Source organism: Steroidobacter flavus (assembly GCF_042651805.1).
Taxonomy (GTDB): Bacteria; Pseudomonadota; Gammaproteobacteria; order Steroidobacterales; family Steroidobacteraceae; genus Steroidobacter; species Steroidobacter flavus.
The window spans coordinates 1-40,699 of the sequence record NZ_JBHSDU010000005.1 but is presented as its reverse complement, the minus strand read 5'-3'; the positions used below and the strand labels follow the sequence as shown (position 1 = coordinate 40,699).

26 protein-coding genes and 10 pseudogenes are annotated in these 40,699 nt (G+C 55.8%); 9 read left to right on the top strand and 27 right to left on the bottom strand.

Annotated elements, in window-relative coordinates:
* From ACFPN2_RS21275 to ACFPN2_RS21255, 5 genes and pseudogenes are all read right to left on the bottom strand, one after another.
* Positions 1 to 4,851 (bottom strand): amino acid adenylation domain-containing protein (locus tag ACFPN2_RS21275; protein WP_380600341.1); only part of this gene is annotated, 4,851 nt, incomplete at its 3' end.
* Positions 4,852 to 5,578: 727 nt separating this feature from the next.
* Positions 5,579 to 6,558 (bottom strand): annotated as a pseudogene (gene tnpC, locus ACFPN2_RS21270) (IS66 family transposase); the annotation flags it as partial.
* A gap of 65 nt (positions 6,559 to 6,623) precedes the next feature.
* A complete protein-coding gene (locus ACFPN2_RS21265; protein WP_380600339.1) occupies positions 6,624 to 7,439 on the bottom strand; it encodes a group II intron maturase-specific domain-containing protein in 816 nt (271 codons plus the stop codon).
* A gap of 3 nt (positions 7,440 to 7,442) precedes the next feature.
* Positions 7,443 to 7,649 (bottom strand): hypothetical protein, encoded by a 207-nt coding sequence (locus ACFPN2_RS21260; RefSeq protein ID WP_380600337.1) that lies wholly within the window; start codon positions 7,647 to 7,649, stop codon positions 7,443 to 7,445.
* A 280-nt stretch (positions 7,650 to 7,929) separates the two neighbouring features.
* Positions 7,930 to 9,090: an HNH endonuclease gene (locus tag ACFPN2_RS21255; RefSeq protein WP_380600335.1), complete on the bottom strand. Its 1,161-nt coding sequence runs from the start codon at positions 9,088 to 9,090 to the stop codon at positions 7,930 to 7,932.
* Between the two features lie 24 nt (positions 9,091 to 9,114).
* Here ACFPN2_RS21255 and ACFPN2_RS21250 point away from each other — a divergent pair.
* Together ACFPN2_RS21250 and ACFPN2_RS21245 are read left to right on the top strand one after the other, a co-directional pair.
* A pseudogene (locus ACFPN2_RS21250) lies at positions 9,115 to 9,330 on the top strand (maturase); the annotation flags it as partial.
* Positions 9,317 to 9,619, top strand: a pseudogene (locus ACFPN2_RS21245) (integrase core domain-containing protein); the annotation flags it as partial. The pseudogenes ACFPN2_RS21250 and ACFPN2_RS21245, both read left to right, overlap by 14 nt.
* Before the next feature lie 102 nt (positions 9,620 to 9,721).
* Here the strand turns inward: ACFPN2_RS21245 and ACFPN2_RS21240 are convergent.
* The 3 genes and pseudogenes from ACFPN2_RS21240 to ACFPN2_RS21230 form a co-directional block, all read right to left on the bottom strand.
* Positions 9,722 to 9,992 (bottom strand): annotated as a pseudogene (locus tag ACFPN2_RS21240) (transposase); the annotation flags it as partial.
* A gap of 479 nt (positions 9,993 to 10,471) precedes the next feature.
* On the bottom strand, positions 10,472 to 11,755 hold the full coding sequence (locus ACFPN2_RS21235) for a M24 family metallopeptidase (protein ID WP_380600333.1): 1,284 nt from the start codon (positions 11,753 to 11,755) through the stop codon (positions 10,472 to 10,474).
* Positions 11,752 to 13,788 carry an oxidoreductase gene (locus ACFPN2_RS21230; protein ID WP_380600331.1) on the bottom strand — a complete coding sequence of 679 codons (2,037 nt, stop codon included), beginning with the start codon at positions 13,786 to 13,788 and terminating at the stop codon, positions 11,752 to 11,754. Before ACFPN2_RS21230 ends, ACFPN2_RS21235 begins: the two co-directional genes overlap by 4 nt.
* 546 nt (positions 13,789 to 14,334) lie before the next feature.
* On the opposite strand from ACFPN2_RS21230, the pseudogene ACFPN2_RS21225 reads away from it, so the two are divergent.
* Positions 14,335 to 14,525 (top strand): annotated as a pseudogene (locus ACFPN2_RS21225) (transposase); the annotation flags it as partial.
* A gap of 45 nt (positions 14,526 to 14,570) precedes the next feature.
* On the opposite strand, the gene ACFPN2_RS21220 reads toward ACFPN2_RS21225, so the two are convergent.
* Together ACFPN2_RS21220 and ACFPN2_RS21215 are read right to left on the bottom strand one after the other, a co-directional pair.
* Complete coding sequence (locus ACFPN2_RS21220) at positions 14,571 to 14,810, bottom strand: hypothetical protein (protein ID WP_380600349.1); 240 nt, start codon at positions 14,808 to 14,810, stop codon at positions 14,571 to 14,573.
* A 318-nt stretch (positions 14,811 to 15,128) separates the two neighbouring features.
* Entirely contained in the window at positions 15,129 to 15,902 is a 774-nt protein-coding gene (locus ACFPN2_RS21215; protein ID WP_380600329.1) for a class I SAM-dependent methyltransferase, read from the bottom strand.
* A gap of 537 nt (positions 15,903 to 16,439) precedes the next feature.
* Between ACFPN2_RS21215 and ACFPN2_RS21210 the strand changes: the two are divergent.
* The 5 genes and pseudogenes from ACFPN2_RS21210 to ACFPN2_RS21190 all read left to right on the top strand — a co-directional run.
* Positions 16,440 to 16,706 (top strand): annotated as a pseudogene (locus ACFPN2_RS21210) (transposase); the annotation flags it as partial.
* Positions 16,649 to 16,771 (top strand): hypothetical protein, encoded by a 123-nt coding sequence (locus ACFPN2_RS21205; RefSeq protein ID WP_380600327.1) that lies wholly within the window; start codon positions 16,649 to 16,651, stop codon positions 16,769 to 16,771. The pseudogene ACFPN2_RS21210 and the gene ACFPN2_RS21205, both read left to right, overlap by 58 nt.
* Positions 16,772 to 16,933: 162 nt before the next feature.
* Positions 16,934 to 17,188, top strand: coding sequence for a hypothetical protein (locus ACFPN2_RS21200; protein WP_465270388.1), 255 nt, complete (start codon positions 16,934 to 16,936; stop codon positions 17,186 to 17,188).
* Positions 17,125 to 17,454: pseudogene (locus ACFPN2_RS21195) on the top strand (DDE-type integrase/transposase/recombinase); the annotation flags it as partial. The gene ACFPN2_RS21200 and the pseudogene ACFPN2_RS21195, both read left to right, overlap by 64 nt.
* A 350-nt stretch (positions 17,455 to 17,804) precedes the next feature.
* Positions 17,805 to 18,265, top strand: a pseudogene (locus tag ACFPN2_RS21190) (transposase family protein); the annotation flags it as partial.
* A gap of 44 nt (positions 18,266 to 18,309) precedes the next feature.
* On the opposite strand, the pseudogene ACFPN2_RS21185 reads toward ACFPN2_RS21190, so the two are convergent.
* The 15 genes and pseudogenes from ACFPN2_RS21185 to ACFPN2_RS21120 all read right to left on the bottom strand — a co-directional run.
* Positions 18,310 to 18,498: pseudogene (locus ACFPN2_RS21185) on the bottom strand (IS481 family transposase); the annotation flags it as partial.
* Positions 18,499 to 18,592: 94 nt separating this feature from the next.
* Positions 18,593 to 19,036, bottom strand: a pseudogene (locus tag ACFPN2_RS21180) (helix-turn-helix domain-containing protein); the annotation flags it as partial.
* Between the two features lie 249 nt (positions 19,037 to 19,285).
* Positions 19,286 to 20,329 (bottom strand): membrane dipeptidase, encoded by a 1,044-nt coding sequence (locus ACFPN2_RS21175; RefSeq protein WP_380600325.1) that lies wholly within the window; start codon positions 20,327 to 20,329, stop codon positions 19,286 to 19,288.
* A gap of 5 nt (positions 20,330 to 20,334) precedes the next feature.
* Positions 20,335 to 22,080: a DUF885 domain-containing protein gene (locus ACFPN2_RS21170; RefSeq protein WP_380600323.1), complete on the bottom strand. Its 1,746-nt coding sequence runs from the start codon at positions 22,078 to 22,080 to the stop codon at positions 20,335 to 20,337.
* 61 nt (positions 22,081 to 22,141) lie between these two features.
* The gene (locus ACFPN2_RS21165; protein ID WP_380600345.1) at positions 22,142 to 22,579 is read right to left on the bottom strand and encodes a VOC family protein; all 438 of its coding nucleotides are present in this window, start codon (positions 22,577 to 22,579) and stop codon (positions 22,142 to 22,144) included.
* Positions 22,572 to 23,420, bottom strand: coding sequence for an SDR family NAD(P)-dependent oxidoreductase (locus ACFPN2_RS21160; RefSeq protein WP_380600321.1), 849 nt, complete (start codon positions 23,418 to 23,420; stop codon positions 22,572 to 22,574). Before ACFPN2_RS21160 ends, ACFPN2_RS21165 begins: the two co-directional genes overlap by 8 nt.
* Before the next feature lie 154 nt (positions 23,421 to 23,574).
* Entirely contained in the window at positions 23,575 to 23,820 is a 246-nt protein-coding gene (locus ACFPN2_RS21155) for a biotin/lipoyl-containing protein (RefSeq protein ID WP_380600319.1), read from the bottom strand.
* Positions 23,821 to 23,851: 31 nt separating this feature from the next.
* Positions 23,852 to 24,892: an alpha-ketoacid dehydrogenase subunit beta gene (locus ACFPN2_RS21150; RefSeq protein ID WP_380600317.1), complete on the bottom strand. Its 1,041-nt coding sequence runs from the start codon at positions 24,890 to 24,892 to the stop codon at positions 23,852 to 23,854.
* A gap of 17 nt (positions 24,893 to 24,909) precedes the next feature.
* Entirely contained in the window at positions 24,910 to 25,887 is a 978-nt protein-coding gene (locus ACFPN2_RS21145) for a thiamine pyrophosphate-dependent dehydrogenase E1 component subunit alpha (protein ID WP_380600343.1), read from the bottom strand.
* A gap of 11 nt (positions 25,888 to 25,898) precedes the next feature.
* On the bottom strand, positions 25,899 to 27,377 hold the full coding sequence (locus ACFPN2_RS21140; protein ID WP_380600315.1) for a spinster family MFS transporter: 1,479 nt from the start codon (positions 27,375 to 27,377) through the stop codon (positions 25,899 to 25,901).
* A 28-nt stretch (positions 27,378 to 27,405) separates the two neighbouring features.
* Positions 27,406 to 28,884, bottom strand: a complete 1,479-nt coding sequence (locus ACFPN2_RS21135; RefSeq protein WP_380600313.1) for an aldehyde dehydrogenase family protein — start codon at positions 28,882 to 28,884, stop codon at positions 27,406 to 27,408.
* Positions 28,885 to 28,965: 81 nt separating this feature from the next.
* A complete protein-coding gene (locus ACFPN2_RS21130; RefSeq protein ID WP_380600311.1) occupies positions 28,966 to 31,014 on the bottom strand; it encodes a TonB-dependent receptor in 2,049 nt (682 codons plus the stop codon).
* A gap of 775 nt (positions 31,015 to 31,789) precedes the next feature.
* Positions 31,790 to 32,074 (bottom strand): transposase domain-containing protein, encoded by a 285-nt coding sequence (locus tag ACFPN2_RS38545; protein ID WP_465270387.1) that lies wholly within the window; start codon positions 32,072 to 32,074, stop codon positions 31,790 to 31,792.
* Positions 32,075 to 32,444: 370 nt separating this feature from the next.
* Entirely contained in the window at positions 32,445 to 32,624 is a 180-nt protein-coding gene (locus tag ACFPN2_RS21125) for a helix-turn-helix domain-containing protein (RefSeq protein ID WP_380600309.1), read from the bottom strand.
* 98 nt (positions 32,625 to 32,722) lie between these two features.
* Positions 32,723 to 33,769, bottom strand: a complete 1,047-nt coding sequence (locus ACFPN2_RS21120) for a glycosyltransferase family 2 protein (RefSeq protein WP_380600307.1) — start codon at positions 33,767 to 33,769, stop codon at positions 32,723 to 32,725.
* Between the two features lie 389 nt (positions 33,770 to 34,158).
* Between ACFPN2_RS21120 and ACFPN2_RS21115 the strand changes: the two genes are divergently transcribed.
* Positions 34,159 to 35,436, top strand: coding sequence for a glycosyltransferase (locus ACFPN2_RS21115; protein WP_380600305.1), 1,278 nt, complete (start codon positions 34,159 to 34,161; stop codon positions 35,434 to 35,436).
* A 426-nt stretch (positions 35,437 to 35,862) separates the two neighbouring features.
* Here ACFPN2_RS21115 and ACFPN2_RS21110 read toward each other — a convergent pair whose 3' ends face one another.
* Together ACFPN2_RS21110 and ACFPN2_RS21105 are read right to left on the bottom strand one after the other, a co-directional pair.
* A complete protein-coding gene (locus tag ACFPN2_RS21110) occupies positions 35,863 to 38,337 on the bottom strand; it encodes an outer membrane protein assembly factor BamB family protein (protein WP_380600303.1) in 2,475 nt (824 codons plus the stop codon).
* Positions 38,338 to 39,060: 723 nt separating this feature from the next.
* Positions 39,061 to 40,368 carry an MATE family efflux transporter gene (locus tag ACFPN2_RS21105; protein WP_380600301.1) on the bottom strand — a complete coding sequence of 436 codons (1,308 nt, stop codon included), beginning with the start codon at positions 40,366 to 40,368 and terminating at the stop codon, positions 39,061 to 39,063.
* Between the last annotated feature and the right edge of the window lie 331 nt (positions 40,369 to 40,699).

Below are 40,699 nucleotides of genomic sequence, written 5' to 3'. Positions count from 1 at the left end.
TCGAATTCTCTCCACCGTGCAGGATAGCCACTCCTGCATCTGCACTTCGGGGATCGGTTGACCCGTGTAACTACTGTCCCAGCCAATATAGCTCGGACCCTTCACCGGATTGGTTCGATAGGTCTCCTCGTGAACAGACTCCCATGCCGTCACAACGTCGCTGCGCAGCCTTCCTGGCGTTTCCTCAGACACTCGAACCACGGCCTTGTGAGCACCAACCACATAAGCCACGAGACGTTTCTCGCCCGTCACATCCTCTCGTACCAACACTGCCGCTTCCTGTACCCATGGGTTTCCCAAGAGCTGCGCCTCGATCTCCCCTAACTCAACACGATAGCCACGCACTTTAACCTGGTGATCGATCCGCCCGACGTATTCGATGGCACCATCTATACGCCACCGCCCAACATCTCCAGTCCGATATAGGCGGACACCACTGGAGCTGAAGGGGTCCGCCACGAATCGTTCTGATGTAGCACCGGGACGATTTAGATATCCTCGAGCGACGCCCACACCTCCTATGTATATCTCTCCAACGACGCCGATAGGAACTGGCTGCAGGCAGCGATCAAGAACATAGATCTGGGTGTTTGAAATTGGTCGGCCGATTGGTATTGCTCCGGCTTCATCGCTGGTGATCTCATTTACTATGCAGCCGATCGTCGCCTCCGTGGGACCGTAATGGTTGAATATCCGTGTACCCGGTGCATACATCCTCCACAGTTGCACTGCCGTGGAATGCAACGGCTCCCCCCCCAGTACCAACACTCGAATGCTCCCCGCCAAATCTCCGCTGCGTAGAGACGGCTCCAACAGTGGCAAATGCGATGGCGTAAGCTTGAGCGGCGCCAAATTCTTGCTTCGACGTGCATCAGCGACGAGCGACGGGATACCGTCTCGATCAGAGCACAGTCGCACGGCGCGCCCGCAGAGCAGTGTTGAGTACAGCCCCGTCAGCCCCAGATCGAAGCTCAAGGACGTTGCGATCAAAGTCCCCTCACCGAACGTCACGTCAAACTTCTCAATCGCATAGTCCGTGTAGTTGACAACACTTCGATGCTCGACTAACACGCCCTTCGGCTTTCCGGTGGACCCTGACGTATAGATGACGTATGCCAGATTTCGAGAGGTCAATCCTGTTAATTGCGAAGCCAGGTCGCCTTGATCACACTTGGAGATCTCATTCCAATGGGCATCGAGCGCTATCACTTTCGCCTCCGTGCGTCCAAGACTCCGTCTCAATGCATCGTGCGTAAGTACGATCATCGGCGCCGCATCGCTCAGCACTTGCTCTACCCGATCGATTGGATTCGTCGGATCCAGCGGTAGGTACGCTCCACCCGCCTTGAGCACCCCAAATAAGCCTACGAGCATTCCAATGCTCCGCTCCACGAAGAGCGCTACTACGGAATCCGGCCGCACCCCCATTTCTCTAAGATATCGTGCCAACTGATTGCTTCTTACGTTGAGCTGAGAAAAGGAAAGACTCCGATCTTCTTGGACTACCGCAGGGGCATCTGGCGTACGCCTCGCCTGTTCCTGAAAGAGCTCATGGATCAGCTTCTCGTGGCGACCATCCGAGAGTGTCGCGTTGAATGACCTGATCACCTGGCTCCATTCGGTCTCAGGCAGAATAGACAGGGACAGGGCCGGCGCATCCGGCTTCGTTTCCAGGGCGTCGACCAAAGATTCCAGAGCCTCGGCTGCAAACCCAAGCACTCGAGTTGGTTCGACACTACGATCTGTTTGTGCCGTCAGGACGAATCCCTCTCCCTGATCGTCCACACACAGCGTGATCGGATAATTTGTCCATTCCTTACTTGCTAGGACCTGGACACCTGACGCAACGTCCGTCTTTTCGGTCTCCAAATGCAGCGTGCTGTGGAGGTAATTTAACAATGTGTTGAACAACGGCGCCGAGCCCGCGATCCCGCTGCATCTCTGCGCCGCGGCCAAAGAAGCCTGCTCGTGATCTAATAGTTCTACCAATTCCTGATGAACCTGTGCGATCAACGATCCTGCGGTAACTCCGTTCAGCCGGAAGCGGACCGGCAACGTATTGATGAACAGTCCCAGCGTTCGCAGCGCTCCTGCTTCCCCCTGCAACCGTCCAAGTAAGACCGTTCCGAATACGACGTCATCTCGACCACTGGTTTTCGCCACCACAAGCGCCCAAGCCGCGTGAAACAGAATGGCCGGAGTAACTCCTAGCAAGCGCGCTTGCTTTCGAATCCGTTGAGTCAGCGCCGAATCAAGAAGCCGACGGGCTTCATCGATTCGACTGCCATCTCCCCGCACATCCGACAGCCCAAATGCTATGGTGGAATCTTCAACCTCGCCCAACTTCTTGCGGAAGAATGACTCGGCGTCATTGGTTCTGACGTTCTCCAACGCTTGTGCGACATGCACTCGATACGGTACAGGAGCAGGAAGGCTCTGTGCCTTTCCGTCGGCGTATGCCCCCACTTCAGCGATCATTGTCTCTAGTGACTCGTGATCGCAGATCAAATGGTGGAACTGCAACAAGCAGTACCACCGCTCATCCGCACCCTGGGCGACCTGGAGCCGCATAAGCGGCGCTTTCGCCAGTTCCAGGCGCTGACACTCCGGCCTCATTCGCTCATTGAGCTGATCCAGCGGATCGGCATCAAGCTTGAGCACGAACTCTTCTACCGGCAGCTCAGCCTTGCGATAGACAACCTGCACTGGCCGAGGCAGATTGCGCCACAGAATCGCAGTTCGCAAGATATCGTGCCGATCAATTACTGATTGTATAGCGCAAACCAGGTCAGTAACTCTGCGTCGTGACGACACCTCAAATAGCATTGGCAGAACATAGGTGTCACCCGCGTGGCCGTCGAGCTTGTGATGAAACAAGACCCCCTCCTGCAATGGGGCCAAGGGATAGATATCCTGGATGTTCTTTGCCCCACCCGGTACCGATGCCGAAATACGCGCGATGTGCAGTGCCTCGATCTGCAGCATGGAAAGCATATCCGGCGTGATCTCACAGCAATCAGGCGGGATCAAGTTCGGCGGCACCTCAAACCTCGTTGCCGGTTCCTCCAGTAGCTCTCGCGCTAGACTAGCAAGCGTAGGTTTTTCATAGATGCTACGCGCGCTGACGGACTGTCCGACTTGACGCAGCCGCTCCATCATGGTCACCAACTTCAACGAATGGCCGCCCAATTCGAAGAAGTTATCCTCACGGCCGACTTGTTCGATTCCAAGAAGATCACGCCAAATCGACGCCAGTGTCTGCTCCGCCTTACCTTGCGGCGGAATGTAACTACGCCGGAACGCATCGATGTCCGGTGACGGTAGTGCCTGCCGATCAAGCTTGCCAATTGCAGTCAGCGGAAAATGATCCAAGATCGCGAAAGCACTCGGCACCATAAACTCCGGAAGCGCCGACTTCAGATGAGACCGGAGTTCATCGATCTCCAGATGGCACTGATCTCGTAGCGTGACATATGCGACGAGGCGCCGTTCTCCGAGTTCGCTTTCTCGTGCGACGACCGCACTTTCTCTTACATGTGGGTGGTACGCGAGCTGTGCCTCTATCTCGCCAAGCTCGATGCGATACCCTCGAATCTTCACTTGTGAGTCAATGCGCCCAACATACTCAAGGGTACCCTCCGGCAGCCAACGTCCCTGATCTCCGGTCTTGTACATGCGGCCGGTCGCCTCGTCACTGTATGGATTGGCGATGAAGCGCTCAGCCGTCAATGCTGATTGTCGAAGATAACCTCGCGCAACCCCGGCACCGGCAACGTAGATCTCTCCGACCCCCCCCTCCAAAACTGGCCGAAGGCGCTCATCGAGAACATAGAGTTCGGTGTTCGGAATCGGCCGACCAATAGGTGGAAGCGTCGGCCACGCAGCGGGATTCCCCATAAGCGAGAACGAGCTAACAACGTGCGTTTCTGTCGGACCGTAATGATTGTGTAGGCGGCATCCACCAAGCGAGACGAACAAGCTCAGCACTTCCGAACTGATACGCAACTGCTCACCAGCAGTGATTACATCCTTCAGCTCTGACGGCATCTTGGCACCGACGCTCTTGCAGTGTTGCGCGAGACTTTGCAGCATGAGCGGCGGAATGAAGAGAGTTTGAATCGATAGCTTCTCCAGAAGTTCCATCAGGGCTTGCGCATCTTTGCGCGTCCACTCATCCAAAAGCGCCAACGTCCCGCCATTGCAGAGTGTTGCGAATGTCTCCTGGAAAGCCACATCGAAGCTTAGAGCCGCAAACTGCAGCACGGACCTTCCAACGTCGATACCCACATTGGCGCCACACCACTCGACGAGATTGACCATCGAATGGTGCGTCATCGCTACGCCTTTGGGACGCCCCGTAGATCCGGATGTGTAGATGACATACACCAAGTTCTGCGACGTTCCATCATGCTCCACTCCAGCCGGGTTGCGGTCGTCGAACGATTCAGCCTCACGCACGATCGCCTTGAGCGCTAGCACTTCGGCGCCTGCCGCACGAAGTCGTTCTTGATGTGGTTCGTCCACGATCACGAGCGATGGGGCAGCATCAGCGAGCATGTGTTGCAATCGTTTGAGTGGATATGCTGGATCCAGTGGAAGGTAGGCGCCTCCGGCCTTCAAGATCGCAAGCAAGCCAATGATCATCTCGGGACAACGGTCGATGCACATTCCGACCACCTGATCCGGCCCAACGCCACGCCTCTGCAGATAGTGCGCGACCCGATTGGCGCGGCTATTAAGTTGCGCATATGTCAGCCGCGACTCGTTGTGTGCAACGGCAATCGCATTTGGCGCCTTCCGCACCTGCTCTTCAAAGATCTGGTGGACTAACAGACTCGCAGAGCCCGGCATTCCGCTTTCATTCGGTCGATTTATAGCATCTTCAGTTCTATGGGCAGCCACCTTCGGGATACTACTTACCATTGTTCACTCCGCGATTTAAACCGGCCGTGGGCGTTAGTGCCGCAGTCATTGAGTGGGGCAGATCCACTGTGTAAACCGCACTTCCACAAATGCGTCTTGGTTGCCTGGAACAGTATTCCGAGATAAGGAGTCGCGATCTTGGCTGACTGCTCAGGCGTGAGTTCGGCTTCGATGGACTCAATCCTTTACTTCGAACGGAGGTGCCAAAGATTGATCTCACTTATCCGTCGATACTGCGCGTTGCGACACTAACTTGATTAGATTCGCTGACCCGATTCCAATTGTGTTCGTCGGCTTGCGTGGCGCCCCACAACTCCTTGAGTCTGCGGTGTGATTCGCCGGGTCTCGTACCATCGGTTATTCACTTCCGAAGGCACGTACACTGCGGTGATTGCAGGCCTGAGCACGAGTGCGCGCTCGCAGGCAGCGGCAAGCCTTGCGGGGCTGAAGTCCTGAGCGAGTCGCAAGATGCCCTTTGCGGCGCGAAGCGCCTCTTAGCGCACTTCGACGCGCTCACCGATGAGTTGCTTCGACAAAGGAAACTGCGTTAGCTAAGCTCCGTCCGATCAAGGGTCGAGCAGCTGGTAGATATGTTCCGGGCGATCGCTTGCTTCAGTGTAAGCGTCCGGCGAAGGCCCTCTTGTTTTCCGCCCGATTAGGCAGCGGCTTTGATCCCGTCCGACGTTGAAGTCGCCAAATTCCAAGGAAGAAGCTCCTCGATTCGATTGACGGGATGATCGGCGATGCGAGTGAAGACTTCGCGCAAGTACGCCTCGGGGTCCAAACCGTTTAGTTTTTCAGTGCCAATCAAGCTGTAGAAGGCAGCGGCGCGGTCGCCACCCGCATCAGACCCGGCGAACAGGAAATTCTTTCGGCCCAGTGCGACGGTTCGCAATGCGCGCTCGGCGGCGTTGTTGTCGATCTCGAGTCGGCCGTCATCACAGTAACGTATCAGCGAGCTCCACCGAGACAGCGAATAGCCGATGGCGCCAGCGAGCGCTGACTTCCTCGAGAGCTTGCGCACCGTGACGTGCAACCAGGTGTGCAGATCATTCAGTAGCGGTAGCGCCCGCGCGTGGCGAACCAATTGGCGTTGCTCGGCAGACTGGCCACGAATCTCGGCTTCAATCTTGTACAGCGCGCCGATGCGTTCCAGTGCTTCGAGCGCGATCGGTGAATCAGTGGCGGCATGAATATCGAAGAACTTGCGCCGGGCGTGCGCCCAGCATGCCGCTTCGATCAACGGCTCATGCTGCCGATCGTAGAGGTCTTGGAAGCCTGCATAGCCATCAGCCTGCAGGACGCCACGAAACTCCTTGAGGTGTTCCCGTGGCCGTTCGCCTTTGCGATCAGGTGTGTAACGAAACAACACGGCGGGTGGATCAGTGCTGCCGGCAGGCTGATCATCTCGAACATACGTCCATAGTCGCCCGGTCTTCGTCTTACCTGTGCCAGGTGCCAACACCGGAACGGTGTGTCATCGGCGTGCAGCGTTTGCGCGCCCATCACGTACTCGCCGAGTGAATCGATCAGTGGTACCACTAACGTGCGTACCGATCCGACCCACTCCGCGAGCGTGGCGCGATCGAGCTCAACGCCAGAACGTGCATAAATCTGGCTCTGTCGGTACAGCGGTTAGCGAGTCGCGCGGCGGGATTTCACCGCCGCGCGCTCCCAGAACCGGACGTGAGCCTCTCGACTCATCCGGCTCCCAACATCCGACCATTGCCATACAGAAGCTTCCAATGCGGGAAGAGCATTGGGTATCGCCTGATCGCACTGGCCAACCACACACGCGCGCCAACCGGCCGTTGCCGTAGGCGTTTGCACTTTCGTTGAACCCAGAGCACCAGGTGCTCATCAATGAGCTTCAGCGTCGGATACAAGGCCGACTTGTAGAAGTGACTGTAGTAGTTCACCCAGCCTCGGATGTATGGGCTAAACATCCGTGCCAGATCGCCCAGATCTTTCTCGCTGCGTCGCTGCAGGCCCCAGAGTCGGACACTCTTTCGGATCGCCTGCAGCGCCGATTGACTCGCCGCCGGTTGGAACGATACCCCGTAGGTGCCTCGTGGCCATTTCACCAGTCTTGGTCTAAATGTATAACCCAAGAAGTCAAATGAAATGACCGGATAGAGGCCGCTTCGATTGCTGTCCTTGCAGTAGACCACTTTTGTCTTCTGCGGATGCAGCCTCAGCCGACACGAGGCGAACCGCTCTTGTAGCCGTCGCCGCAACCAATGAGCCTCGCGCTCACTCCAACAATGGCAGAGAATATCGTCAGCGTACCGCTCAAACGGCACACTTGGATAATTCATCTTCATCCATTCATCGAAGGGGATGGTAGAGACGAGTCTTGACGACGGTAGCCCGTGCGGAGCCTTGCACCCTGAAGCGCTTTCGCGCCGGTGCCTCACCGAGTGGACGTAGCCTCTTGACCTCGTCTCCCCAAGCAGAACCCGGCGTGCAGATTCCCCGCACCGGGCTCCCCAGACGACATTTGCGAAGATGAGCATCGATCAGACCATCGGGTGCAGGTTGTGAGCCCACGGCAACTCGAACCACGGGCGATCCTTCAAGCGCGTCCAGTTCGTCTTGCGTCGTTGACCGCGACGATTCAGGGCGCTGATCCACTGACGCTGTACCTGCTGCCGCACCCAACTGAGCTTTCGCTCGCAGTGGTGTAACGCGAAGTACTGATAGAAGCCACGCAACATCCTCGTCAAATGCTGCTGTTGCTCCCATCGCCGCCAGTGTCTGTGCTCAAATATCCATTCCCGTGTGCGGGCAAGGAACTTCCGACAACTCTTCGCGCTGGGTATACGGATCAGAGCATATCGTCCGGAGCGATCAACTCCTGAGACATGTTTGAAGCCAGAAACTCGAAAGTCTCCGGCCTTCCCTGCCCGTATCGCTGCCGTGTGATGGCCGCAAAGCGCCCGAAGAGTATGTGCCGAGTCTTTTCCTCGGCCAGCTCCAGTCCAAATTCCGCGAACCTCTCCCTCACTATTGTTTGAAAACGGTCCACGTCCTCTCGATACTGGAAAGTCGCCACAAAGTAGAGTACGCGGCCGGCGAGTTACCATCGCTGGCACTTTTCCGTCCGCCCCTCCCCGAACCGGGCTTACGCCTTTCGGAGTACCCGGCTCTCCAGTGTTTTCCGTCTGCGGTGACAGCTCGTAGTTTCCGTCCGGCGTGGATGTCGTCATGACATGTTGCGCATGTCACTAACGTCTTACGCTTTCGGGCCGCCATGATCTGTACCCAGAAGGGCTTTTCCGCGCGTCCTTTGGTCGGCAGATCCTTGAGGGCTCGAACGTGGTGGACTTGGATATTTTCAGTGGAGCCGCAAAGCTCACATTGATTTGCCAAGAGGCGCCGCTCAAGTTCCGTCCGGGGTCCGCAGATTTTCCGGGGCGCGTCATTAAGTACCGCTTTGATATTCCGCGCGAGTGAGATGCCACCCCAACGTGCCACCAGCGGCTTCTTTTTCTCGGGGCGCTCAATAGTCACCTGTAGCACCGGAGACGATCCTGAGTCGGTATCAACAACGCGTCGATATCGACGATAGACGGCCCGCACACTGATGCGCAGTTTATGCGCCAGTGTTTGGGTCAAGGATCGTTCCATGAGCCATTTCAGGCGGTTGAGCTGACCAAGGTTCAGGGCCAACCGGTAGTACTCCACGATGCCCCGATATTCCTGCTGATACTGAGCCACGATGCTGAAGGGCGTGTCGTGGATCAGTTCAGGTCGATGTATCGGTTTGCCGTGTCGCAGATATCGAGCGCACTTCGCCAGCACAACATCCCAGGGCACTCTCAGCGCGATGTTCCCGTTGATGCAACGGTGACCGCGCCGGTCAAGCTTCTGGTCGTTGTGGAGCGTTGTGATCTCGTATCCGAGGAATCGCGCAGCACCTGAGCGTGCATGCGTGATGAGCGTCTTGGTCGCAGAGAGTTCCAGCTTGAGGTGATCGCGCAGGAACATTGCGATTTCGCTCTTGATCTCTTCGGCCTCGCTCCGTGGCCCAACAAAACCGAGCAGCCAGTCGTCCGCATAACGGATGTAGCGCAGTCGGCGATAGTCCGAGTCGGTCGGGTCCAGGGAAGGCATCTGCTGCATCTGACGACGCAGCTGATTCGCTTCATCCGGCTTGCCGAGCATTCGCAGCTTTCTCGCTCCCTGCTGGAGAAATACCGATGGACACCAGCGCGACGCGTCTACATCGAGAAGAAAAACTCGACGAAGAAGCGACCGCTTGGCATCCCATGTTGGTCGGACAAGCTGCTGCAGGAAGTGATCCGCCTCCTTCTGGAAGCGTACTATGACCCGCAGTTCAGTCTGGCCTCACACGGCTTTCGGCCGAAGCTCGGTTGTCACACCGCGTCGCGACAATGGCTCGGGCTACATCGCTCATGAGACTCGGGCGTTTGCTCGAGATATCGGTCTCATTCCGCGGCGGACGCCCTATCGCTCACCACAGAGTAATGGCATAGCCGAGTCGTTCGTGAAGACCTTCAAGCGTGACTATGTGGCTATCCACGCCGTATCTACGGCCGAGATTGTGCTTAAGCAGCTACCTGCTTGGTTCGCCGACTACAATCTCGTGCATCCGCATCGAGCGTTGAAGTATCGTTCGCCCGAAGAGTTCAGACAGGACCAATTCAATCAAACTGTCTGTCCGGTTCTATAGGGGCAACTCCATTCGCCATTGTCACAGCGGATTTCGAAGCCATCTGAGCAATAGCGCTGATCGCTGCGCTCCACCGCGACGACACCCTCGTGCTCGGCTTCAGAGCTTTTCTCGCACGACTTCCGACAGGATGTGTTTGTCGAGGGTGAGATCGGCGACCAGGCGCTTCAAGCGCGCGTTCTCGTCGCGCAACTGCCGGAGCTCTTTGACCTCCGTCATCCCTAAGTTGCCGTACGCTTCTTCCAGATGTAGAAGCTCGCTTCGCTGCAGCCGAGCGGCCGACACACATCAGATCAGCTAGCGGTGTGCCGGCCTCCACCTGTCGCAGCGCGTACGTGATCTGCTCGTCGGTGAACCGTGTTCTTTTTATCATCGTAGATCCTCAATGCTGAAGGACTGCGACGGTGAGCTTAGTCAAAGAGATTCGACCGCAGCATTGTCGAGACAGTTACCCTCGCGAGACATGGCTTGTGTGCCGGCGGAGAGCTATGCGATCGTTTGGCTGTCGGTATCGTCAGCCCCGCCCCGAGTGAAGCACCGGTCTGTCGTTCGGCCAACCCTGAGAGCTGCTCGTTCCTGCATCCCTGAGATCATGTAGAACAGTGGCCGCGTGGCCGTCTCGTGGCGATGAAATCCACGTTGTATGGACCTAGAACCGACGAGAGGTAGCGGCGCCCAACCTGCTCAGACTGAATCGCGGTTTCATTCTGGCACAGCGCCCCTCACAAGGAGCGTCGACAGCTAGGGTTGTCGCGCCAGTACGACTCATTCTTTGCTCGAATTGATACTGAGCAGGATCGATCCATCGTTAGAGCACTGTCCCGAAGATGCCATATAGCTAAGAATCATACCTTACGCTTCAATGGCATCAATGAGGGGGGTGCTTGACATTGGGACTGCCCCGCTCCTTGTTATTAGCGCTTGCTGTTCGAGCTTCACGCCTTCCTTCGCGCCCGGTTTGCCAATGAAGCTTTCAACACATACCACCATGTTCTCCTCGAAACGTCCGTCTATGCCCCACTCCTCCCAATCAGTCATTAGGGCCACTGAGGGATACTCATCGACCATCCCCGCTCCGTGAACGGTCATCATGTACCTGTTCGGAATGTACTCTTCCGGCATGGGCCAACAGCGCGCTGCGAACTCCCGAAACTCCATACCGGGCCTGATCAACTCCATATTGGTTAGCACCTGCCTCTGCGCCGTCTCGTACAGCTGGCGCTGCGTAGAGGTCGGGCGCCGTCCGGGACAAACAAAACTTCGTGAAATGTCCGCCAAATAGCCAAACGGCCCGACCATATCCGTATCGAAGGCCACAATATCGCCTGCCTGTATCAAGCGATTACTGCTCTCTTGGAACCAAGGATTTGTTCGCTCCCCCGACGCTAGAAGCCGACACTCGATCCACTCGCCGCCATGAGCAATGTTAGTTTCATGAAGAATGCTCCACAACTGATTCTCGGTGATGCCTGGAACCAACGCTCTGCGCATACGGTCTATCGCAACGTCTGCAACATCAACCGATAGTTGCATGCAAAGGATTTCGTCCGGTGTCTTAATGGTACGAGCGTGCTCGATTGCCTCCTGTGCGTCGAATAGCTGAATACCGGCTTCGATCAACAGCTGAGCCCCCCATGGCTCGCAGCGGTCAACCGCTAGACGCCGGTTCGACCGATCATACCCAGCCAACAGGTCAATGACCTGCGTGGCCCAAGTTTCCGTCTTCTCCTGAACCCGACACCCGGCCAGGAAATGAAACCAGGGTGTGCTCACACGGATTTCATCAACGCAGCTACTATTCCTACTGACATGGAGCGTACTTCCAAACTCGAAGAGCACCACGGGACCATCAGTACCTACGAATGCGTACCGCCCCGGCGCGTGCATGGTCCACACCGCCATATTTCGAGTACCAGTTGCGTAGCGGATATTTATTGGATCAGAGAAGAGGGCACCAGCATAACCGCGTTTGGACAGTTCAACGCGCAACCGCGCGAGCCGATCTCGATTCAGTCTTTCCTCATCGATCGCCGCGGCGCGCTCCTGGAGGTTCAAGCCCAGAGGAGACACGCCCACCGAGCCTTGCGAGACGTCTGACTCCGACTGATCTCGAACTGATTCCAAGATGCCACTCATAGATCTTTCACTAGCCTCAATGCATCGTAGATCGCCGCGTGCGTGTTGCGCGCCGCAACTGCGTCCCCAATACGAAACAATTGAAACTTCCCGGCAGGGTTCTTGGAAATATTCTGCGGCTCACCGTCCAAGAGCTGCCCGTGGCTGACCGCACCCAGATTGCGCGAGAACGGCTTCAGTGCAAAGTAAACATCATCTACGGGGATCGTTCCATGGTTCACAACAACCTGATCAACGTAGCGAGGTTGTTCAACGCCACCATAATCGCTCCCGATCGTGGCTAGTAGACTGGCCCCCTCACGAACAACTCGCTTCAACCGCAGCCCGATAGTGAATGTAACGTCCTTGGTCTGCAGCGTTCGCATGTACGGCACCAGATTCATTGCCATGACCTCCGGTGCGAACGTCCTGTCCGGTGTCATAATCTCCACCTTGGCTCCAGTGCTAGCTATCAACTCTGCTGCTTGTAGACCCGCATGGTCGCCCGCATCGTCGAATATGAGGACGTTCTTTCCCAGCCTGACGGTACCCGAAATGATGTCCCACGCTGAGACCACTAGCTCATTTCCCATCGTTAGGACGGCTGTGTGGGGAATACCTCCAGTTGCCACGATGACTACATCAGGCGTCAGATCCAATACCTCCTCCCCTTCAACGAACGTATCAAAGCGAAACCTGACCCCCTTAGATACACATTGCTCGATCCGCCAATCGATGATTCCCATCATTTCTCGACGACGAGGACTCTTTGCAGTCAATCGAACCTGCCCACCTGGATTGCTCGCTGCTTCGAACAGTACGACTTCATGGCCACGCTCTGCGGCAACGCGTGCAGCCTCTAATCCTGCCGGTCCCGCTCCGATCACGACGAACTTGCGCGTGACCTCCGCCACAGACAAGTCATGAGGTATGCCCAGTTCACGGCCCGTTGCAGCGTTGTGGATACAGTAGGCCGAGCCGCCCTGGTAGATTCGGTCAAGGCAATAATTCGCTCCGACGCAAGGACGAATCTCCCCCTCTCGGCCCTGCATGAGCTTCCGCACGATATGCGGATCGGCCATGTGGGCTCGCGTTAGCCCTACCATGTCAAGCTTCCCTTCGACAACGGCATATCGAGCAGTGGCGACATCTTGGATTCTTCCTGCATGAAATGTGGGGAGCCCAGTCGCCGCACGAATTTCCCCCGCAAACTGCACGTGCGGTGCGCTTGGCATGCCCTGAATGGGAATCACGTCCGTTAGGCCGGCATCTGTGTCGATGTGGCCACGCACCACATTGAGGAAATCTACAAGCCCGCTTTCCTTTAGGCGAAGCGAGATGTCGATCCCATCACCCTTGGTAAGTCCGCCGTCAAGCATCTCATCGGCCGTGTAGCGAACACCGACAATGAACCCCTGCCCGACTCGTTGTCGAATCTCTGTCAGGACTTCAAACGTAAATCGAAGGCGATTCGCCAATGAGCCGCCATAGGGGGCATCCAGTTCGTTGGTCAGCGGCGACCAGAATTGATCCATCAAATGGCCGTACGCCTGCAACTCCAGGCCATCGAACCCGGCTGCCGCCACTCGTTCGGCTGCATCCGCGTAATCCTTCACGATGCGCTCGATATCCCAGTCCTCCATTTTCTTGGGAAAGGCACGATGCGCTGCCTCGCGATGATGGGAGGGCGAGACTACTGGAAGCCAATGAGATTTATCCCAACGAGTTCGCCGGCCAAGATGCGTGAGCTGAATCATGATAGCTGCCCCATGCTCGTGGCAGGCAGATGCAAGATCCCTAAGCCATGGCACAGCTTCATCTTTGTATAAGATCAGGTTGTTGAAAACCGGAGGACTGTCACGTGAAACCGTAGCCGAGCCGGCTGTCATCGTCATTGCAATACCCGCACGCGCTCGTTCCACGTGATACGCTCGGTAGCGTTTTTTGGGGAATCCATCCTCAGGATAGGCCGGCTCATGCGCGGTTGTCATGATCCGATTCCTAAGCGTAAGGTGCCTCAGCCGATACGGAGTTAGAAGGGGATCCCCTGTCATAGCATCCAGCCCGTGTGCACTGCGGGAGTCAGTTGTGGTGTGTAGGCGCAGCAGTTCTGTACAGCTCTATCTAGTTACTATACGTGCACATGCATTGACGACCAATTCGGTACATCCCCGAAGAGCCAGTTAGAATGGCTCGTTGGAAGATTAAAGGAGGTGACGAGACGGCCGCGGACTCTCTTGACGCTTAGCTGACTGGGGGCATCAAAACTTACTTGATCACCGCGCGGCGGCCGTTTGTGCTCGCTCGTGTCTGACTTGCCTGGCGATGCGATGTATTGCCTACCTGCGCAGTCAGCGTAGCTACAACGGACGCGCGTGGTGCCATGTACCTTAGATGATGTCCACAGATACAGACCAGCAAAGGCGCGTTGGCCAAAATCCACCTGCAGTAATAAAGTCTAGTCAGTAGGCATCTCTGACGCCGACATGCCGTCGACATTGCGGCAGCAATCATCGCGACGCTCCGGAATCGCGATCAGCAACGACGCTCTTTGCTCAACACGTCGCGCCGCCCTACGGCACACACCTCTAGCCAAGACTATCGCCTCAATCGGAGACGGCAAGCACTTCAAGAACGGCAGGGAGCTCGCGGCGTGGCTGGGGGTGGTGCCAGGCAGTACTCCACCGGTGGCAAACCGAAGCTGCTCGGGATTAGTAAGCGCGGTGACTCATACCTGCGCACGTTACTGATCCACGGAGCTCGCTCCGCACTCCGTACGGCGCACCGAAAATCAATCGGCGAGCGTTGGTTGAACGGAAGTCTAGCTATCCTATGTCTACTTGACGGGGAAGCTTACGACTGCCAGCGACACTTCGATCGCTGGCGCGATATTTACAATCACGAGCGCCTGCATGAATCGTTGCAGATGCAAGTGCCCGCACAGCGGTATCGTCCCAGCACGCGTAGCTTCCCCGAGCATCTGCCAGTCATCGAGTACGGCCTGGATGAGGTGCGAAAGGTGCAAGACCACGGCGGGCTGTGCTTTAAAAACTGCGAGTTCCGCATCAGTTGGCATTGCGAGGCTATCCGGCCGCATTGCGACCTACCACCGAGGCGTTCTCGATGGCAGGTCTTCTTCTGTACCCGATGCGTTGCAACTATTGACCTACGTCATGCGTGCGATCAAGGCTAACTGTTACCCATGTCCTCGAACATGTGTCACCTATGTGTCCGGTCCATACAACGGATGGACAGGGGGGTGAATCATGCCGGGCCAAGCTGGCTGAATCTCAGCATAACTGAGATTGGAGGAAGGTAACTGGGCTTCGACTGTCAACGATTCACACCGCAGACGCGACGGATCTCGTCTGAGAGAACAGGAGCAAGAGTGGAGTCACTTGATCGCGTAGGCTAGGCAGCACGTAATTCCGTGATCCCGGTTTCTCCTTCTCTTTTCCATTTCTGAAGCCTGCTCAGCCTGGTCCAATACTCGTTGCTCGGTTGCTTTGCTAGCAAATGAATTGAAGGCATCAATGCAAAATTCAGTGCTGTCCTCGACGCGTGCATAAGTGAAGCCGGTATCGATTAGGCGCTCTTCGTAGTCATGTACATTCCCAAAGCAGTTCTCCTCTGGCCAGAGAACCCCGTGTTGAGCGATGCGGTCCCTGTTACCTACAAACATATCCGAGATGGCGATCCTTCCGCCGTTCCTAAGAATCCGATAAGCTTCCTTAAGAAAGTCGTTGCGGGTCTTGAAGACCGGTGCGGCCTCAATGCATAGAATGTTGGTAAACGAAGCATCCGGAAAATCTAGCTGTGTGGCATCCATTAATCTAAAGTTGCACTTTGGCGCAATTACCCGGCAAAGTTCCAGTTGTTTTTCAGAGATATTTATCCCCGTGATCTTATCCGGTGAAAAATACTTGGTGAGGTACCTTGCAGAAGCTCCCATGCCGCATCCCACGTCCAGAATGTTTTCATTTCTGGAGACGAGGAAACTAACAAGAGTCTCCATCAGATTGATCTGCGCAATTTCGATACTATTGTCGACTCCTTTCCAGTTGCCGAAATTGAAAAAACCAATCTTGTCGAAAATGAGATTCTTTGGGCTGAATATACCCGTGATGTTGTCGCGTTCATTGACTAGGTCGATCTGGGTCTTATCCATTGAGATCTGCTCCAAGAGTGAGTTGATGCACAAAGAGACGTCTCGTCGGGACTGCTCAATGTGTGGATCTACAGATGTTTATGCTCAGAAGGGCGATGAGTTGTTTCGCGTCCCACGGAATACTTAATCACAGAATGTCATGGCGTGTTGATCAGCGGGCGCTGTAGTGCCGGCGTTCTTAGCCAGGGTGCAAGCTAGAGCATCGGTGAGAGTGTGGAAGACCTTGGAGACGGGGCCACGTTCGGCGAGCGCGATTGCGCTGAAGATGATCGGAACGAGCAGTGCTTGCGCGTCACAGTCCTTCGATTGTTGAGTGATGTGAAGGCGCGCGGCGGGGCCTGTCGCGTTGTTGTAAGTGCGACAAGAGCGTTGGCAGTCTGCGCTCCGATGCCTGGAATGTGGAGCAGCCCCCATTTCGACCGGACATAGTTGCGTAATCTAGGAGCTAGGCGTAAGCCTAGTCATACGCCTAATGTCTTACGGCAGTGATCGTGTTGAGGTGCTGAGCGCTATTCAGCGCCACCGCGCCACCGGCGGTATTCGGTGGATCAGAAAATGGCTGTGTTGCAGGAAGCAGCTCAGCCAGGCATGTCGATTTCCTATGTGGCCCGTCGTCATGGTATTGCTCCCAGTCTGATCTTCAACTGGAGGAGGCGCATGAGCGAAGGTGGCAAGGAGGCGGTGCGCACCGACGATGAAGTCGTCGCCAAAGCCGAGGTCGTGCGCTGCAGAAGCAGATCCGCGAGTTGCAGCGAGTCCTGGGCAAGAAGACCTTGGAGAACGAGATTTTGCGTGAGGCGGTGAAGATCGCCCACGAAAAAAAACTCATCTCGCGGCTGCCGTCGTTGCCCGAGGACGATACGCCGTGAGGCGCATGGCTTCGGTCCTGGGCGTATCTCGATCGCAGCTCACTCAGCGTCTGACGGAGCCGGCGAAGTCGCGCTCAAGCTATCGCAAGCCCGAGAATGACGGCTTGCTCGTAGAGCTGCGATCGCTAGTGGACGAGCGACCGACTCGACGGCTATCGGCGTCTGACGGCACTGCTGAATCGGGCACGCAGCAAGCTCGGACTGGCCAAAGTTAATCACAAGCGGATCTACCGGCTGATGTCACGGCATGGGCTGCTACTTCAGCGATACACGGGACGGCCGCCAGATCGCGCTCACGACGGCATCATTCGCACCATCCTCCCCAATGCTCGATGGACCTCTGACGGCTCCAGATCCCCTGCTCGGATCAGACGGTGCACGTGGCGTTCTCGTTGCACACTTGCGATCGCGAGGTAGTCAGCTGGTGCGCCGGCACCGGGGCCATCAGTGGCGAGATGATCCGAGATCTGATGATCCAAAGCGTGGAGCAGCGCTTCAAGTCGACAGCGACGGCACATCCGGTCCAATGGTTATCCGACAATGGCAGCTGCTACCGAGCTCACGAGACCATCGAGTTCGCCACGCGACTGGGCTTGGTGCCGTGCTTTACGCCGCCCCGGAGCCCCCAGTCGAACGGAATGGCCGAGGCGTTCGTAAAGACGTTTAAGCGCGACTGCGTATTCCGCCCGATGTCGGCCGCTGATTCCGCCGCATGCCGGCCCCCGATTCCGCGCGATGCCGGCCGGGGATTCCGCGGCATGTCGGCCCCCTCTTAAGGTGATCTGAAGCCACGGAAAACGCCGGGGTATCCGTCCGCTATCGTGTGTCCTTTTTTGTTCACGGGACAGGGTCGATGGCGCAAGAGAAGGTACCCATGCGGAAGATTCGCGAACTGCTTCGGCTGAAGTTCGACCTCAGCCTGAGCATTCACAAGATTGCGGCCAGCCTGTCGATCGCCCGATCCACGGTCACGGAGTGCTTGCGGCGTGCAGCCGATGCGGGCGTGGCCTGGCCATTGGTGCAGGAGTTGTGGCGCCTGGCGGCGCTCGAGAAGAAATCTGCCGAAGAGGGCCTGGTGCTCACCGAACGGCAGATCGCCGCGCTGGAGCGCAAGCGCGAGGAGCAGCTGGAATGTGGTGAGATCGAAACGGCACACCCTGGCTATCTCGGATCGCAAGACACATTTTATGTCGGCAACATGAAGGGCGTCGGCCGGTTTTATCAGCAGACCTTTGTCGATACGTATGCCAAGGTGGCTTTCGCCAAGCTCTACACGACGAAGACGCCGATTGCCGCAGCGAATTTACTCAATGATCGCGTCCTGCCGTTTTATCAGGAGCATCAGGTGCCGCTGCTTCGGGTGCTGACGGATCGAGGCACTGAGTACTGCGGGAAGATCGAGAGCACGACTATCAGCTCTATTTGGCGGTGAACGACATCGACCATACGCGTACGAAAGCGCAATCACCGCAGACCAACGGCATCTGCGAGCGCTTGTAATGTGTCCTGAGCTGGACTTGATCTGACGTACACGCCGACTACTTCACTTCTTCTGCGGATTCGGATATCGGCTGGATCCGATCCAGTTGGCGATCGTACGCGAGCTTCGCGCTCTCGATGAAGGTCTGCATCGGTGTCTTGCCGTAGCAGTACTTCCCAGAGTGTGTTCGCCCAGCATTGTAACCTTCCATCCACGCATCCACATCCGCCTGGATTTCCTCGATCGAGTGATACTGCTACATAGCCGATCCACTTGCGTCGCTTCGCTCCGACGCTGTCCGCCATCACCGGTCCGAGTGTCCCTCATGGCCGGAATGCGCACTTAGCTTTCTCCAGCGCTCGAACCTGATCTTCGGTGAGGATTAGGCCATCCTGCGCCACTTTCGCTGACAGTGCCTTGAGTCGCTGCTGGAAGGTCTGAAGATCGTGGCGCAACCAAATGGTGCGCACTACGGCGGGCGACACCGAGATCGCGCGCTTCTTCAGCTCGTTCGCCACTCGGACTTGACCGTAAGCTGGCTGCTCGAGAGCAAACTCGATGACCGCCTTTTCCACGATCGGATCAGCGCGATTCTTCAGATTTGGCTTTCGGCGGGAGATCTCGGCTAAAGCCGCGTCCCCGCCATTGTCGTGCCGCTCCCTGAAGCGGTAGAAGCTGTCGCGGCTGAATCCCATGGCCTCGCATGCTTCGGACACGCTACCGAGCGTCTGCGCCAGCTTGAGCAACCCGAGCTTGTTCTTAATGATCTTCTGATCCTGCATCATCTGACTTCTCCTGCGTATCTCTATGCGTTAGGATAATGTCAGATCAAGTCGTAGCTAAGACACGTAATACTGGGTCAAAGTTCAATCGGCGTTGACAGCGTAAGGATCGACGCCTCAGCTCCGCCAGTAGCCTTAAACAGTGGTCCGAACTTGGGAAGTAGCGCCTCCCTCAAACGCTCCATTGCATCCCATTCTCGGCCTCGTTAGTAGGCTGCTGTCATCGTAATGAAGCCATCTTTGCCCATCGCGTCAACCTACAGCGAGTTCAAAGTTCCTGAGCCACGCCCGTCCCATGATCTCGCACACGCTCACGGAGTCGTAGCCCCGTGACAGCAATTCATGTGTGAAGTTAGGCAACTTTCGGATTGATTCCAGACGAGCAGGGTATTTCTGTGTGTAGAAGGCCTCCGGCGTGCCAAAGATATCCGGGCGCAGAGTTCGCCACTTGGGTGGCTTCAGGGTAACTTTCCCGTCCCTCTGTGCGTCCTGAAAACCTTCGGTGAAATCCAAACCGAGACCGGTGTGCTGGACTCCAATCCGTCGCACCCAATGGTCGGCATGTTCCACCATGTGCTCGATACTCGAATCACATGGTGCAACTGCTCGCACAAGCCCAGTGACCCCCATCACCCCCCCCTTCTCAGCAATAATTAGAGCCGACTCATCCTTAGTATTTCGGTCGTTGGGATTTACGGCATATGCATTTGAATGAGTGCATACCGGATGCTTGGCCATCGTTGCCCCTTCAAATCTCGAGCGATGCCCTGTATGCGCCAGATCGAGAAGCATCGGTAACTCATTGACAGCGTCGATGAACTCTTTGCCCAGAAAGGTCAATCCTGCATCCCTGATTTCTCCGCACCCATCAGCAAACAATGTCGCCCCGGTGTAAGTGAGTCCAATATAGCGCACACCAAGCTTGTGCAAGATGCGCACGCGAGACAAATGCCTGTCGATAAAGTCGGAGCCCTGCGTTCCGAGAATGACAGCCACCTTTCCATTCTTCTTCGCCTCACGGACTTCTGCCGCTGTCTCTGCGAATACGAGATTGCCATTCTTATCAATCTTGGTGCGAGCTTGATCGATGTTCTCAAGCACTTCGTCCCAACTCTGGCCCTCCCACGCGACCGTCAAGTTCGTCGCCGTGACCCCTCCTTCAAGGACTCGCTCATCGTATGGGGGGTCAAGAATGTATGAAAGGCTCAGGCAGTCGAAGATGATCATCTCTCTGTGCAAACGCATCGCCTCGGGCGAGGCGTATATCTCATCGCGGATGAGGGTATCTGAGTCCATTTGATCTAACTGCGCCTCGCTTCGCTGGTGTACTGAGCTCGAAGCCGTACAATTTCGTGATTGATGTGCCACTTGAGATCGTGCAGAGGTAGCGCGCCCGGCCCCAGAACGGCTTCATGGAAATCTTTGAGCGAAAACCGCGCCCCCAGCGCGTCTTTCATTTGCTCGCGAAGGGATACAATCTCCGTATCGCCCAACTTGTACGCCAGCGCCTGCGCCGGCCGATCGCATGAATAGCGTAACGACTCAGTGAGAATCTCTGCCTCACTCAGACCGCTGTGGTCACGAAGATAGCTCTGCCCCCGCTCGAGTGACCAGCCCAAGACATTCATCCCTGTGTCAACGACCAGTCGACTAGTAAGGAAGGCGTCGAACATCAGGCGACCATAGCGTTCCTCTGGCTCTTCGTATAGACCAAGCTCCGCCGATAGATTCGCTGCGGCATACTCGGCCCACCCCTCATTATATGCATTTACGAAACCATACTTTCGAAGCGGATGTAATGACTCGTTCTCTTGCTGAGTCGCACAGTGAAGGTGATGCCCTGGCATCAATTCGTGATATGTGAGGGCAGCCACTGTGAACAGCGCCTGCTTGGTGAGATTCTCAGCATTGAAGAGATAGAGCCCCTCCGCTCGATTTCGCCGCGGCGGATCGGAGAAACCAAACGTGTAGGACTTCTGGAGTGCCTCGGGCAACGGCGCCACAGCGTAGGGCGCTTTAGGAAGCGTCCGAAAATGCTGCGAGAGGTGAGGTTTAGCGCGATCCATATAGCGCTGAAAGAACCTGGTCACCCCCTCTATGGTGTGGGCACGCCAACGGGATGCTTGGTTGAGATGCCCGAGAAATGCTGTGGCATCGCCTTTGAACTTCAGATCGCCTCGGATCACGCGCATTGCATCCTCAATTTCCGTCAAGCGCGCATGCCCCCGTGCATGAACTTCCTCAGGCGTCAGTTCCAGGGTGGTGTGGATCTTGACCAATTCCGCATAGACATCCGCCCCTCCTAGGTATTGCCCGATTCCGACGCTTTCTGGGGCAAGTTCGAAATAACCTTCACCGAGCTCAGCCAGTGCACGATCGAAGGCGGGCGCGACATGGGCGGCGATGCGCCTACGAAGCTCCACCAGAAACTTCCGTGTAGCCCCCCCGCTCAGGCGCTCCTCGGAAACGTCCAGCGCGATGCACGCACTCGACTTCAGCGCTTGCAGCAGCGCTCGCGCCTGAAAGATCTGAACCTTGGGCATACGGATGCCCCGCGCAGCCTGACCGGCGGTTCGATCGGCCATCTGATGCATCATGCTTGCGTACTCCGCTACCAACTCAAGGTAGTGATCAGCATCTCCGGACTTCTCCAATGTGAAAGACCTAAGCTGAGTATGCAATAGGTTCAGAAGGAATCCCCCGCAGTAAGCAGTGGGTAGAAATAGACAGAAAAATCCGGTAAGCCCCGTCGGCTCGACAACCAACCAGTACCACTCAGCCTCGCGAACCCACACACGAGCGTTGAACTGAACAAGTCTCAAGGTCAAAGCCCAATCATGAGGTAGTGTTTGCCATTCTATGCCCTCAAGACGCTTGAGCAATGATCGTCCAAGCTCACTGCGACGCTCGGCTTCGACGAGAGAAAGATCCGGCAATCTCGTCAGAGGGGCGCCCATCTGGGCTTGCACATAGGCTCGGCGCTGCAGTTCACCCCACGCATCGTCGGCGATCTGCTGCGCCAAATTGAGCGACGTTCCCTCGATCATGACTATCGCGCGGGCTGACGGCACGATACAGCCGCCAGATACCCGACTTCGCCCCCTGTGTCTAAGGCTTTCCTGACCATTGCACTAGCTCAAAGATGTTGTCTTCTGGATCTCGCCCATAGACTGCTTCGGCACCGCCGAAGGACTGCGGCGGACAATGGAACCGCACGCCCGCCTCCTTCAGCCGCTGATAATCCGATTGGATATCTTCAACCTCGAAGCACAAGTGAGTGATGCGGGGAATGTTTACTGGCAGCATCGGCTGTAAAGACTTGCCCGCAGGGTGCTCGAACTCCCACAGCTCCAAGCGCATGCTGCCTATTCCAAGCATCGCACTCCTTGCTTTGACGTTCTGCAATCCGAGAAGCGCGTCGTATGTCGCCTCGCCTTCCGTCTGAGACTCACTCAACAGCTCCATACCAATCAAGTCGCGATAGAAGTGAATACACCGCTCCAGATCCGCGGTTGACATTCCTACGTGATGAACCGCCTTAACCACAGTTCTCAGAGCCACTAATAGCGCCCCCTCCCACTACACTCACATTGCCGCGGAACGAGCCGCTACAGGTTACCCTACCACCATCGACGATCATCTTTTCGCCGTTAATCTGGCGAGAATCAGCAGACACGAGGAACGCAACGGCCGCTGCGACATCTTCCGGGAGAACGAGTTCTCCCCCCGGTACGGTGCTTTTAATTTCTTCAACAACCGCCTCAGATGTGAGCCCACGAGAACGAGCAATGCCACTGACCACATCGCGTAACAATGGCGTCAGTACTGCTCCCGGGTGAACGGAGTTGCACCGTATGTTCAAACGTTCCTGAGCACAGTACTGAGCTACAGACTGTGTCAGATGACCAACCGCTGCCTTGCTCGCCCCGTATGCCGTGGCTGATGAATTCGCTAAGATTCCGCCGATCGACGAGATATTGACTATGGAACCGCCACCCGCTCTTCTCATAGCGGGAATCGCGGCACGACATCCTAGGAACACACCCTCTGTGTTAACCGCAAATATCTTGCGCCAATCTTCCAGGCGTGTGTTCTCCGGCGTAGAAGCATCCATTGGTCCCGCGATCCCGGCACTGTTCACTAGAACATTCAATTGACCAAAACGGGTCTCGATCTCGGATATAACCTGCCGCCATTGCTCTTCATCACACACGTTCTGCTCAAGGAATGTAAAGCTCCCCTGCGCAGCCGTCTCCCGTCCTAAATCGCCTTGAACATCGGAAATAATGACGCGGGCCCCATCGGCGGCCAGGCGCTGCGCAATAGCTTTTCCCAGCCCCGAAGCACCTCCGGTGACTAAGCCTGTTACATTCTTTAATCTTGTCATCGATCCTACTCCACCCCGAGTTCAGCTGTTTCGTCACTTCAAATATACTTACAACCTGAATTCGGTTGAGCGTGGTCCCGACTGTTGCTCTGATTAGAGTCTGCCATGCATTAGAGTCGGGATTCTCCCGTGGACGCTCTCTGCTCGACATCGTTCACGCATAGGTTTCATCAATCACCGCAATTTCCGTGTTGACCGTTGCAGTTTGTCCCGCGGGTAAGAGAATTTGAACCAGTCTGCCGCCAACCGGAGCCTCCATTTCCTGCGTGGCCTTTGCAGTTTCAATCTCCACCAAAGGCTCCCCCTTCTCTATGGTATCGCCAATGGTCTTTAGCCAACGCACGATCATGCCTTCCTCAATCCCCATTCCCCATTTAGGCAGCACGACCTTTGTAGCCATGAAAGTTCCTTACACTCTCAACCAATATGGATCAGAGAAGCTTCTTCACTGCGGCAATAATATCAACATTCGTGGGATAGAGAGCGGCCTCAAGCGCCGGGCTGAACGGAACATGCACGTCCGGCGCACAGAGGCGTAGGATTGGCTGCTTCAAACTATCAAACGCCACCTCGCAAACTCCCGCCGCGATCTCCGCGCTGACGTTGCACATGCGATGTGCATTCTCCACCAACAGCAAGCGACCCGTCTTTGCCACTGAACTCACAATTGTCTCAAGATCGAGAGGCTTTAGCGTGCGAGGATCGATGACTTCAATGGATATCCCTTCTTTAGAGAGAACTTTCTCGGCCTCTAGCACTGGGCGCATCGCTCCGGCGATCGCGACTACCGTGACATCCGTGCCGACTTTCTTCACATCGGCCTTCCCAATTGGTATCAAGTAGTTTGGATCAGTGGGCACATCACCTTTCGTGGCCCACAGCTTGGCATCTTCAAAGATCATCACTGGATCATCATCTCTTACAGCAGATTTCATCAGCCCCTTAATGTCTCCAGGGCTGGCGGCACAGACGATTTTCAACCCTGGCGTGTTCATAAATGCAGGATAGGGACGGTCCGAATGCTGAGCGGCGATTGACATTCCGTAGTACATGCAACATCGGAACACGATCGGCACTTGTATCTGGCCGCCAGTCATGTAACGCAACTTCGCAGCTTGATTGATGATTGGATCGGACGCCAAGTACATGAAACTGGCGATACTCAGATCGACAATGGGGCGCAGCCCTGTGATAGCTGCACCGACCCCGACCCCGGTGAAACTGGTCTCAGAAATCGGAACATTCCATACGCGCGTCGAATCAAACCGCCCAACGATCTTCCCGCCACCATAAACTTCGATGTCCTCGCCCATTAAGATGACGCGCTCATCTCGCTCAAGCTCTTCTATCTGAGCTTGGACGATGGCATCTAGGTAGCTCATTCGAACTAGAGTTTGGCGGGGCGCATCCTGCTCACCTCTCCCATCGTTCTCTCGTTTGTCTGCCGACTGATGCACTGAACTGGCACTCATGTATTTCATTCGTTTCACTAACGCGCAGTCGCCGCATACAGATGGTCACATAAGCTCGCCGGATCCGGCAGCGCACTTTCCTCGGCGAACCTGATCGCCTCATCCACTGCGCTGCTGGCCTCGGCCTCCAGCGACCGAAGATCCGACTCATCGAATCCCATGCTTAGAAGCAGATCGCGGAACAGCTTTACCGGATCGCGATTGAGCCGATAGTGTTCAACCTCCTCTTGTGAACGATATGGCGTTGGCACGAACAATCCCACGTTGTGCTCGTCAAACCGATATGTCTTCGCCTCGACGAGAGTCGGTCCACCACCAGATCGGGCACGGGATGCGGCCTCGCTCGCAACCTCATACACGGCGCAGACGTCTTGCCCATCCACTGCGACGCCAGGCATGCCGTAAGCGTCGGCTCGCTTCACAATGTCTGGCTGTGCATGGCTCCGCGCTACAGAAGTTCTGATCGCATATCCATTATTCTCACAGAAATAGATCACAGGCAGCTTCCAGAGTGACGCCATATTCAATGACTCATGAAAAGTTCCTTGATTCACGGCGCCATCTCCAAAGAAGCAGATCGTTACCTGGTCGGATCGGCGCACTTTGGCACTCAAGGCGCAACCGGTGGCGAGCGGAATGCCGCCCCCGACGATCGCCGATTCGCCGATTATTCCAACACTCTTGTCAGCAAGATGCATGGAACCCCCGCGGCCTTTGCAAATGCCCGTTACCTTACCCATCAGTTCCGCCATCAACGCCCTCAAGTCAGCGCCTTTGCCAATAGGATGTCCGTGTGAGCGATGCGTCCCTGTTACTGCATCAGCATCACGGAGCGCCATGCAAGCACCTACGATCGCGCCCTCATGACCAATGCTCGCGTGAAACGCACCGGGAATTTTTCCAGCCTTGAATAGACGCGTCCCCTCCTCTTCGAACTTTCGTATCCGGAGCATCCGTCGAAATGCCTCTCGATGCTGCGTTCTTGTTAATGGCATTTGTTCCCCGCTCATTGGCCACCGCGCACAGCAATCCGACTTCCTGGCGTGATCTCTCCCTGAAGGCCGGGATCGACGCTGACGCGAGCCGAGTCATCTATAGTCAAAGTACTTACAGCATTCAAATCCGAGCGCAGTGATCTCGCTGCTAAGAAGAGCGCGGCCGCCATGATTGGAATAAAGCTAACCGGCACTAATAGCGCGTATCTCAACGCTTCAACACCAAACGCCGGCGCGAGGAGGTCACTCAGCAATCCGACTGAGAACGGACCGAGCCCAAAGCCCAGCACGGAGGTGAGAAATATGGCTACCGCCCCCGCTGTTGCCCTAATGCGTGGCCGCACCACGCTGTACACGGCAGCTATGACGGGTGCATTTGATACTGACCACAGTAACGCAGTTAAAAAAAGGAGCGACACTGACGTTGAAACCGAGGCAGAGAACAACGCTCCAAACGCAGGGGGAACGGCGCACAGTGTTGTGGTGGCACCGACGAGTAGCGGAAGACTGAGATTACGACGCGTCAATTTGTTGGCAAACAAGCCCCCGAGTAGCAGACCAATACCCGCCCCTACTCCAAGGGCGATACCCAAGCGGAGCCCAACCTCTGACAGGCTGACAGCAAACTCTCGGGCGTAGTAGGAGGGCAACCATTGATTCAGACCATACTGAACAAACCCATTCACGACATCGAAGAGCACCAAAAACCGATAGGTCGCGCACTGCCAGAGGATACGGAAAGTCTCACGCAACGAAGGGGCGCCGTCATCCGTCACGGCTTCAAAGCATCCCCGTGCCGGCTCGCGCACGGAGAAGCGAAGAAATATGGCTAACGCAACACCTGGAAGCCCGAGAACCACAAAGGTCATTCGCCAGCCTATGACCTCAGCCAGCCAGCCAGCTAACGCCATTCCGATCATCGTCCCAACATAGATCCCAAGGCTGTGAAGAGCGAATGCGGCTGAACGCCCTTTTAGCGGAACATAGTCACAGATCATCGACTGGGCCGGGGGCAAACCGCCTGCTTCTCCGGCCCCCACTCCAACGCGCGCGAGAAACAGTTGCAAGAAATTTTGAGCTCCGCCGCACAGCGCAGTCATCGAACTCCAGACGACTAGCGCGCCGGCGACAATGTTCCTTCGATTTCCCCGATCAGCCAACCTGGCCACCGGTACCCCGCACAGTGCGTAGAACACCGCGAACGCGAGTCCCACCAATAATCCGAGCTGCGTGTCGGACAGGTGCAGATCACGCCTCACGAATGGCGACAAGATGGCCAGTGCCATCCGATCCATATAGTTGAAAACGTTAACTAGAGATAACAAGCCGATTACGTACCAAACGTATCGAACTGAGGGAGATCTCTCAGTATTCGGGACGCGCAATAGATGCTTAGATCCGAAATGTTGCGATCTGATTGCTTCATTGGCTGCCGCCCCGCTTTCACGGGATCCGCGGACACCATCAGCAACCTTGCTCGTCTCAGTCATGAGACGACCTGTATCCGCCGTATCCTCGTTAGGCATGACTGAACCAGATCCTCTGACGGCGCAGATAACTCTCCATACCGGTTAACCCGCCCTCGCAACCTATCCCGGATTGACGAGCAGGTTCGTGGGACGCGGCGTATCCCGCCCCTTCGCCAGTGCATACCCCGGTATTGACTCGCACTGACGATCGAAGGCTCTTTACCATCCTCATACCCCGAGATAGATCGCAGGTCCAAACATAGGCAGCAAGACCATACTGCGTGCCATTTGCAATTTCGATCGCCTCAACTTCGTCGTCAAATGACATTACGGAGAGCACCGGCCCGAAAATCTCTTCCTGCGCAAGTCTCGAGGACGGGACTACGGAACCAAATACGGTCGGTTCGATAAAATATCCACCGGTTTCCTCCAGCAACCTGCGTCCACCTTTTACTAGCTTCGCACCGTCCGAACGCGCACCCTCAATAAATTCCATGACACGAGAGCATTGCTTCGCCGAAGCAAGGGGACCAAATGTGGTATTGGGATCCAAGGCATCGCCCACCTTGATCTGATCAATCCGCACAAGAATCATTTCCAACAGCTTCGATTCGATTGATCGCTGAACAACTAGTCTCGAGCCGACACTGCAGATCTGTCCCTGATTTGTCACGAGCATCGTCGCTACATTATCCGCCACCGATTGTAAGTTCACGCCGTCATCAAAAACGATGTGTGCGGACTTTCCACCGCATTCGGCCATGACTAGCTTCATGTTTGATTGGCCGGCGAACTGCAGCACAAGCTTTCCAACTTCTGTTGAACCTGTGAATGTCACCATGTCCACGTCGCTATGCAAGGCAAGCGCTCTGCCTACAATTTCGCCCAGCCCAGGAACAACGTTCAATACCCCGAGAGGTAGCCCCGCCTCAATCCCCACTTCCGCGAGCCGAATGGCAGAGCGCGTCGATAGCTCCGAAGGCTTCAGGACCACCGAATTTCCGGCCGCAAGAGCCGGGGCCAGCTTGAGCACAGAAGCATACGTCGGGAAGTTCCATGGCACTATCGCCGCAACTACGCCACGCGGCACAAACCGCTGTGCCACAAAGCTGGCTTTGTCACACGTGTACACATCGCCGACCGACTTATCCAGGCCCTCAGCATAGAAGCCCATTAGCTCGGACGCCGCTTGAGCGTTGGCAAACCTCTCGCTGATCGGCTTCCCCATCTCCTCGGCATCCAGAGCGTCAAACGCTCTGCTCTCTAACGCAATCAAGTCCGCAAAGCAGTGCAATATCTTCTTGCGAAGCGAGGGCGGCGCTGCACTCCACCCACCCGATTCGAAAGCACGTCGCGCGGAACTTACTGCAGCATCAACGTCGCCCAGACACCCCGCAGGGATCACAAAGTTTCGCTGGCCGTTCGATGGATTGACTACGTCTGCTGTGTTTCTGCTCCCAGACGCCGTCAACGCCCCGTCCACGAACGGCGCAACCTCTGATCTATCGCAACGGCTGTTTAGCTTCATCGAGCGCCCTGAAATTAATTTGGCTTGCGGACAGGTATCATTTTTCTGTAGGTATCTCAAAACGGTGAGCGCTCGTAACCCTTAGAATCGATACTCCAGCTGCGCACCAACGGTCCTCGGGCGCACTCGTATGCCCCAGTTCGAATAATTGTCTAACTTTGCGGGGGAGCCGTTCTCGTCTGTCAGGTTGTCAACGAACAAGGTGACCGTCCAATCATTCGGCGCATTAATCGAAAAACTCACACGTGCCATCGTCATTGAATCGCTTGGTGTGACAGTCCTGACGCCCCCCACAATACCTCGGGACTCTACTGCAGATGTATAGTTCGCCGAGGCCGATACTATTCCTTCGAAACTATTCCTTCCGAGTGGAAATGCATAGTCGGCAGACAAGCCAAGGGTGTACTCGGGCGAATAGGTGAGACGATCTCCCTTATCGAACAAGGCAACTCCGCCGGAGACCATCTCGCTATCCATCGTTAGGTCATTCCACGTTGCATTCACCCCTACATCGAATCCATCGAACGGCCTTGTCGTCAATCCAATGTCGAAGCCTATGCCGCTTGCGGACTCACCATTCACCAGAGCCGATAGATCTCGGAAGGTCGTTCCCACTGGAACTCGAACCACAATTGGCTGTTGAACGTCCTGCCAATCGATGTAGTAGGCCGCTGCATCGAAACTAAAGAGACCACCAAGCAGATTTCCTTTCGTTCCAATTTCATAGTTCGACAGGCGATCCGGCTTGGCAGACGGCACAGGCGCAACGGCTAGAATGCCGGGATCCTGAATTACACCACTGCGGAATCCCTCAGAGTATGAAGCGTATACCGTCATTTGCTTGCTCGGATGCCAAGTAAAGGCTAGTCGGGGAGTAGTTGCATCAAATGAGTCCTCACTGTTGACCAACTCCTCTGGAGGCACTCCCGTAAGCCGAGACTGTTCCTCAAGCCTTACGTTGTCCTCAAAGTAGCGTAGTCCCGCGGTTATCTCCACGTCACCATCATGAAGCGCTCTCGTCACCTCACCGAACACTGCCTTGGATCTTGAGGTGTTCGTCAGTCTTCCTGGCGCCAAGTAGATGCCGTTGATGAAATAGTATTGGCGATCGTCTAACTCACGGTAGATAACACCTGCAGACCAACGCCAGGGGCCGTTGAGCTTCGAACTAAGAATAACCTCTTGCGCAACGGACTCGGCCTGAAGGTCATATTCAATTCGGAACGGCGGATCCACGGGAATCCCCAGATCCAGAAAGCTATGATTCACATAGTCGATGTAGCTCGTTACGCTTGTCAGCGAGAACATGCCAAATTCGTAACCGACTTTGAATCCGTACGCGTCATAGTCAGTTGAGATTGGCTCGTCTCCGAGAGAGGAGCTTGTCCTACTCTCATAGCTAATGGACGGTGCACCGCGATCGGATCGAGAGAGCCATGCCGACGCACCGATTGATAGCTCCTCAGTTGGTTGCGCGTTGATCTTGAGACGAGCATTTCTGAGTTGCGCGTCGTTGGCGTCATCGTGGGTCGGCTTATCGATCCAACCCGCCAAGTCCTGATATCCAAGGACCGCACGGGCTGCGAGCTTTCCTTCGATAAGAGGCGCGTTCAGCGCCACGTCACCTCGGTAGTTCCACCCACCGTCCTCGGTGTTTGACGTTGAAACTCGGGCCTTCGCTGCGAATTGTTTGAGGTCCGCATCCCTAGTCAAGACTCGGACAACGCCATTCAAGGCGCTGGCGCCGTAGAGCGTACCTTGCGGTCCACGTAAGACCTCTATCCGCTCTAAGTCGTACACATTAGGATCTGGTCCAATCGCGTGCGTTGAAAAGCCGAAGGGAACCCAGTCAAGGTAATACGCCGTCGGGCTAGCACCGTTGAATACGGCCAACGGAGCAGCCACTCCTCGTACTACAACCTGCGATCCTCCGCCTGCGATCGTTTCATTAATTGACACACCGGGAACACGGCTAAGAACGTCGGTAAGATCCTCAACTGTTGCACTGTCAAGATCTTCGCCATTCAACACAGAGATCGAGATCGGGACATCTTGAAGCAGTTGCTCACGCCATTGCGCCGTGACAACTACCTCCTCCAGGGTGCTTCTCTGCTGCTTATTGGCTCCCATCACACCAGCGCTAACGTCCGTTGGGGTGACTGCGGCCTGGCTTTGTGCGTGCGCAGGAAGAGAGAGAGCGGCTGCAACCAATGTGAACAGCCCGCGATTTATAGTTCTCATGCGTGGCCCTCTATAATCGTTCGTTCCAACACGATTCATTCGACTACGTTGAATAGATCGGTTCCATAGCAATGGAAACCCCCTGTATCCCATTCATTCTCGGTTCTGAATTCGCTGGCCCAAGCTCAAGCGCCGTACACGCCACGAGTTGGTCGTGCCGATTTCGCGGGTACATGCCTCAGAACAGCACGACAGTCCAGCACTTGCGGCGGCTATTGCACAAGGAAACGGCAGAGTGCCAAATCATGCGCGAGGGTGTTGCGATCGGCCGAGCACAAAGGTTGCTGCTGCGCCTTCCAGGACCGCTGGCGAACGCCATCGTGTGGCCCACGGTGTGCCGGTGCTCGGTGTCGCAAAGTCGAACGCGATCGAGCGTCGATCGTGCGGATCGAAGAACTGACGTGATTGCGCGAGCGCCGCCCCGTTGATGATTTGGAGCTCTCCGGGCAGTTGAGGGCCCCCGCGGCTCGGCCGAGGGCCTACGGCTATAACCCACGGTGGGTATCGCCACGCGGGTATCGCGCTGCTGCCCGCGGTCAAGGTCAAGTCAACGCCGAAAGTGTCTACAGGCTCGCCAAATCTCATCGGTTGTTGCTCTAACGTGAGCGGGAACCTGTGGCTCCTTTCCTGCCCTCGACGAGCGCATCGAATTGTCGGCCAAGTGCTATTTCCATAGTCGCGGCGTGAGTTCACCCGCCCTTGAGGTCGGATGCATCATCACTCGCTGTAATACATCGACGAGGTGGACATACGGAACGATGCCATTCAGCCGAGATGTAACGATCGGCCTCTGCACGATGCCACGCGCGTGGCCCGAATCGGGCCTGCAAGGCTTCAGTTCTCCCGCCCTTCGGAATGCCGCGCAGCGCGCGTCCCAGATGGTTCGTGCCGATTGGCGCGCCCGGATCGGTGAGAAGGACCTTCGATCCGAGTCGACACTCGCGCGCATTCACGCGCTCATGCGTCAACGGGCTGCTCGGCAAAATGTCGTGGTTTGGAACTGTCGGGCGGTGCGATGCCAATGAAAAGCGCACTTCGTCGTGCTCGCCACAATCGGCCAGATGTGACCTGTCTTCATCGCGCCGTGCCACCTGTGTCTAGCTTGATCGGTGTCTCGTCCATCGCAATCAGGCCGCTGGCCGAATCGAGCTACGCGTCGGGGATGGGGCGTAAGCAGGTCGATGACGTTCTACTGAGGTGCAGCAGCTCGGATTTCAGCATAACCGCGTCGCGGTCAGCTTGGGATACTCGACTAATCGCGCGAGCACGATCGGGCGGAGGGCATCGAACTTGCGATGCACCTGCACGCACGGCGTGTATCACACCGCCTCATTGTCGAGCTCTCGATCTAACTGCCCGGTCTCGATCCAGTGATACACCGTGCGCCAACTGACGCCCAGGGCGCGTGCGATCTCCGACATGGCCAGCTCTTGCCGCAAATAGTGACGTAACAGCACACGTGCTCCCGTCCGTACATGGGCCGCTCTCCGATCGTTCACGGAGCGGCAACCCTATCTGACTGTGCAATTTACGTCCGCCACCCACATGCAAATCACCCGATATCGGTTTGCCACGGTTCTCGTGAGCACACGAATGGTCACTGCGATATCCGCCAGTTCCGGAAATGAAATCTGCTTCCCCTCAGCATTTGCTTTCTCAATTCCGGGTACCAGGCACTTCGTCCAGGGTTCGCTGCCAGCGAGTAATAGACCATGAAGAACGCGTTGACCAGCACCCCGGGCAGCAGTGCGACGAAAACTGGAATCAATTTTTCGCGGAACGACCGTAGTTGCGGACGGATCCAGCGACGGTACTCATTCAGCGAATAGTAGCCTAACCCTCGACGTTGCAGCAGTTCATGAAACTCCCTCCAAGGCTCAAGACTGCAAACCTTCCGCTTTGCAGCGTCAGAGGGTGCTAATGACCAAACGAGCGCCGGCCACTTAATCATGAAGGTCTCGAACATATTTGGAGAAAACGTGTGCGAGTTTCCGATGCGATAGCTTATATATGGCCTTGCTATTACGAGTGCATCGCCAGGAAGCTGATCTTGGAAGATAACGCCAAGATGCAGAAACAGCGATCCATAGTAGGACTTCCTGTCGCGCGAGATCCAGGTCCTTCGTTTTATTACCACGCCGCCAATGTATTTTAGGAAGTCTCCCACTTCAGCGAATAGCCGATCAGTCTCCGTCCCCCTATACAGTCGATCTGATCCAAAGTTTAACCATCGTGGTTGCAATATCCTCCTCATCTCGAAATCCCTGAGTTCCGCATTCACGATGACGAGACTGGGATCTTGGCGGAGTGCATCCAGGACCGCGGCTACTGCTCCGGGCTTCAGCAAATCATCATCCGTCATCAGCCAGCAATACTGTCCAATTGCGAGATGCACCGCGCAATCACAATCGAGATCAAAACCACCGTTTTCACTCCTGCGCACGTAGCGCAGATGGCGAGAGCGCCCCACGTACTCCGATACAACTAATTCTGTATCGTCAGTCGATCCTCCGTCCAGAACCAATAACTCACACTCGTCAGTACACTGATCGAGAATGCTCCTCAGCGTCGCGCCTATAAAGTTTCTACGATTGAAAGTTGTGATGCATATCGACAGTTTCACATCACGACAGTCGGAACTCATGCAGGATACCCTCGGTAACACCGTCGCACACCGAACATGATTGGAACTAAATCTTCATATCGACATGCGACCGGATATTAAAAACTCATAGAGTTGACCACAAAGCCACACGATCGCGCGGTCTCCTTGTCCAGCGTCCTTATAGCGCATTTGGGTCACATGTAAATGGGCCCTCCACGGTTCAGCTGTATATACATTGCTATCTCCTTTGTTTGCACGTCCCGTTTGTTCCCCCCTTCGACTGGCTCAGCTAGCTGGAGAATCAAAATCATGAGCAAAGTAGCGGCGCGTGTCGCTGCGTAACAGTCCCGGATAATCCATTCTCCAAGATCTGACACGCGAGGCCGGGGAGCTCGCGTTGCCATCAGCAATCCAATAGAGCCGACGCGATGCTAGCACCGCCGCCCTGTAGATCATCCGCTCTTGCTTCGGGGATGGTAAATATCCTGTCTATCACTGATAGTTACACAGAACCTATGCGGATTCTTATCATCACCGGATCGTTCCCTCCCATGCGATGTGGCGTGGGTGACTACACGAGCCAGTTAGCGCACACTTTAGCGAGTGACGGAGAGTCGACGGTCGCGGTATTGACGAGCACGGAGGCTCGCCCTTCCAGGACGCACCCAGACCTATGCGTTCTGCCGATTGTCGACTCTTGGCAGTGGAAGGAGCTTCGAAAGATTCTTCGCGCCGTTCGTTCTTGGGGACCTGACATCATTCATATTCAGTACCCAACGTTAGGTTATGGATCTACCGCGCTCCCGTCGTTCCTCGCCCCAGTCTTGCGACTTTCTGGATTTCCGATCGTGCAAACATGGCATGAGCCAAATTCACTCAGGCTCTTTCGACGACCAATTCATTTTCTGAACTTCGTCGCTCGCGCCATCACACCAGGCGGCTTAGTTGTTGTCCGCCCAGACTTCCGAGAGCGTACGGACCGGCTGCTGCGCTGGGGAGTGCTTACTAAATCCGTGCAGCATATTCCGAATGCGTCTGCCATCCCACCGATCAACTTTGGCGTTGACGAGCGTGAGAAAATTCGATCGCGCTACGCCCCTCCAGGGACTCGTCTGGTTGCCTTCTTCGGGTTCATCTATCCCAGAAAACGCGTTGAGTTGCTCTTCGATATCGTAAACCCCGAGGACTCACATCTTGTCCTCGTCGGCGATGGGTTTCGTGAGCAAGATCTTCGGCTATATTCATCAACAATGTACCAATTGAACAAACAGTATCATGAGCGCCTTGTGCAGCTTTCAAGAAGCGAACGATGGAAGGGTAAGGTGACGATGACAGGTTTCCTTCCTCGACACGAAGCAGCATCAGTACTGGCGGTAGCCGACGCGGTGGTCCTGCCGGTCCTTGATGGCGGCGCAGGTTTCAATACTTCTATCCACGCGGCTCAGGCGCAGGGAACGTTCGTTCTCACCACCTCGACCACGCGCCATGGCTACGATGCGTCGGAGCATACGTATTTCGCTCGTGAAGACGATCTCGAAGAAATGAGAATGGCGCTCCTCGATCACCAGACCAAACGGGCTCAAGGTAGTAATGCAGTCGTGCTACGTGCTTGGCAATCTATTGCACGGTCACATTTCGAATTGTATCGGTCGCAGCTAGCTCGCACGTTGAAGGCACCGCCGCATATCGACGATCGTCCCCGGTAGTGTTAGCGCCGAAGTAGTACTGTCCCAAGAGGTGGGTCAAGATTCAATCGGTGTTGACACGGTAGCCACAGGTTTTAACCAACGGTATGAACGCGCCCTGCTCTTCTGCGATCGTGGGCGGTGACAAGATGCGAGAACAATATTCCAGTTCCACCCGCCGGGTCCGCCATCGGGTTGGTCTTGCCTGAAATGTTGCCGGGTTCACGAAGCCAATGACACCGCCGGCCGTGTTGCTTGCTCAACTGAAACGAAAGCAGATGGTGTCATTCGGACAATACACGACAACTCATCCCACATTGGCGAAGACGACTCCGACAGCGAGAAAATCTGCTCGGGTTGCGACGACGCACGGCGTGAACGCGCGTGGCGCAATGCTTTTCTCATTTGGAGCACAGGGATACGATCAGCGCTGACCATAGGTACAGGCTATTGGTAATGCCGCTTGATGTCCGCGATGCTGACATTGTTAAGCACCTCCGCACTGTCCTCGAGTTCGATCTCTCCGGCAGCCATGTCGTTGGCCTGCAACAGATAAGCCACGATGTTCAAGTACGCTTTTCTATCAAGACTCCCCGGCTCAGTTAGCGGCATCGTTGTTCGAATTCTCTCAAACATCTGTCCGACTTTCGCGCCCCTCCAGCGTGATGCAAAGGCGTCACCAATAAGCGAGGGAGCCATCCCTCTCCCACTGAGATCCCTCTCATGGCAGGCGCTGCAGTTATTGTCAAACTGCTGCTTCCCAAGGGCGACCTGTGTCACCAACTTCCTCGAATTGTCCCAGGAGCCGTCGCTGCTCCGAGTTGATCGACCCTGGGCCGGTTCAGTTTTAGCGACAGCAAGCTGCCCATGAGTCCAGGGGTGCTGCTTGCAGGTGTACGTACGCACCCCTGGACTGTCGAACGTCAGCCATACTTCCTGCGCGGGACTCAGCGGGCCAGTACCCCACGAACCATCCGTTGCCACAATTTCATGATCCATGTTGCCATTGTTCACGAACAGCACAGCGGTACTCATTGCTACGCGAGCCCGCGTAGGATTGAAGGCAAACTCGTCAATGAAGTATCGGTTTACTGAGGCAAACTGCGTGTGCTTCATGGACGTTGTCTCTATGACATTCGTCTGTACCCATTGCCCCCGAAACTCACCCTCGGTTGAGGGAGGCTGCCGCGCCGCGGCCGCCGGAATTTCCCCACCGAGCTTGAATGCCCATACGGCAGAACCCATCGGCACCGCAATGTATTGCTCCCCATCCACCTCGTAACTCACCGGGGACCCGCTGGCATCGACTGCGCCCGTCTGAAATGTCCAAAGAAGATCGCCTGTTTCGGCATCATATGACTCGACGTTTCCGTCACCCGAACTGCGAAATACGAGCCCACCTGCAGTTGCCAGGAGCGCGCCTCGCAGATAGATCGGTAGCTTTCCTCCTGTGTACACACGCTTCTTCCAAGCGATTTTCCCCGTGCGACCATCGATGGCTGCGAACTCCCCATAAGCTTTCAGATTGAACACCGTCGTATCGAAGGTGAGTTGGTACGGGTCTTGGGAGCGGCGAGGCCACGTGAGGAATGACGTCCCCTGTGCGTAGAAGAATCTCGTCTGTGGACTGTATGCCATTTGACTCACGCGGACCGAAGGAAAGGGAGCCAACACATTCTGGGCATCCTTCGATGGAGGTGGAGACGCCGGCGGCGTCCACATGCACCCCACCACAAACCCCTTAGGGATTTTCTTCTTCCTCCAATCCTCGCAATCCATCAGGATGCTCTCCCCACCCACTGGATGTGGCTGCGTCGGAGACGTTCGTTGAGAGCTCAGCTGCGGTACGCTTCGTTCTATAACCTGAAGGAGAGGCTCACCGGTACGTCTGTCCAGCTGAAACAGATATCCATCTGATCGCAGAATCCCAACGGCCTTATGACGCTTTCTGCCAATCTCCAAGTCACTGAGAACCACCGGAGTGCCGGCATCAGCCTCAAACACATCGTGGTGTACCAGCTGATAATGCCACTTGAGCTTCCCAGTTCTAAGATCGACGGCTAGAACAGAACATGTAAACAGATTGTCCCCAGGTCGCCAGTCTCCTGCAAAGGCAGGCACGGGATTTCCTGTTGTGAAATATGCAATTCCAAGTTCACGATCCACAGCCGCATTGGCCCATACTCCCCCTCCTCCGAATTTCCACGTGTTGTTGAATGACGGCCAAGTTTCGTGCCCGTCGGCCCCCGGCCCCGGAATCGTGAACACTTGCCAAAGCACTTTGCCGGTCGACGCTTCGAGCGCCGTTAGCCGCCCTCGCAGATTGGCATCTCCATTTGCCAATCCAGTTAGAACGATACCATCGACATATATAGGCGCCGTGGACACCTGCTGCTGTTGCTTTGGTTCCTCGATCCCCGTCTGTCGAACCCAAGCCAGCGTACCCGTCTTCTTGTTGAGCGCGATAACGTGTCCGTCTACCAGACCCACAAATATGAGTTCCGCGCTGACAGCCACTCCTCTAAAATTTGGAATCGCACCTGGAGCCGCCCCCTCCTCCCTAGATCTCCCTAGAGATGAGTTCATTGTCTCTGCTCTAGCATCCGGAACCGTTTTGTAACTCCAGAGCCTTGCGCCCGTTCTGGCATCAAGCGCATAGACCATGCGCCCGGCAGTGACAAACATCGTACCGTTCTCTACGATCGGAGTTACCGATGACGTACCATTCTCATCGAACACGTCCGACGTCCATGTAGCCCCCAACAGCCGCACGTTGTTTCGAGTAATTTGCGTGAGCGTGGAGTAGCGCGTGTTCCCCCAATCTCCGCCGACCGTGACCCAATCCTCCGCGGCGGGTCGGCTGAAGTCCTCCGCGTTTGAAACTAGTGGACGCGCTGCTGGTGCTACAGCGAAAGTCAGCATGGCCAATCCAACTACCACACCAACTAATGGCGTGTCCTGCACCTTGGCCGACTTGGAACACGTCGACATAGGAACTCTCGCTCAGATGACATCGGAGAGTAGTTCTACCTTCCAGCGAGGCGCTTTTCTGGAGACGAAAGCACGTGAGACCCCGAAATCCCGGAGTATCATCAGGGAAGTCATACTGATCTCCTCGGCGTCTGTCACACGAAAAGTTCGCATTCTGCAGAGTACAAATGTTATGGGATAGAGGTCTTGAAGTCCTTCGCCAATTTGCGAACCTCGAAGGCTTGAGATGAGGCATGCGGATCGGCGCCGACAGGCTCGACAGCCGTCACGGATCACGCCGTCGGTGTTAGCGCCCCGTCTTCGCATAAAGCGATGGTGATACTCGAGCGGCTAGATTGCCCCATTGCAAGGCATTGGCGTCGCAGTGCCACGACATCCCGACATGTCGCGTCATATATACTCTTTGTAGTCATCAAAACGATTGGCTGACCGGGTCGGAACGAACGCAGTCACGCGTCCATGGCGCCTTAGTGATGCGGATCTGCTCTCTTGTTGCCGTCCGTGCGCACCGTGCGGAGCACTCTACAATTCGAACGTCCGCATCAATGAGTTTGATGCCTCGGCGCGCCACTCCGATCAAATCGCCGACCATTTGATCAATTTTCTCACAGAGAACCCCGCCCACGATCCGATGAGGAGCACCACATTTCTGTATCAGTGCGAGATAACGACCCCAGGCTGCGGCAAGCGTCTTCTAAACTCCGCCGTTACTAACCACAAGCTCAAGACTGCTTGGATGCCAAGCGACACCACATATAGATGCCAGACATGCTCAATCTCCAGGCTCGATTGGAAGTAAAGCCAAAACGTTGGCACCGCAAAGGTAACGAGGCGAACGCTGGAACTGACGACCGATGGCACTGTATAGGCCATCGCCTGAAACATGCCCGAACAAACGGACACGAGCACCTGAGCAGCTAGCGCCCACGATGCGGCCCGAAGGAATTCGCTTGCCGCAGCGATCGCCTCGAGATCTGCATCGAGCAAGCCAAGTAGGAGACCAGGCTGCCACTGAATCACGACTATCGCCACAGCCATCACAGCGACAGCGAGTGCGGCGGTTTTGCGGAAGGTCTCTGTCACTCTGGCAGCGTTTCTCGCGCCAAAGTTCTGGCCCGCAATCGGTCCGGCGGCATATGCAATGGCCATTCCCGGTAGCGCCACCATTTGCAGCACTTGCGACCCCATGGCATATCCCGCCTGAGCCACGACCCCGAAGTCTCGGATGGCGTAATACACGATCGCTGTGAATAAGAAGTGCATGCCGAAATCGCAACCTGCTGGAATACCGACTCGAAGGATACGCCCCCAATGCTGATATCGAGGCCACATGAGCTCGTATTGCAATCTCATCCATCGCTGAGTTCGAGCGCAATACAACAGGCACAGAGTGAAACCTGCGAGCACAGACACAGACGTGGCCAAGCCCGCCCCTTTTACTCCCCACCCTGCGGCTTCTTCTGCAATGAAGAGAGGCGCCAGCGCCGCGTTCAGGAGCACTATAAAAATACTAAGCGCCGCCGCGTGCACTGGCTTCCCCGCCCCTCGTAACGCGGAACCCAAAACTGCCATTGGAAACGTCAAGGCATAACCGGGCAACGCCCAAGCGATGAAAGTCATACCGGCATCGAACGTCAATCGGTCCGGTGATATCAACTCCAGATATGGCCCGACGAAAGCCAGGATCACCGCGACGGCCACCAGTCCGCAGAAGAGTGCCAGTGACAGGCACTGATGCAGAACGATGCGCACATCAGCGTAGTCACGGCGACCTACGCCGTGCGCTATCAAGACAACCGTTCCGATACCAAGAACCTGACTGACGGCGATCGTAACGAAAATCACATTGCCCGCAGCATTTACGCCCGCTGTCGCCGACACACCTAGCCGCGTAACGAAGTACAGATCGACGAGCTGAAGTGCGAACTGAGCCAGCATCGAAACGGCAATCGGAAGAGCCATTACGACAATGTGCTGCCCTATAGAGCCACGGGTTAGGTCGTTCACACCGGTAGTGTCCCATCAGGCGTTGATTCCGGCGCCTCCCAATCTACAGCGTCGATTGGCAGCTGCCGGACGGCAGTGCTGCAAACCCCGAAAGCAGCCTACAGAAGAGCAGTCGCACCTTCGAAATCGCTGATGTCAGTCATTGGAGTCGTTCATAAGCAGCAGCCCAGATTCGCGTGCTGAACTTGTTAGCGGCGGCGTAAAACCGCGCGATTCTGGCGGCGAGAGGCGCTTTTTTGGCAATGGCCGATTGCCTTGATGTTCGAGGACTGACTGCGTCGCTTTG

Coding starts and splice junctions, on each gene's coding strand:
- ACFPN2_RS21155 (WP_380600319.1), bottom strand. CDS start 23,820: ATGGCTACAAAGGTCGTGCTGCCTAAATGGGGAATGGGGATTGAGGAA.
- ACFPN2_RS21105 (WP_380600301.1), bottom strand. CDS start 40,368: ATGGCTCTTCCGATTGCCGTTTCGATGCTGGCTCAGTTCGCACTTCAG.
- ACFPN2_RS21220 (WP_380600349.1), bottom strand. CDS start 14,810: ATGCCAACTGATGCGGAACTCGCAGTTTTTAAAGCACAGCCCGCCGTG.
- ACFPN2_RS21255 (WP_380600335.1), bottom strand. CDS start 9,090: ATGCTCGGCAAGCCGGATGAAGCGAATCAGCTGCGTCGTCAGATGCAG.
- ACFPN2_RS21175 (WP_380600325.1), bottom strand. CDS start 20,329: ATGGACTCAGATACCCTCATCCGCGATGAGATATACGCCTCGCCCGAG.
- ACFPN2_RS21140 (WP_380600315.1), bottom strand. CDS start 27,377: ATGACTGAGACGAGCAAGGTTGCTGATGGTGTCCGCGGATCCCGTGAA.
- ACFPN2_RS21230 (WP_380600331.1), bottom strand. CDS start 13,788: ATGACAGGGGATCCCCTTCTAACTCCGTATCGGCTGAGGCACCTTACG.
- ACFPN2_RS21160 (WP_380600321.1), bottom strand. CDS start 23,420: ATGACAAGATTAAAGAATGTAACAGGCTTAGTCACCGGAGGTGCTTCG.
- ACFPN2_RS21150 (WP_380600317.1), bottom strand. CDS start 24,892: ATGAGTGCCAGTTCAGTGCATCAGTCGGCAGACAAACGAGAGAACGAT.
- ACFPN2_RS21130 (WP_380600311.1), bottom strand. CDS start 31,014: ATGGGAGCCAATAAGCAGCAGAGAAGCACCCTGGAGGAGGTAGTTGTC.
- ACFPN2_RS21215 (WP_380600329.1), bottom strand. CDS start 15,902: ATGGATAAGACCCAGATCGACCTAGTCAATGAACGCGACAACATCACG.
- ACFPN2_RS21235 (WP_380600333.1), bottom strand. CDS start 11,755: ATGAGTGGCATCTTGGAATCAGTTCGAGATCAGTCGGAGTCAGACGTC.
- ACFPN2_RS21265 (WP_380600339.1), bottom strand. CDS start 7,439: ATGCTCATCTTCGCAAATGTCGTCTGGGGAGCCCGGTGCGGGGAATCT.
- ACFPN2_RS38545 (WP_465270387.1), bottom strand. CDS start 32,074: ATGCGCGCGAGTGTCGACTCGGATCGAAGGTCCTTCTCACCGATCCGG.
- ACFPN2_RS21145 (WP_380600343.1), bottom strand. CDS start 25,887: ATGCCATTAACAAGAACGCAGCATCGAGAGGCATTTCGACGGATGCTC.
- ACFPN2_RS21135 (WP_380600313.1), bottom strand. CDS start 28,884: ATGAAGCTAAACAGCCGTTGCGATAGATCAGAGGTTGCGCCGTTCGTG.
- ACFPN2_RS21110 (WP_380600303.1), bottom strand. CDS start 38,337: ATGCTGACTTTCGCTGTAGCACCAGCAGCGCGTCCACTAGTTTCAAAC.
- ACFPN2_RS21115 (WP_380600305.1), top strand. CDS start 34,159: ATGCTAGCACCGCCGCCCTGTAGATCATCCGCTCTTGCTTCGGGGATG.
- ACFPN2_RS21120 (WP_380600307.1), bottom strand. CDS start 33,769: ATGAGTTCCGACTGTCGTGATGTGAAACTGTCGATATGCATCACAACT.
- ACFPN2_RS21170 (WP_380600323.1), bottom strand. CDS start 22,080: ATGATCGAGGGAACGTCGCTCAATTTGGCGCAGCAGATCGCCGACGAT.